Source organism: Geomicrobium sp. JCM 19039, assembly GCF_000698145.1.
Classification (GTDB): Bacteria; Bacillota; Bacilli; order Bacillales; family Marinococcaceae; genus Geomicrobium_A.
This window is the reverse complement of the sequence record NZ_BAXB01000012.1, coordinates 57672-115342: the sequence shown is the minus strand read 5'-3', so window position 1 is coordinate 115342 and position 57671 is coordinate 57672. Positions and strand designations below refer to the sequence as shown.

Below are 57671 nucleotides of genomic sequence, written 5' to 3'. Positions count from 1 at the left end.
GTGAAGACGAGAGGATCGGGATGCTTTGAGAAGGCAGTAATGAGCTTACGTCGTTGCCTTAAAAATTGCTGGAGCACCTCTTTTGGTGATCGCCTTTGGATTTTCTCCATCGCTTTTTGATTAAACTCATCATGATTAGGAAATTCGGGTAATGACACGCTCTCCTCAATATATGGCAAAACGTGTTCACATAAGTAGCAATCCCAATAATACATATGACCGATAATTTCTTTAATCGACCATTTTTCTGGAGCGAGGGGGGACGAGAGTGTCGTATCATTCAATCGACATAACCGTGTCACTTCATCGTTTATAAACGCGTCATGTTGCATAGAGGTAACCTCCTTTCGCTATTGTTTTCGAGGATGGTGGAAATTTCCTTTTTTTCCACCTGTCTTTTCTACGAGGTATGTTTCTTCGATGACCATTGCTTTGTCGACAGATTTACACATATCATAGAAAGTTAGTGCCGCCGCTGTTACCGCCGTCAATGCTTCCATCTCAACACCCGTACTCGCATCAACCGTGACAACTGCAGTAATGGACAATAAGTAATCATCCCCATCTCGTTCATAAGTAAAGTGGAGATCTGTTCCTTGCAGCATAATCGGATGGCACATCGGAATCCACTCCGACGTTTTTTTTGCGGCCATAATGCCGGCAACTTGAGCGACGGGAAGGGGGTCTCCTTTTTGAATGCTGTCAGAATGAATCGCGTCATAAAGCGTTTTTGACAGACGTACTCGGCTCGTCGCCGTTGCTGTACGCACTGACGGCTGTTTTTCTGAAATATTGACCATCTGGGGTCGGCCTTGGTCATTGTAATGAGAAAAATCTTTCATCTTAAAAACTCCCTTGCCAATCATGTTCGGAATTGATGTTTGAAAATCCTTTTTCTTCATCTCTAAATGTAAGATATTTTGTTGATGAAGCGTCATAAAGCGCACCCATATGGTCAGCATGTTTAATGATTGTTTCGAGTGTGTGAAATGTCCGGCGATGGTATAGCGCATGCAATGGTTGTGCACGTCCTTTGTGAATTGGAAGAACGATGTCTGCTTCTACGTTTTCCATTGCAGTATTTTGGAGGGTGAGAAGCAGTTCTCCGTGAATCATCGGTAAATCTCCTGCGAGAACTTGAAACCATTCATTCGGTTCGTTTTTGAGCGTATGAAATCCATGATAGAGAGCGCGTAACGGGCCACCATGAGCTTGTGGCTCAACGATTACAGAGTGTCCAGCTCGTTGAAACGTTTCGGCTAGCTGATCATTTGTCACAATAGAATAATTCGTGATGTTAGCAGCTTTTAAGGCACGCACACTGCGCATGTAAAGGGCTCATTGTCGAATGTTTCAAATAGCTTTTGTTTTCCGTAGCGGCTTGACTTGCCTCCAGCTAGAATCAGACCAGTTACTTTCATTTTCGTAGTTCCCCAGTTAGATGAGGCAAGATCGGTAAAATGAGTTCCTTCATGGCCAACTGAACAGCATTTGTCGAACCAGGCAAACTAAAAATGCTCGTTTGCTCGACAGACCCAGCGATTGCGTTGCTCAGCATGGCTTTTGGGCCAATTTCTTCGAAACTTTGTTGTCGAAATTGCTCACCGAACCCTATCATCTCTTTCTCGAGTAGCTGTTTGATTGTCGAATGCGTCTGATCACGTCTGCTCATTCCTGTACCACCATTGGTAATGACCACATCCACAAGCGGATCTCTCACCCATGCGTTTACCTGTTCTTGAAGTTGGAAGGGTCATCTTTCATCACTTTATAATAAACAACTCGATGCGACGGCTTTAATAACGATTGAATGGTTTGACCGCTTCGATCTTCAGTGAAGGACCTCGTATCACTAAGTGTTAAGATGGCAACGGATACGCCAGTTACGTCATGCTCATGATGCATTTTCTTTTCTCGCCTCACTCTCACTATGTTAAACTGTTAGAAATATTTACCTTATCTACTCTTATAGTACGTGAGGTAAGGAGGGATCGTAAAGTGGCAAGAAGCGAAGTTCACGATCAGTTAGACAGGCCACTGAAAGATTTGCGCATCTCCATTATGGATCGCTGTAACTTTCGCTGTACGTATTGCATGCCGAAAGAAGTATTTGGACCAGATTACGCGTTTATGGATTCCGAAGAGTTGCTCTCTTTTGACGAGATTGTGGAATTAGCAACGGCGTTTGCTCACTTGGGAGTAAATAAACTCCGCATTACGGGTGGGGAGCCTTTGCTTAGAAAAGATGTGGCTCAATTGATCGGCCGGTTAGATGCGATTGACGGTATTGAAGATATTGCTATGACGACCAATGCCGTAATGCTTCCACGATTGGCACAACCGTTAAAAGAAGCAGGCTTACGTCGCGTTAATATTAGTTTTGATGCGTTGTCTGTTGCCACGTTCCAACAGATGAGTGGTCGGAAAACGAAGCCTGAGGCAGTCATACGAGGCATCCAGGCGGCAAAAAACGCAGGTTTAGGCGTGAAGGTGAACATGGTTGTGCAACGAGGGGTCAATGAACATGAAGTCATTCCAATGGCGAAGTATTGTAAAGATGAGCGAGTAACTCTGCGGTTCATTGAATTCATGGATGTGGGTCAAACGAATGGATGGGATTTTTCTCAAGTCGTATCTAAAAAAGAACTTTATGAGCGTGTTTCTACAATTGCACCCCTTCGGGCACAAGAAGAAGACTACTTCGGAGAAGTCGCTTCTCGCTATGCTTACGACGACGGTTCAAATGTAGAAGTAGGGTTTATCTCTTCTGTCACTGAGACGTTTTGCGGAACGTGTACGCGGGCACGGTTAAGTGCAGACGGAAAATTGTTCACGTGCTTATTTTCAGAACGAGGTACGGACCTAAAATCTGATGTTCGAAACGGGATGTCTGCCACACAACTTCGAGAGCGAATTCACAGAATATGGAATAATCGATCGGATCGCTATTCAGAATTACGAACGAATGAATCAGCCAAGCAACGTAAAAAGATTGAGATGTCATATATTGGAGGGTAATGGTTTGGGATTGTCCGCTCTCTAACAATTAAATAAAGAAAGAAGGTGAGGAATCAGTGGTAGAAATTCGTAAACCCATTCGGATTGCAGAAGCAGTTAGCAAAGTAATGCATTATGAACTTTCCGAACGAGTCGACCATGTTCCTTTGTTGGAATCAGATCATCGTTTTTTAGCAAATACACTCGTTGCAGACCATGATGTTCCTCCATTTGACCGTTCGCCATACGACGGTTATGCGGTGCGTTCTACCGACACGAGTACAGCGAATCGAAACGAACCAATCACGCTGTCTGTCGTTGGTGAAATTGGTGCGGGCACGGTTTATCCGAGCAAGGTCCAAGCCGGTGAAGCGGTGCGAATTATGACAGGAGCGAAGATCCCCGACGGTTGTGACGCGTCGTAATGCTAGAGCTTGTAAACGAAATCAATGCCGAGAAAATATCCCTTGTCCGTCCGCTCTTGCACAATGACAACATTAGTTTTCAAGGTGAAGATACGCGAAGAGACCAATCTCTCGTTGAAAGAGGAAGCTATATTCACCCAGGGGTCACAGCCTTGCTCGCGACGTTTGGTTATGATGTTGTTCCAGTCGCGAGAAAGCCTAAAATTGGCATTCTTGCTACGGGTAGTGAACTGCTAGATGTGCATGAGCCTTTGTCTCCAGGGAAGATTCGAAATAGCAATGCTTACATGGCAGCTGCTCAAGTGAAGCGCGCAGGTGGGGAACCGGTCATGTTCGGTAAACTTCCAGATGATCTCGACCAATGCGTAACCGCAGTATCTGAACATTTACAAGAAGTAGACGTCATGATTACGACAGGAGGAGCTTCTGTCGGTGACTTTGATCTCGTGCCAGCCATTATTGAGCGTTTAGGAGCGGACACACTCTTTAACAAAGTAGCGATGAGACCGGGTAGTGTCACAACGGCAGCCGCTGTGGAAGACAAGCTTATGTTCGGATTGTCTGGTAACCCAGGCGCTTGTTATGTCGGGTTTGAAGTGTTTGTCCGCCCCCTCATCCGCAAGGCTTTAGGCACGAAGTTTGCACACTTACAGAGAAGCAAGGGCGTCCTCGGTGTCGATTTTCCTAAACCGAACCCGTTTACACGCCTCGTCCGTGGGGTGATTGAAGAGTCAGAAGGTACACATATTGTCCGTCCTTCGGGGTTAGATAAGTCTGGGTCGGTCATTTCACTCGGTGAAGCGGATGTGTTCATCGTCTTACCAGGAGGCACAAGGGGATATGAAAAGGGAATGGAAGTGGACTTGTTATTTTTAGAGAATCAAAAAGGCAGTGAGTGGCCGTGGGACAACCTTGTCGCATCATACAAGTCGTAGGCTATAAAAACGCTGGAAAAACGACATTGATTGAACAAATTACGCGGGAGTTATCGTCGAAGAACGTTACGGTAGGTGTCGTCAAACATCATGGACATGGCGGTGAGCTTGTCAAGAGCGCAGATAGTGCACGGTTTTTCCGAGCGGGCGCTTCTGTCAGTCTTGTTGAAGGAGAGGGTCATGTGCAAATTGACGTACATAGCAGCACTTCTTCACTTGATGCGTTGATTCAACTCCAACAACAGCTGCAAAGCACGAGCTGCGTTCTCGTTGAAGGGTGGAAACGAGAGGATCGATATGCTTCGATCGTCATCATTCGAGACGAAGCCGATTTCCACTTGTTAAAGCGTAATCACATCATGATCGTCATTACCCATGTGCCCATTGACCGTGAGCTAGACGTGCCTGTTTTTGATTATGAAAACGTTCATACGTATGTGAGCTACATTGTCCGCTACATCATGAAAGGAGTAATCGGCAGAGATGTTTCAACTGACGAAAGAACCCATTGATATCCAACCGCTCATAGACGAAGTGTCACACCGGAATGCAGGGGCGGTATTAACGTTTCTAGGCACGGTTCGTGAACTAACGAATGGCAAGCGCACAGTGCAACTTGAATATCATGCCTACGAATCAATGGCTCAAAAAATGCTCCAAAGAATTGGAGACGAAGTGCAAGAAAAGTGGCCGCATGTAAACATTGCGATTACTCATCGCCTCGGTGTTTTGCATATTTCAGAAGTGGCTGTGGCAATTGCTGTCAGCTCACCACACCGAAAAGATGCTTACGATGCAAATGCTTTTGCGATGGAGAGAATCAAAGAGATGGTCCCGATTTGGAAAAAAGAGCATTGGGATGATGGCACAAGTTGGATTGGAGATCAACAAGAGAAGAAGGGGAGGGAGGAAGCCGCCCATGGTTGAAATTCTTTTCTTCGCTTGGATTAGCGATAAGACCGGTGAAAGTCGCATCAAAGTAAGTGTTGATGGCTATTCTGTGCAAGAAGTAAAGAGTTGGGTGGAACAGAAGTATCAACTAGGAACCGGAGCGTTAAGCAAAACGATGACGGCAATTAACGAAGAGTTTAGCGAGAATGATGATCGTGTACAACATGGCGATACGCTAGCGCTCATCCCCCCAGTAAGCGGAGGATAAAAACCGGCAGCGTCAGCTGCCGACCGGTTTATCAGGCTTCTCTTTTAATTTCACCCTGATTTTTATTGCTAATGTAAAAATAAAGACCTCCGACAAATAATGCTCCACCAATAATGTTGCCAATCGTCACAGGAATTAAATTATGCACTAACCCTGCCCAGGTTACTGTGTCAGGGCCACCATGCATGAGAGCGATGCCAAGAATAGACATATTCGCAATACTATGTTCTAAGCCTGCGGCGATAAATGCAAAGATAAGCACAAAAATTAAAAACAGCTTTGCAATGTCACCTTCAGCGCGAAGTGATGTCCAAATCGCTAAACAGACGATCCAGTTACACAGAATTCCCCTGAATAGAAGTTCTATTGCCGGCGCATTCATTTTTTCAGCCGATAGCGAGAACATGTAGTGATGCTCGGGCACGTCTTGAAAGATGCCTGTCATGACTATAAGTACCGTGAAGAATGCTGCGCCGATAAAATTTCCAAGATAACTCCACAACCAGATGATCGATGTTTGTTTCCACGTCGTCACTTTTGATAATGAACTAACCGTAAAGATAAGGTTGTTGCCCGTAAAGAGTTCAGAGCCTGCCCAAAGAACGAGTGCTAAAGCGATCCCGAATGTGGCGCCGGTTAAGATATCTAAAAACGGAGAGCCTGCCGCTTGCAAAGGACCTCCTACAGAAAATAACACGATGGTTCCGATACCGACATAAGCGCCTGCTAACATCGAGGCGATCAAATAACGAAGCGGTGAATCGGTGTACAATTGATATTTTCCTTTTGCTTGGTCGTTCAACGTATGTATGGTGTCTTTATACATGGTGCCCTCCTATCCGAGTAGAGTCTATATACCCAAAGTAATCGTTTTAAAACGAATTTGGAAATGTTTGAACCTAGAAAGATTAGGGAAAAAGTTGGAAAGTTCACGTTTGCATAAAGAGAGGGGAATATAAATTGAGCGAACATTTGAACGTAACGGTAAATGGCAGACAGGAGAAGGTCTCAAGCCAGGATTCAGTTCTAAATTATTTAACGAAGAAAGACATTGAGATTCCGAGTTTATGCTATCATCCGAGTCTTGGGGCAATCGAGACATGTGACTCATGTATCGTGAAAGTGAACGGGGAATTTGTAAGGGCTTGCTCGACGCCAATTAAAGACGGTGATGTCATCGAGTCTGCAGGCAGTGATGTGCACGAAGCACAGCTTATTGCAATGGATCGAATGCTTGGAAACCATGAATTGTATTGCACAGTGTGCGATTTTAATAACGGCAATTGCGAGATACATAACACAGTCAAAGAGATGCGCATTAGCCACCAAGAAACACCTCATACGAGCAAAGAAGCTCCTGTTCAAAGAAACGCATTTTATCGCTATGACCCCGATCAGTGTATTTTGTGCGGTCGGTGCGTTGAAGCTTGTCAAGACGTCCAAGTGACCGAGACACTATCGATTGACTGGAACTTAAAACGTCCACGAGTAATATGGGACAAGAACACCTCGATCGATGATTCCTCGTGTGTGAGTTGTGGACATTGTTCAACCGTGTGTCCGTGTAACGCTATGATGGAAGTCGGCATGGAGAAAGAAGCGGGTTTCTTAACGAAAGTAAACGATGAAACGATGAAACCGATGGTTAACATTACGAAAAATGTCGAAACGGGTTACGAGTCGCTCATGACGATATCAGATTTGGAAGCGACGATGCGTGAAGAGCGAATCGAAAAGACGAAAACGGTGTGCACGTATTGTGGTGTTGGCTGTGCTTTCGATGTCTGGACAAAGGATCGTCAAATTCTAAAAGTGGAACCTCAGCAGGAAGCACCAGCAAACGGCATTTCCACATGTGTAAAAGGAAAGTTTGGTTGGGACTATGTGAACAGTGATGAACGCTTGACGAAACCTCTCATTCGTGAAGGCAATGCGTTTAGAGAAGCAGAATGGGAGGAAGCACTTGACTTGATCGAGAAGAAGTTCAAGAAAACGGCGAAGCAAAAGGGGTCTGATGCACTCGCGTTTATTTCGTCATCAAAATGCACGAACGAAGAATCATACCTTATGCAGAAGTTGGCACGGTCAGTCATCGGCACGAACAATATCGATAATTGTTCGAGGTATTGTCAGTCACCTGCAACGATGGGGTTATGGCGCACCGTCGGTTATGGAGGAGACTCCGGAGGGATTGGTGATATTGCGCAGTCAGGACTTGTTATCTCCATCGGTTCCAATACCGTTGAATCACATCCAGTTTTAGCGACACGTGTAAAACGTGCACAAAAACTTAACGGACAGAAAGTGATCGTCGCCGATTTGCGTAAACACGAACTTGCAGAACGTGCGGATTTGTTCGTAAAACCAGCGCCTGGCAGCGACCTCGTTTGGCTATCAGCAGTGACGAAATACATCATTGACCAAGGGTGGCATGATACGGAGTTTCTCGCACAACATGTGAACAACGTGGACGAGTATTTGAACAGTCTTGATCTGTACACACTCGCCTACGCTGCTGAAGTCACGAACATGAGTAAAGAAGAGCTAATCCGAATAGCGACGATGATTCACGAAGCAAAGACGACCTCGGTGCTTTGGGCGATGGGCGTAACGCAACACGGGGGTGGAAGTGACACGAGTACAGCGATTTCTAACATGCTTCTTGTGACCGGTAACTACATGAAACCAGGTGCAGGTGCGTACCCACTTCGTGGACATAACAACGTACAAGGGGCGAGTGATTTTGGTAGCATGCCAGACCGTTTCCCTGGCTACCAATTTGTTACGGATGAGGATGTTCGTAATCGGTTTGCAAAGAAATGGAACTCAGAGCTTTCAGCTGAACCTGGCCTAAATAACCATGAGATGGTTGACGCCATTCATGAAGGAAACTTGGAAGTCCTCTATATTAAAGGGGAAGATATGGGGATTGTCGATGCGAATATTAACTATGTGCAAGAAGCCTTTGAAAAGCTGAAATTCTTCGTTGTTCAAGATGTATTTTTTACGAAAACGTGTGAATATGCAGACGTCGTACTGCCAGCGAGCCCAAGCCTTGAGAAAGAAGGAACATTTGTAAATACAGAACGCCGTTTTCAACGGTTATACCAAGTGCTCGAACCCCTTGGGGATTCCCGTCCAGATTGGAGAATTATTCAAGACATCGCGAAACGTTTAGGTGCGGATTGGAATTACACACACCCGAGCGAAATTATGGAGGAAGCTGCGTCGTTAACGCCATTGTTCGCGGGTGTAAGCTATGACCGTTTGGAAGGCTATGATAGTTTGCAATGGCCTGTGGCTGCTGACGGCAAAGATACACCGCTCCTGTTTACAGACGGATTTCCTTTACCTGAAGGGAAAGCAAGACTTTGGCCAGTAGAGTGGACCCGGCCGCTAGAATTCGAAGAAGAGTACGATTTGCATGTGAATAACGGGCGGCTTCTTGAACATTTTCATGAAGGGAATATGACGTATAAGTCTGAAGGTATTTCAAGCAAGACGCCGAAAGCCTTTTTGGAAGTTTCGCCTGAACTTGCAAAAGAACGTGATTTAACAGACGGTACAAAGGTGCGCTTAACATCTCCTTACGGAAGTGTAAAAGTTGATTGTGTCGTCACCGATCGTGTCGTAGGCAAACAAGTGTACTTGCCAATGAATACGTCTGGTGAAGGAGCGATTAATTACTTGACGAGCTCCCACTCCGATAAAGATACAGATACACCAGCTTACAAAGAAATCTCTGCGAAGATGGAAGTGTTGAAGCCTAGAGGGGAACATCCATTGCCGAGGAAGAATCATCGTTTTGGCAACCCGCAACCGCAAATTGGCGTTAATGTTGAACAGAAATGGGCAAGAGCAGACTATACATTCCCAGGCGACATCGTGAAAGAGAGGAGGGCGAAGCGCTAATGGCAAAAGCGACGAAGGTGATTCACAAGCTAGAAATTGATCCGGCTGTCCAACGTGAGAACGACCGACGTGAAGTGGAAGATCTATTAATTAATAACAAGGAAGTACTTCGCGATGCGTTAGAGGTATTGGACAGGCTAAAAGAGCACGAAGTGTTTGAGATGATGAATGCAGGACTCGGACAAAGCGATAAGCTCTTGCACAGAATCGTTACTGCTGTCGATGATCATAATACGACCCGTTCAATTAAAAATGCGCTGCTTTTGTTTGAGTTGTTAGGCACATTAAACATGAACGAAATTGAGCCCCTTGTTCTCAAGGTGAACAAAGGAGTTTCAAAGGTTGCTGACTATGAACATGCCAATCAAAGAGGCGGCTATACCGCACTAATCGGTGCATTGAAAGACCCTGAAGTAATCGAAGGGATGAACGTGCTCGTTGCGCTCGTGAAAGGGATGGGCGTTGAACAAGATTCGAATGAGTTGATCGAACCCCAACTGGAAAGAAAGGAGCACCCAGAGAAAGAAATGAAAACAAGAAGCTCCGTGCAAAAAAATAAGCAGACGCCGCCACGATGGTTTGGGTTCGCTTTTGGGGCTGCTTGCTTTTTGCTCCCATTTCTTTTTAGGAAAATTAAATGACAAGCACAACAACAAGAGAGATTGTACGGTTTCATGGTGACCAGCGTGAAACCGTACAGGATACGATCGCAAGTGAAGTGCCTGTAACGATTAAGATAAACGGGGAAGAATTTGTGACCCTCATCTGTTCGCCGACGTATATTGAGGACATGGCGATTGGATTCCTCGCTTCAGAAGGGGTTATTAGCGGATATTCCGATGTGAAGACGTTACGTGTAGATGAGGGTGAAGGGTTTGTTCACATTCATCTGCACAAAGAGATCAGTAGACTGCACCAAGACATGCAAACGAAGCGTTACATCACATCCTGCTGTGGAATGAGCCGGCAAAGTTTAATTTTTGCTGCGGATGCTAAAACCGCAAAAACGATGCATTCCAGAAACGTGCAAATCACGAGCGGGCAATGTTACGCACTCATGGAAGCCTTGCAAAAGCGAGCGGACGTTTTTAAACATACCGGTGGTGTGCATAATGCAGCAATTGCAACAACGGATGACATTGCACTCATGCGTTTGGATATTGGCCGGCACAACGCATTGGACAAGCTATACGGTCATTGCTTACGTACCAATACTTCGCTTGAGAACAAAGTGTTAATTTTTAGCGGAAGACTTTCTTCTGAAATCGTTTTAAAAGCTGCCAAAACCGGGTGTGAGATGATTTTGTCTAAGTCCGCTCCAACAGAACGGGCATTAGAAATTGCCGAAGAGCTCGAGATTACCGCCATCGGTTTTATTCGTAAACAATCAATGAATGTATATACGATTCCCGAACGAGTCGTAAACTGAAAGGGTTGCTCAAAAAGAGCAACCCTTTTGCGTAGAAAAGAGATTTACGGATGATTAGAAGTAGTGTGATGATCTATCTAGTGTGAACTTTAGGTTTTCCTGATTGCGCAGTTTGTTGTTGCTTTCCACTGCAGGCGGATGCTTGCACTCCAGAGCATAAGGGCAACATCGGCGGCCAAAAGACAGCCACCGTGTTTTCTTTACCGCGGAGGACCGGCCGAGCCTCCTCGGTCTTACGACCTGCCGGGTCTCGTCTCGGCCCTTCTTCCGCAGGCGTCACCGCCTTTCGTTCCAATCAACGGCACTGAATAGGCTACGTTTCTGAACTGGGGTTGCTCAATTTTGGTATTCAACTCTATCCATACACTTTGGAGGTCAATAGCAGTAGATGCCCATCATTGCTACGTCTATTGTAAACGATTAAGATCGATCTCAAAGTCGATGAACTTTAGGCTTTAACGGTTGGTCTACCATTCGTTCGTGAAGAAATTCTTTCGTTCAACTTATATAGATAGTGTGAACTTTAGATTTTCTTAGCTTACTTTGCTAGTTGTTGATTTCCTCTACAGGCGGATGCTCATGGGGTGAATGTGATCACTCATAATCACTCTGCTTATTGTAGGTTGTGCACGTATTTGACATCGAAGTGCCCGCATTCGACAAAGAATCACACCCCCGAAGCCCCGATGAAAGAGAACTACCATGCCCTTGAGCGGTACTCTACGTTCTTCGTCTCCGGTAGCAAGGCTTGCTGCAGGAGATTGTATTATTGGCTCATCGTAGGCTTGAAATCGGGTGCGTACCGACTTGTATCAAGATCAGGAGCGTGACCTAATGCCATACTACTGAGTACAGTGCCTAAGTAAGGACCCATCGTTAGGCCTGTGGACCCGAGACCGTTTGCAAAAAGAATATGAGGGAAACTTGGAACCGGGCCAAACGCAGGTAAGAAGTTTTCTGTGTATGGGCGAAATCCTACACGTGCACCAACGACTTCAGCATCTGTCAAACTAGGAAACGATTCATAGCACTGTTCGAGAATGGTTTCAAATCCCTCACGTGTCGGCGTAGGATCGAATTTTTCGGTATCCGTATGTGTCGTCCCGACGATAATTTTCTCATTGCTGAACGGAACGATATATTGCGTTCCCTGTGGGATGAGCACCGGGCTGTCTTCAGTAAACATGGGCGATGCCAGGTGAATGATTTCGGCTTTTTGGTGAGAGACGATGGGTTGAAGGTTCAAGGTGTGTAACCATTCGTTCGCCCACGCACCTGCTGTTAATACGATTTGGTCAGCTTCCAAACGCTCCCCATCGACGAATAATTCTCCAGACTCATTGATGGTTGCATTGGCATGAAGCATTGTGACGCCATTTGCTTCTGCCTGTATTCTGAGATTGTTGACGAGTTTTTCGCCATCAACTCGCGCGCCGCCTTTGACATATAAGCCGTATGGTTCAACTGGTGTGACGGTTGTATAATCAGCAAAGTTATCACGGTCGAGAGGGATGAGCGCTCCGATTTCTGGTGCATCGAGGCGTTTCTTCTTTGCACGCTCGTGCATTTGATCTCGTTTTTCTTTAGTGGGACTGAGGGCGATGGCGCCGCTACGATAAAACCCGGTGTCATCGTTACGAATCGAAGATAATTCTGCAACGAGTTTCGGATAATAGGCAGCGCCGTTTTTCACTAACGTGTACCAATCTTTATTTCGTCGTTGTGATAGCCAAGGACAAATAATTCCAGCAGCCGCTCGGGTTGCTTGTCCAGCATCTTGACGGTCAACAACGACGACATCTGCATCTGACTTCGACAACTCATAAGCAGTGCTCATGCCAAGTATGCCTCCACCAACGATGATAATTTTACGCATCGTTCTCTGCCCCTTTTCTTTTTTCAATCGCCAAAATAAACGGAGGGTCATTCGTGTGATTGATGAATTCGTATCGGGCGACAAGCGCTTCATGATGCGAGAGGGAGCATGTGAACTTCAGCAATGCATCCCGTTCTTTCTTTCCTTCCTCATGACCGTAATAGACGACGATGACAATGACCGCGCCTATGGGCATGACACTGAGCAACTGCCTGACGGACGTAATCGTAGATGATGGTGAAGTGACGATGGTTTTATCGCCCCCCGGCAAGTAACCGAGATTGAATATTGCTGCTTTTGGGGTGTGTCCATTTAGATGGGTCATTACATTGGCATGACTGTCCTGGACCAGTTCAACATTGCTACCATCGATCTGCCTGTCCTCAAGGCGTTTTTTCGTGTGTTGGAGTGCCTCTTTTTGTATATCAAAACTAAGGACATATCCAGTGTGTCCAACGACTTCACGTAAAAATAATGTATCGTGACCGTTGCCGGCAGTGGCATCTATTGCCGTATCGCTTCTGACAACGATTCTTCGAGTAGTGTGCGTACAAACGGTAAAATCTTAGGCACAGGCAAAGTTTTTCTCCTCATTTCCTTATCATTGTTCGCCCATTAGTTTACCATGCGAGCATTGCCAGCTGCATTGAATTCGGTGTACACTGATGTTCGGTAGAAGGCAGGTGAGAACATTGCCAAAAATCATATGGCTATTAATTATCGGAATGAGTACGAACGTGATTGCCTCGTCATTTCTTTGGCCACTCAACACGATCTACATTCATCAGCAATTAGGAGAGCCACTCTCTGCAGCTGGGGTCGTTCTCATGATGTATGCAGGTGCTGGCGTCATTGGTAATATTATTGGCGGGCGTTTGTTTGATCAGTTGGGTGGGTATAGAACACTCATCCTTGGGATGACGATTGCGCTAGTGAGCGCGGTTTGTTTAGCTTTTTTTCATGAATATTATCAATATATGGCCTTTTTAACAGGGATTGGTCTTGGGCACGGCATGATTGTTCCCGCCTTTTATTCTCTAGCAGGATCATTATGGCCTGAGGGAGGTCGACGGCCGTTTAATGCAATGTACGTCGCCCAAAATGTAGGGGTTTCAGCAGGAACAGCTTTAGCCGGTGTTGTGGCTGCCTTTAATATTGAACTTATCTTTGCAGCGAATAGTTTTACATACTTGTTGTTGTTTTTATTTGCCGCGATCGCCTATCGAAATATTCAAGAGCGTTCCACACAGGCGAAGTCACGAGAAAAAACGCCAGCTTTCAATGAGACAAATATGAGAGCGCTCGTGATTTTGTCGGCAGGGTTCTTTATTTGTTGGCTTGCGTATGTTCAATGGTTATCAAACATTTCTGTACATATGCAAGATTGAACATTGACTTGCGCAGCTACAGCATATTATGGACCATTAACGGGTTTTTAATCGTGCTCATGCAGCCATTAATGGCGATTGTCGTGAAAAAATGGGTGAAGACGTTAAAAGCTCAGTTGCTCGTAGGGGTAACGGTTTTTGCAGCTGCCTTTGCTGTACTGACAGGTGCCGAAGTATTTACCGGTTTCCTCATTGCGATGCTTATTTTGACTGTTGGTGAACTATTTGTTTGGCCTGCTGTGCCTACGATTGCCAATAAGATGGCACCAAAAGGTAGAGAAGGGTTTTATCAAGGCATTGTGAACAGCGTTGCGACCGGTGGACGAATGATCGGGCCGTTGTTCGGAGGGATCATTGCTGATTTGTATTCGATGCACATGGTGTTTGTAACGATTCTTTGCTTGTTTGTATTTGCGTTTATTGCATTCGCACTCTTTGATCGAAGCGTTGAGAAAGAGGGATAAAAAAAGCGGCACCTTCGCTCTCAGTGAAGGTGCCGCAAACATTACTCATAGCGTGGCACTGGTTGTTTTCTTAAATAATCACGAATCGATTTTTTAAGCTTCCCAGTGAGTTTCTTTCGTTTATTCTGCTTTTTAGAATGAACGGCAGGTTCTCTGTCGTTTAAGATCTCGTGTACCACGTTGCACCCTCCTTCCAAGATCATGATTGCTTACGTATAGTATACGCTTATTTTCAATTTCATGCTCGTGGAATTTAAGAGAGGGTAACAAATGGCTAAACTGCCTGTCAGCCTTGACATTGACGAATTTCGAGCCTACAATGGCAATATCAAGAAATATGCAAAAGTAGCGGTTTATCTGCTTAACAGTTTGAGCAGTGTATTGATAATGTCTCCGAAGAGGGAGGCATTTTTCATTAAATCGAAAATGAAACTAAACATAAGCATGAAGTGTTGTTTAAAAAGGAGGCGTCCTTTATGGCCTTTCCACATGACAAGATTGAGCAGAAGTGGCAAGCATATTGGGAGAATAACAAAACATTTAAAGCGGATACATCAAAAACGGATCAACCGAAATTTTACGCATTGGACATGTTTCCGTACCCATCCGGTGCAGGTTTGCACGTCGGTCATCCTGAAGGATATACAGCGACAGACATTCTTTCAAGAATGAAACGGATGCAAGGATACAATGTACTTCATCCTATGGGCTGGGATGCATTTGGTCTTCCAGCAGAGCAATACGCATTGGATACGAACCAACACCCAAACACGTTTACCCAAAAAACATCGGAACGTTCAAGCGTCAAATTAAAGAACTTGGGTTCTCTTATGATTGGGACCGCGAAATTAGCACGACCGATCCAGAGTACTATAAATGGACACAATGGATCTTCATTCAACTGTACAAGCAAGGTCTTGCGTATGTCGATGAAGTAGCGGTGAATTGGTGTCCAGCATTAGGCACCGTTTTAGCGAACGAAGAAGTGATTGACGGGGTCAGTGAGCGCGGCGGCCATCCTGTGGAAAGACGCCCGATGAAACAGTGGATGCTTCGGATTACAGAATATGCAGACCGGTTGCTTGACGATCTTGATGAGTTGGATTGGCCTGAGAGCATTAAAGATATGCAGCGCAATTGGATTGGTAAATCAACGGGAGCAGAAGTGTCGTTTGATATTGAAGGTCATGAAGTGAACGTATTTACGACACGTCCAGATACACTATTTGGTGCAACGTACATGGTATTAGCACCGGAACATCCGCTTGTAGATCAGGTGACGACAGCTGAGAAACTAGAAGCGGTGCAAGCGTATCAAAAACAAGTCGGAACGAAAAGTGATCTTGAGCGTACAGATTTGGCAAAAGAGAAGTCGGGTGCATTTACAGGAGCGTACGCAACAAACCCTGTGAATGGGGAGCGTATCCCTGTCTGGATTGCAGATTATGTGCTCATTAGTTACGGGACGGGAGCGGTAATGGCCGTTCCTGGCCACGATGAGAGGGATTTTGAGTTTGCAAAGACGTTTGACTTGCCGATTCGTGAAGTCGTTTCCGGAGGAGATCTCTCCGAGGAGGCATTTACCGGAGATGGTGAACATGTGAACTCTGAGTTTCTGAACGGACTCATGAAAGAAGAGGCGATTGAACAGATCGTCGCTTGGCTTGACGAAAACGGTAAAGGTAAGAAACAAACGACGTATCGCCTTCGCGATTGGTTGTTCAGCCGCCAACGTTACTGGGGTGAGCCAATTCCAATGATTCATTGGGAAGATGGCAGTTTAACACCTGTCGCTGAGGAAGAACTGCCCCTCACTTTGCCAGATTTGGATGAGTTCAAACCTTCAGGTACGGGTGAATCCCCGCTTGCCAATGCAACCGATTGGCTCGAAGTGACCGATCCGAATACCGGAATGAAAGGTCGTCGGGAAACGAACACGATGCCACAATGGGCAGGGAGCTGCTGGTATTATTTACGATTCATCGACGCACATAATGATGAAGCACTTGCTGACCCAGAATTGTTAAAACAATGGCTGCCTGTTGATATTTATATCGGCGGAGCAGAACACGCCGTTCTTCACTTGTTGTACGCTCGTTTTTGGCATAAAGTGCTTTACGATATTGGGGTTGTGCCGACGAAAGAACCTTTCCAAAGGCTTTACAACCAAGGGATGATTCTTGGTGGTGAGAACAACGAGAAGATGAGTAAATCAAAAGGCAACGTCGTGAATCCAGATGATATCGTGGCTTCACACGGAGCAGACACATTACGTACGTACGAAATGTTTATGGGTCCACTTGACGCTTCCATCGCTTGGTCCACAAATGGCTTGGATGCATCACGACGATTCCTTGACCGGGTTTGGCGTTTGCTCATTGAAGAAGATGGCACACTTACAAGCAAAGTCGTAGACGATGCAGGGACGGACCATCCGTTACTCACAACGTACCATCAAACGATCGATAAAGTGACTGTCGACATGACGCATTTGCGCTTTAACACAGCGATTAGTCAGCTCATGGTATTCATTAATGCGGCGTACAAAGAAGAGGCACTACCTCGAGTGGCGATTGAAGGCTTTGTGAAAATGCTCTCGCCAATTGCTCCGCACATTGCTGAAGAGTTATGGGAGAAGCTTGGGGGAACGACGACGATTACGTATGAAGCGTGGCCGGTTCTTGATGAACGTTACCTCGTCCAAGACGAAGTAGAAATTGTCGTCCAAGTGAACGGCAAAGTAAGAGCGAAGCTCGTGATGGCTAAAGATGCGACGAAAGAACAAATGGAAGAGATTGCGCTGTCTGATGAGAAAGTAGCAGCGAATATTGAAGGTAAAACGATTCGAAAAGTCGTTGCGGTTCCTGGAAAGCTCGTCAACGTCGTTGCAACGTAACGAAAAAACCTGGTTGTCATTGTGACAGCCAGGTTTTTGTATACACGTAAGAAAGGGGGATAACGATGCAAAGAATCATACTCATCGGGCCGATTTGTAGTGGCAAAAGTTCGGTTGCAGATGAACTAGCCAAACGATTAAACATGCCCCGGTGTGCCCTTGATGACGTTCGCTTTACGTATTACAAAGAGATTGGTTTTCGTGAAGATAAGCAAAAGCAGATCCACGAGCAAAAAGGATTTGCCGGTGTGTATGACTATTGGAAGCCATTTGAAGCTCACGCTGTCGCAAGGACGCTCGATGACTACCCGTCTCACATTATTGATTTCGGAGCAGGACATTCTGTGTACGAGGACCGGAATTTGTTTAAGAAAGTACGTGAAGCTATGAAACACGAGGCACATGTCTTTTTACTACTCCCAAGTGCTGATGAGAATGAGTCGGTCGATGTGTTGAACGAAAGAGTGATGAATTTGACAATGGAGCAAGCCGTTCTGAACATCAATCGCCATTTCGTCCGCCATCCGTCCAGCCGTAGGTTGGCGACGCACACGGTGTATACGAAGTACAAAACGATTGCACAAGTGGCAGAGGAGATTACCGAGCTCATGAATATGAAATAACATGCTATACTAAAGTCTGTATAGTAGTATTGAACAATATAAGGAGGAAAACATTGCGATACGCACTTCATTTTCTCGTTGCTGTATTACTCACTGCATTTTCATACTATTCAGGTAGTCTGATCGTTACAGATGAGCATTTCGTTTGGCAGTCTCTCGTCATCGGTCTCACTGTTGTTTCTATGGGTGCACTGACTGAAAAGCTTGGTGCACCGATCTGGCTCATTGTCTTGATGCCATTTCCAATTGGTATGAGCTTGTTATTTATGTTTTTAGGAGAGTTGGTCGGGGTTTGGGCTGTTGCATATGCCGTTACGCTCACGATTTATACGATCCTTCATATGTTCGTAAGTTACTTGTTTCACTTTCATTCGCTCATCCCCGCTTGGAAGTTATCTAAACGTACGGTAAAGCCCGTTTGACAAAGTGTCCGTTATCTTATACGGTTTTTACAAAAAAGTAGGACTGAAACGATGGAAAACCGAATGAAAGAACTCCGGAAAGCGCAAGGATTATCACAAGAAGGCGCCGCTAATCTTCTCGGTGTATCCAGACAAACGATTATTTCTATTGAAAAAGGTGTGTATAACCCTTCGTTACCTCTTGCGTTTCAAATTGCTAAGCTGTTCGATAAGAAAATTGAGGAAGTTTTCCTATTTGAAGAATAGTCGACAACGTGTGGAGAGACAAGGCCGATCATGATATGTAAGTAAACCGGATAAGTGGGCGTCACGATCATTTGTACTCATACGTGGTCAAAAGCCATTTTGATAACCCTTAACAGGTGCATGAGGCGATTCGGTTTCCAAAGAGCTTTGATTGGAAATAGAATTGTCGAGCTAAACCTGTATTGCTCTATTCTGTTTCCAATCAATGGACGTTTCATTCCAAACAGACGTTTATTGAAGCAGATCGAGTGCTTTAAAGAAAATGAACGGCAGTCTACTCCAAAAGTCTTCTTCATTGTCGCAATCATTTACACGCTTTGCCGCGTTCACCATGAAACGATGTCTCGTCATTTTGATCAGTTACAAAATCCCTTGACTATAGTCGAGAGATTTTTTTGATTCAACATATGCCGATCGTTACGTCCGCGATCTAGATAGAATGAACTTAAGATTTTCCTGATTTGCGCTGTTGGGTGTTGGGTTGGAGAGATAGCGCGGTGCCATTTTGCGCGCTAGTTTACACGTTCTGCGCGCAAGTTTGCCTAGTTTAACGATTTTGGCGCTCATTCCGCTAAACTTGCGCGCAGTTTGTCGCAACTGGAGCGCAGATTCAATGCCCATAAGCGAGTACCCTGTCGCCCCGTCGGGGCCGAAGCCATATCGGACTCGGTTCGTGTCGACGTCTTGTGGGTACGTCGGGGCGAGGGTGTACACATGACCCGGTGATCTGTTACCTAGTTTATAAGAATATATCGCTTTTCCTGCGATTTTCCCCAACTTGAGCACAGTTTCCACTTTACCAAGCTTCCCAATTGGTTCGTGAAGAAATTCTTTCGTTCAACTAAGATAGATCGCCAAAAACCAATCTATTCCAATGAGGTGCGTGTGCAGGAAGTGAACTTTGTCCGCTACATCGTCACGCCCACAAAATGAGAGGTTTACAAAAAAACCGGATGTCTGTAAAAGCTCATCTGGTTTTTTAGTGGCTTCGGGGCTTTCCGTGCGTGCCAATGATGCTCATAATGCTTCCTCGCCTAATTTGTTGTTAAATGGCATAGATCTTTACCTCGGCGTTTACTCATCTGATGCAGCGTTTTTTCCTGCTGTATACCCTGTTGAGAATGCTACGGTAATGTTAAAGCCGCCTGTGTAGCCGTGAATGTCGAGTACCTCACCACAAAAGTATAGGCCTCGTTTCTTTTTGGAAGCCATCGTTTTCGGAACGATTTCTTTTATGGATACCCCTCCACCGGTGACAAAGGCTTTCTCGATGGAAAGTGTTCCGTTTGCTCGTAATGGAAATGCTTTAAATAGACGGGCAAGCTCTTCAAGTTGCACAGTCGTTACGTTGCGCAAGGGTGTATCTTTGTCGACATCTCCATGCTCTAGAAGAAGCGCTAAGTAACGTTCTGGTGCGACATTGCTCAACGCATTTTTTATACTTTTTGCCCCGTCATCGCTTTTTCTTTGCTCAAATTGTTGCACGAGTTTGTGTACGCTCGTTTCTGGATACAGGTCAATCGTTAGTGTGACTGGATGATCGGGATTTTTCTTTCGTTCTTTCACGACGTACTGGCTACAGCGGAGTGCAATCGGGCCAGATAGACCGAAGTGGGTGAAGAGTACGTCGCCTTCGTGCGTCACGATCGTTTTCTTCTTTTTGTTCCAAACAGTCATTTGAACATCTCGCAAAGATAAGCCTTGTACGGTTTTATTCTTAATGAACGGTTCATTTAATGTAATCGGAACTTCAGTAGGATAGAGATCGGTGACGGTATGACCTGCCGCCTTCGCCCACGGGTAAGCATCACCTGTGCTTCCGGTGTGTGGCACACTTGTCCCCCCTGTTGCGACGATGACGGCATCGGCCCGTTGCTCTTCGCCGTTTTCTAACCGAATACCAGCAATTTGATCTGCTTCAATGACTAAACTTTTGACGCGTTGGTTCGTTTGAATCGTGACACCGAGCCGTTTAATCTCCCGAAGCAACGTTTCTACAACGGTTTGAGCTTTATCTGTAACCGGGAACATTCTCCCCATATCTTCCTCTTTTAAGCGGATGCCGAGGTTTTCAAAGTAAGCGATAATGTCCTCATTATTAAAGACGGAAAAGGGGCTGTGCATAAATTTTCCGTTGCCAGGGATAAACGATATGAGCTGCCCTAATTCCATCCGGTTTGTCACATTGCATCTGCCACCTCCAGAGATGGCTAACTTGCGTCCGAGCTTCGTTCCTTTATCAACAATTGTTACATGTGCACCTTCAGTTGCAGCGGAGACTGCAGCCATTAACCTGAAGCCCACCGCCGATAATGATGATTCTTTTCATACGTTTTCTCCTTTTTTATCTTGTCCTTCGTCATCATATCACAGCCGTTTTCCAATTCGCTACACAGCCTTACCAAGTACAATTGTTGAAAGTAGATACGTTTTTCCCTTATTGTGGATGTAGACACGAACTGAAGAAGAGGTGAGAGAGGACGATGAAACGATTCTCCTATCAAACAGATAAGCATAGTGATATGATTGAAATTACCGATGATTTGCACGAATGGGTGCAATCCGAAGGATTTACAAAAGGTGTGCTCACCGTATTTAACCTTCATACAACCGCTGGCATAACCATTAATGAAAATGCGACCCGGATGTAAAAACCGACTTTCTTCGCAGATGGATGAAACGTTCCCTTGGCATGACGACAATGATCGGCATGGTGAAGGAAACAGCGCTGCCCATATGAAAGCGAGCACGGTCGGTGCGAGCGAGACCCTTCTTGTCGAAGGTGGCAAACTCGTTTTAGGGACGTGGCAAGGCGTTTATTTCTGTGAATTTGATGGACCGAGACGTGCACGAACAGTCGTCGCCTCGTTCCAAGCTGAACGCTAAATAATCGTAAGGAGAGGGATGACATGAGCAGGAGAGGTAGAGGTGGAGGTCGACCGAGAGCATCTTCAAGAAGACCGGGAGGCGCTAGGACAAACCGTCCATCTGGCAGAAATCGACCGAGAGCATCTAGTTCAGGTGGCGGTAATTTTAGAAAACAGAGCAATTCTTCAAACGGAGGCGGTCGCGGAGGTTCGTTTCTCGGCGGCATGGCGGTAGGATCGATGATGGGAAGAAGACGAAGACGTGGCGGTGGCTATGGATACGGCAGAGGTCATGCCGGTGGCTCTGGCGGACTAATGGGCATGATCGGTTGTTTCGGTATGCTTTTAGTCGTTGGCGTTATCGCATTTATTTTGTATCTGTTACTCAGTTAATTGGAGAATAATCACGAGCGAAGTAGCGGTTCGGATATCGTTTCTAAAAAACTTGGTAACGTATTACGGAGAGGTTCAAGTAAGGGCAATAAGCTCTGTGGGGGATCTTGCCACGAATTTGGCAAGGTTCTTTTTTGTGAACGCTTCTACATATGGTAAAATGCGAGAGATGAGTAGGTGCAGTTGAAGGGTGCGTTGAAAAGGTATGGCAGAAAATAAACTCGTGCGCGGGACGATGATGTTAACAGGTGCAACTTTATTTTCCCGTGTGCTTGGACTTTTATACATATTTCCGTTTACGGCGATGGTCGGACAACAAGGGAATGCATTGTATTCCTATGGATATTTACCGTATACACTTTTATTAAGTCTCTCCACTTTAGGCATTCCGATGGCGGTGTCTAAATTTGTTGCGAAGTATCATGCGATGGGTGATTACAAGACAGGTCATCGGTTGTTTCGGTCATCGCTTTTGGTGATGGCAATCACCGGCTTTTTATCCTTTTTACTGTTATTTTTCTTGGCACCTTGGATTGCTGAAGGGGTATTGCCAAATAATGACCCGACGGGAAACCGGACCGAAGATGTGGTGTTCACGATTCGGATGGTGAGTATCGCGCTTATTATCATTCCGATCATGGGTGTCATTCGAGGGTACTTCCAAGGGTTTCAATCAATGGGTCCTACAGCAATTTCTCAAGTCGTTGAACAGATCTTTAGAGTTAGTTTTATTCTTATCATTACGTTTCTTATTTTACAAGTTGGAGATGGCACAATTGGGACGGCTGTAGGTTGGGCAACCTTTGGTGCATTTATTGGCGGGCTTGGTTCGTTTCTCGTTCTTTTCTACTTTTGGCAGAAAAGTAAAGCAGGAATCTATTCCCAAATTAGCGAATCTAACACAGGAGCCGAAGAGCTTCCGCTACGAGGGATGTATAAGGAACTTATACGCTATGCGTTGCCTCTTTCGTTTGTAGGACTAGCGATTCCTCTCTATCAACTCATAGATATGGCAACATTTAGTTCAGCGATGACGAATGGTTTTGGCGTGAGTGATGGGGAAGCTGAAACAGCCTTCGGGATTTTTGTCAGGACGAGCCATTCGGTAATCCTTATACCCGTAGCCGTCGCCACAGCAATGAGCGTGAATATCATCCCTGCGATTACACGCTCGAATACTAAGGGCGCAATCGATGAAATGAAGTCATACATTACGAAGAGTTTGCAACTCATTTTGTTTTTTACTGTTCCAGCAATGGTCGGTCTCATTCTTCTTGCCGAACCGGCGTTTGCGGCACTGTTCGGGATGGAAGACTACGTGCTCGGTGGCCACATTCTTGGGATGTATGCGCCAGCTGCTGTATTGTTCTCACTTTTTGCCGTGACAGCTGCAATGCTTCAAGCATGAATCGGCAAAAGCAAGCCATTACAGGGCTATTAATCGGCCTTGTACTGAAGTTGTCGTTAAACTATATACTCATTTCGTTATTTGGCCCCGGCGGGGCGGTATTTGCGACGTTAATCGGATATACAAGTGCGATTGTTTATAATATCATTGCGATCATTCGCCACACTGGTTATTCCATCATACCATTAGGAAAACCAGCACTACTCACAGTGGGAATCTCCTTTGTGATGGGGCTATCGGTATGGATTGTTCGTGAGGGAGGACTCGTTCTTTTTGATGCAACAACGCAACTTGGTCTCACATCTGTGTTGTTCTTCGGCGTTCTTACGGGTGGATTAGTGTTTATGATTCTCACAATTCGCTTAGGTCTAGCAGGTTCCGTACTTGGAGATCGTTTTAAGATGTTAAGAAACTGACATAACTGTGATTGGAAAAGCATGCTAGAATGAAAGAATCATTTCCAAATATTAGGCAGGTGAGGATATGCTAGCACGGTTTCGAGCGTTTGATTGGATTTTTATTTGCACGGTTTTGGCACTTTCGGTATTCGGGCTGCTCATGGTATATAGTGCTAGTTATCCTGCAGCGATAAACAGTGGCAGTCCGGCGACTTCTGTAGTCAGTCGACAAGTTGTGTTTTTCTTTATTGGTATCGTACTGTTTCTCATCGTCATGAATTTCCGCTATCAATTTTTTAAGCAATTAAGCCCGATCATTATTGTCGGTTCGTTAATTTTGCTTGTGCTAGTGCCGTTTATCGGTATTGAAGATAAAGGAGCAACCCGGTGGTTATCCATTGCCGGCTTTACAATCCAGCCGTCGGAGTTCGTAAAAGTAGGTGTGGTGATCTACTTAGCAGCGGTATACTCCAAAAAGCATCAATACATTAATCGTTTTGTAACAGGCGTATTGCCCCCACTCGTCCTTGTCGTTTTCGTGTTTACCCTCATTCTTGCGCAACCCGACCTCGGTACCGCAGTTACGATTTTACTCGTAACCGGTGTGATTATCTTTTTGTCGGGGGCAAGATTACGACATCTATTAATGCTTGGTACCTTATCGGCAGGTTCGGTTGCTTTTCTTGTCACCCAAGAGGAGTACAGAATGAACCGGATCCTTGCGTTCATGGACCCGTTTGCACACCAAGAAACTCATGGGCATCAACTCATTCAATCGTACTATGCGATTGCCAATGGTGGTGTGACAGGGACGGGTTTTGGACAAAGTATACAAAAGCTCGGTTACTTACCAGAACCACATAATGACTTTATCTTGGCAATTATTGCTGAAGAAACCGGCATTTTTGGTGTAGGTTTTGTTATTCTTTGCTTCTTAATCATCGGTTTTCGAGGGGTCATTATCGGCAGTCGGTGCAAGACGATGTTTGGCTCATTGCTCGCGTATGGTTTTGTGTTCATGTTTATGTTCCAATTCATTTTTAACGCAGGCGCGGTTAGCGGCACGATGCCAATCACAGGAATTACGTTGCCATTTGTCAGTGCAGGAGGGTCATCCCTTATCGTTTCCTTTGTTGCAGCGGCAATTGTTGCGAACATATCAAGGCAAAATGCGAAAGAACGAGAACAAAGCATGGATGATGAAGTTCAACAAGACGATTCACAAGTGACGATGGCGAGTGGCCAACGTTAGGAGGGATCACAATGCTCGTCGTAGGTTATGGGAAGCTTGGGCAAGCGATCGTTTCGGCTCTTCACGATCACGGGGTCGAAGAAGTGAAGGTGTACAATCGGACGGTAAGCAAAGCAGCAGAAGTAGCGGGAGTTGCTGTCGTTAAACCCGAGCAATTCTCTCACGAAAACCAAGTCATCATCGCCCTTCCGGCTCATGCATATGAGCCGTTTTTTTTGAAATATGCCAAAGCCTTCCCGGAGGATTGTCAGTTTTTTATACGGCAACGAATCTGGAGTTTAACGACGTCTCAGCTCTGTTAACAAAACAACAGAGAGCGATCTCAGTGAAGTTGCTCGGACACGCGTATACGTTAGAGAGGGCGGGGACATTTGTCGTTTTGACGGAGGAGGATCGTCGATTATTTTCAAGCGTGACAAGCGGGGCGTTTTCAACCATCGTTGGTACAGAGTCGTCCGTTAGAATGGCAAATACGATCGTGACGACAGAGACATTGCGAGCCATTATTTCAATTGAACAGCAATTAAAAGCGAAACATTTCGATGAACAAATGATCGAGCGAGCGATCAAGAGCATGATTCCAGGGATCGTTGACGCACACATAACCGATACTCACGGTGGGTTTGCCCGTTCAATCATGGAACGTTGGGAGAATGAAAATGATGGAAAGTGAATGGCGGCTAGATCGATGGTTGGCAAAAGCAGGCATCGGCTCACGAAAAGATGTAAAAAAGCTGTTAAAGAAAAAACGTGTGAAACAAAATGGTCAGGTTGTGACTGATGCCTCAGCAAAAGTTCACATCGAACAAGATACGATTACTTTAGATGGGAACCCGATTACTGCGAACACGGGCCCGATTTACTTACTAATGAACAAGCAAAAAAATCGCGTGAGTGCGACGACAGACGCGGAGAATGTGACCGTACTAGCAGATGTGGAAGAACAGCTTCGGGCGGATTTATTTCCAGTCGGAAGGCTCGACAAAGATACGGAAGGGTTATTGTTGTTGACGAGTGATGGAGACTTTGCCCATCGGCTTACATCACCGAAATATGAGATTGAAAAAGAGTACGAAGTGACATTGGATGAGCGACCTGCAGATGAGGAATTACAAGCGTTGGAAAAAGGCATCCAGTTAAAAGACGGCACGGTTACAAAGCCAGCCAAACTCCAGCCGGATGACGAGTCCGATAAGCCGATCGTTACAATTACCCTTACCGAAGGGAAATATCATCAAGTGAAGCGGATGTTTGGGGCACTTGGGCGCCGAGTAACGGAATTAAAGAGAATTCGAATCGGTTCGTTATTATTGGACGAAGACCTTAAACCAGGGGAGTACCGAGAGTTAACTTCCGATGAGCTCGAAAACCTATTTCGTAGTATCCATTGAACTACTCAGCACTAAAGTACCGAGATTCCTAGAAGCACAAACCTTTACCGAACATCGTTGATGCTGGGCAGCGGGTTTCGTTCATGGCTAGGCGATCCCCGCAGTTCCTGCGGTTCTGAGTCCCTCTTGGAGGATGTTAACCGCTGCGTTGATGTCGCGATCGTGATGAGCGTGGCAGGCTGAGCAGGACCACTCACGAACGTGTAGTCCTTTCTTTCCGTCGTGGTGCCCACAGCTCGAACAGAGCTGGAAGATGGGAACCACCGGTCAACCTTAATGAGTTGTTTCCCATACCAGTCAGCCTTGTACGTGAGCTGTGTCACAAACATCGACCAGGAGACATCACTGATGGCCGAAGCCAGCTTACGGTTGCGAAGCATCCCTTTCGCATGGAGGTCTTCCACAACGATCGCATCGTGGTTTTTGATGAGATCGGTAGAGAGCTTATGCAAAAAGTCCTTTCGTTGGTTGGCCACTTTTTCATGGAGACGAGCGACAACACGCTTTTGCTTTTGATAATTTTTCGCCATGTGTAACGGAGTTCCACGACGCTTTGCTTCTTCGGCTCGACGTGACAACTTTCGTTGCTCACGCGCGAGCTTTTGTCGCATCGCCTTTGTAAAGCGGTGATTGTCCATTTTTTCACCGCTCGAAAGAATGGCGAAGTCGGTGATTCCAAGATCAACACCCACCGATTGCCCTGTGGACGGCAGGGGCTGTACATCGGCTTCGACCTTAAGCGATACGATATAACGACCGCTCGCTTTGCGAGTGATCGTGGCACTGACGATTCGTCCTTGAATGGTACGACTTCCACGAATCTTCACCCAGCCGAGTTTCGGAAGCTTGATTCGGTTGTTTGTGACCGTGTTCGTAAATACCTGTGATTTGCCTTGGATGGCCGTCGTGTACGATTGCAAAGGATTTCGCTTACTTTTAAACCGTGGGTACTTGCCTAGCTTTGCGTAAAATCGTTGGTAGGCGTCGGCAAGCGACCGCACCGATTTTTGTAAGGCAGTGCTATCCACGTCCTTTAAAAAAGGAACTTCACCCTTTAGCAAAGGCAACGCATTCGCACACGCCTTATAGGAAAGACCTTTGCCCGTTTCGGTGTACGTGTTCTCCCAAGAGGCACGGAAATGGTTGTAGACGAACCGGCAACAGCCGAACGTTTGAGCCATCTGCTTTTGTTGCTTCGCGTCGGGGTACAACCGAAACTGGATGCCTTTGTACGTCAACATAGCGAACCTCCATTCTGGGAACATATATTCTTATGTTCAGTATACCATGAATGGATTGAAACGTCCGGTAATTCAAAACTGAGAGACGGAACACTCACGACTGAAGTCGCGAGTGTTCCGTCTCTCTGATCATAAAAAAGACCAGCTCTTCGTCGAGGAGCTGGATTTTGTATGTTTACGTGTATGGTTTCTATGAGGCTTGACTTTTGCGACTAGAGGTCCATTTACCGCGACTCGGACTGTGAACAAGATTGTTATATTCCAAAACATTCAAGTCACGTTGTATCGTTCGCTGCGTAATTCCGAATTCATCAACCAGTTCTTGGGTTGTTACCGTGCCTTCTTTACGAATAAACAAATAAATTGACTTAATTCTAATAAGCATCCGGTCGGTTGAAGATCGCAAATAACCACTCCCTCGATCAAGATGGAACCGGGGAAACGATGGATAATCTCTCTATATAATCCGTCGCAGGCACTAGACAATCGACTAGACCAATCTAAGCTGTTGTATTCGTGTTGTGACAGGTCCGCGCAAATGTCTGTGTCCCTGATTCCCCCTCATTGTACTACACCCGCAAAGTAAGATCAAAAGAACTTTTAAGCATCAAATTGAAACAAGTCGGTAGATAAATACCGCTCGCCTGTGTCGCAAGCAATGGCAACGACCACTTCACCTGGTTGCAAACGTTTCGCTAATTCAATTGCCGCAAAACAAGCAGCACCAGACGACGGTCCAACAAGAATGCCTTCTTCCCGTGCCAATTTGCGTACTGTATCGTAAGCATCCTCATCAGAAATGCGATCAATATCATTGTACACGGACTGATTTAAAATCGGAGGGACGAACCCGGGGGACGTTCCTACTAATTTGTGGGGTCCTGGCTTTCCACCAGAAAGTACTGGTGAGCCTTTCGGTTCGACAACACGTACAACGAGGTCTGGGTAGTATTCACGCAATGCTTCACCCGTACCCGTAATCGTGCCACCTGTTCCAGATGCAGCAACAAAACCTGCAAGCGGTTGGTTTAGTGAAGAAATCGCGTGATGAATTTCTTGAGCTGTCGTTTTTCGGTGGGCATCAGGGTTCGCTTCATTTTCAAATTGCATCGGCATAAAGCTATTTGGAATTTCTTTCGTAAGTTCATGCGCACGATCAATGGCTCCTGGCATCTTTTTGTCACCAGGGGTGAGCACCACTTCAGCACCGTATGCTTTAAGAAGGTTAATTCTCTCTTGGGACATCGTATCTGGCATCGTTAAAATGCAACGGTAGCCTCTCACAGCCGCATTCATCGCTAACCCGATTCCTGTATTGCCAGACGTAGGCTCAATAATTGTTGTTTCAGGTGTAATCTTGCCTGCTTGTTCGCCTTGGATAATCATCTCTCTTGCCGCTCGGTCCTTTACACTACCGCTTGGGTTTTGGTACTCAAGCTTTAAATACACATCTGCAGCCGCTTCTGGAACAATTCGGTTGAGCTTCACTAGGGGTGTATTGCCAACGAGCTCGTCAATTTGGTTATATACATGCATGATCTTCACTCCATATTCTTGTTAATGCTTATTATTCAGATCGTCTTTCTATTATAACGAATAAGCTGAGTTCTTAAAAGAAGCACCTATTTCTAAATGCCAGGTTTTGAGATACGATAATGAAGAGAAGAGAGTTAAAACGGAGTGAACAAAAGTGGAAACTCATTATTTTTTTGCAATCCCTATACCAAGGCCAATCGGTCTCAAGATCCAAACCGTGAGTGAGCACCTAAACGTTGCGAAGTACTATCGCCAAGTTACCCACTACCAAGATTATCATATTACCCTAAAGTTTTTAGGAGGGATGACCGATACTCAGTTTAGAGATCTTCAAACCTTCACACAAAAAGTCGCTGAAGAGGTGGCACCGTTTGACATCACGCTTTCACGAGTCGATGCATTTGGAAACTCTGTAACGCCACGTGTGTTATATGTCGGTGTTGATGGAGGATTTCCGCTCGTCAATTTGCAAAAAACTGTTGAGAAGCTTTCTGTTCATGCAGGATTTCGAGCAGAACAGCGGGCGTATACCCCGCATGTTACAATCGCCAAAAAATCCAACGGGTGCGCCAGCGATGCACATTTGCATGACGAAACGGTTGCTAAACGTTGGACGGTGCCGGGGTTTTGTCTATACCGAGTAAATCACGGGCAGACCCCTCGTTATGAACAACTTCGTCAGTTTATCTTCACGGGATGAGGGAAGCACCATGAAGCGACATACAAAATTTATCGTGTTCTTGGCTCAACTCGTAGGGTTTTACGGCCTTCATTTACTTGGAACGTGGGCAAGTCATTTTTTACCGTTGCCCGTTCCAGGCAGTGTGATTGGCATGATTTTACTGCTACTTTTATTGTACACAGGACTCATCAAACTTCACTGGGTTGAACAAGGAGCAAAGATTTTAATTATGCATTTGCCGTTATTATTTTTACCGATCATGGCTGGGCTTATCCAACATCAAGACTTGTTACAGCCTACCGGGTTTTTTATGTTACTTGCAACGGTTGTGAGCACATGGCTCGTCATGATTATCGCTGGATTACTGAGCCGCAAAATGATGAAAAAAGGCGGTGAACAGTATGAATGAATGGCTCATCGCGATTATTTTTATACTGCTCACTGTCGGTATTTATATGCTAGCTAGAAAATTGCATCAAATGCATAAAGCGTTATACACGATGCCATTTATCACAGGTACAGTTTTCCTCGTCGTGTTACTCATTGTTTTTCAAATCCCATATGAAACCTATCAGATCGGTGGAGAGTGGCTTGAGATGTGGCTCGGACCGGCAATAGTAGCGTTAGCCGTGCCACTTTATAAAGAGAGACACACATTAAAGAAATACTTCTTTCCTATTATGGTTCCGGTGCTAACAGGTGCGGCTACAGGCGTTGTCAGCGTGTATGCACTGGCGGCAGTTGCCGGTATAGATCAATCGAGTATACATGCACTTGTACCCAAGTCAGTCACCGCTCCGGTTGCGATGGACATCGCTGAGGCGCTACAAGCAGAGCCTTCTGTCGCTGCATTATTTGTGCTTGTTGCCGGTGTGAGTGGTGTATTGCTCTCTTCTGTGACCTTTAGAATGTTTAAGATTGATCACCCGTTAGCTCGTGGAATTGCTTTAGGCGCTTCTGCACATGCCATTGGTACAGCAATTGCCATGGAAAAAGACTCACTTGAAGGGGCAGCAAGTTCCGTATCAATGACGATTAGTGCACTTCTTCTTTCAATGCTAACCCCTTTACTTGCATTTATACTGATCTAAGACAGGAGAAATGGATATGGTTCACCTCATAAAGATTCATGACTATGTCTCACGGTATGAAAATGACATTCATCGATATCCCAATCAATTTACGCGACTGAAACGGGAAAAGTGGGAGAAGATGAAAAAGAATTGGCAGCAAGCAAATGCAGGAGGGAATGTGGAAGAAGACTGGTTTGAAGACACCAGCCCAAAATTCTTTCGCCAACCATTTCAACGGTTGAAAAAATCAAATAAAGAGAAAAAGTCTGGGCGAGTGGTCACAGAGGAGCCGGATCAAGTGTATGCGAATAAAACGATCGAACAGCTGAAGAAGATGTTTCACTATGATGTCTTTCAAACGCAACTTAACTGGGCATCGTCTTCACTGTTCGGGGAATCTTACCTAGAAAGCAAATATCGTTTTGATACGCGGCTGCGCCAACTCATTCAAGATATTCCAGACAACTTCTTGCTTTTGTATCACCCTGTATTGCGAGTGCAACGTGCAGAAGTTCAGCTCGATGTGATCTTACTTTCACCGACAGAGGTGTACGTTGTAAATTTCTTAGAGATGGAAAACAATGCGGTTGTACGCGCTTCAAATGAGCGGTTTTGGCCAGTCGTGGGCAAGTATGCAAAAGCACAGTTGTTAAACCCGATGATTGCTCAGGAAAGGTCATTTTCAATCATTCGCTCGATCTTACAAAAAGAAGAGATTCACCCGAACATATCCACGCTATTAATCGCCCCAGATGGTATATTGATGATCATCATGCACGTGCGGACTTAAAAAAAGTGGATCGGGCGAATTACAGCAGATGGTTGTCGACGCTACAAGCGCATCGCTCACCACTAAAAAAACAACAAATTGACGTTGCGCGTGCATTGTTGAAATATAGCAAAACGTCACACATGCCGTACTCGAAACCGAGTGCAGAAGACGACGATAAATAAGCTTTAATCGTGATAAACACAATTGACTGCCCTTTCGTTCATCTGCTATGATATACGTTGATTATCCTAACCGTAAAACGGTTAAGCGACCATGTGAATGCACACTGTTTGTCTAGTTCAGCAGTGTAATTGCTCTTGAATGCGCCACTGTAGAAAAATGTCGGCGCCTTATTTTTTCCCTTGTATGACCGGACTTTTAACGTTCAAGTGTGTAATGACCATTACATCCTTCATACTTAGTAGATTTCTGATGACAAATGCTGAGCGTATTTTACAATGCTCAAATATTTAAAAGGATACCCGCCATGACACATTTCGATATGCAGACAAGAGTGAAAAGGAAAAAGTGGTTGGAAATGCTATTAGGTGCGGATTGGAAGCTCGAGCCTGCTGGCGGTTCAACAGGGGAAGCATTTATTGCTCACGACGGCAGTCGTAAGCTTTTTTTGAAGTGCAACTCCTCACCGTTTTTAGCGGTTTTGTCGGCAGAGGGAATTGTTCCGAAACTGCTTTGGACAAAACGCTTGGCAAACGGAGACGTTATTACGGCACAACGCTGGGTTTACGGTCGTGAATTGTCCAGCACAGAGATGCAAAAACGAGAAGTTGCGGAACTTCTACAACAAATCCATGCATCTTCGGATTTATTAGAGATGCTAAAACGGATCGAGAATCAAGTATCGACGCCTGATGTATTACTCGGTAACCTGAAAAGAAAGGCCATCTTTCAAAACAACACACCTTCTAGTTGGTTGCAAGACGCCTTTTTGTTTCTTGAAGAAAACAAGCATCAGATTGAGCATGACGAGTTTGTCGTTTGTCACTGTGACTTGAATCATAACAATTGGATTATGGAAAAGGACGATTCGTTATTTTTAATTGATTGGGACGGAGCTTCTGTCGCCGACCCTGCACTTGATCTTAGTGTTCTTTTGCACTGGTACGTGCCAAAGATTAAATGGCATGACTGGTTAAGTCACTATGGACTAGAACTTGATGATTCGATTATGAAGCGAATGCATTGGTACATTGTGATGCACACGGTAGAGTATATTCTCGATATGAACGAGAATGACCGTGATGAGGTGAACAACTGGAAACACTATTTAGCATCACTGCTCTCACCCATTACGAATAAATAATACGCGTAGATAAATGTGTAAGAACTGTGGTTGGACGACCTATAGCCCCGGGGGTGCTCTCGCTCTGTTGAGCTAGCATACCTCGGGGATCTTTCGTCATGAAGCCTACGATGAGTTTGTTTGACGTGTGTTCCTCGAGAAGTATGAAATAACAGTAAGAAAAAGGGTGAAAGAAAGTCATGAGATTAAGAAAAAAGCCTGGAGCACTTGAGAAGCTAAGTGAACATCCTAGCATTGTCATTCCTGACCCGGAACAGTACAAAGGGCGCTGGTTTGAGGCGTTTGAAGGAAGTAATCATCGGCCATTACATGTGGAGTTTGGCACTGGTAAAGGGCAATTTCTTCGGGACATGTCGGACCGCTTTCCAGATGTCAATTACGTTGGTGTTGAAAAGTATGAAAGTGTACTCGTCACAGCGCTTGAGAAGAACATCGAAAATCATCGAGGTAAAGTATGCTTTATTCATGGAGATGTTCGAGAGGCAACAACCATTTTTGCGCCAGGTGAAATTGATCGCATCTACTTAAACTTTATGGATCCATGGCCAAAAGCTCGCCACAGTAAACGTCGGCTTACGCATAAGGATTTTTTGGAAATGTATCGAACGATGTTGCATGAGAATGGAGAAATCCACCTTAAAACAGATAATGAAGGATTGTTTGAATACTCGTTGCAGTCGTTTAGTGAAAACGGCTACCAATTAAAAAATATTCGAGTAAATTTACATCGAAACGAGCCTGAAGATAATGTTCGTACCGAATATGAGGAGAAGTTTTCAACGAAGGGACAACCGATTTTTCGAACAGAAGCTTTTCTTCCTAAATGAATAAAAATGGGCGAACCGTCACTTATACCGTGACCGTCCGCCCATTTTTTCGTTTGTTATTGTTTTTCTAATTCAAGGATCGTACCCGTTTTAGCATCAACGACGAAATCCATTTGCTTCGTTTCACCTGCAGCTGTACTGGAGATTCCACCGCGATAAACATTATAATCAAGCTCATTCTTCTCATAATGTTCTGGATTCATATGAATCCACGAACCGCTAATTGGAATGCGATGAGAGACGCTTTCCTTCACTTGTTTGAGTGCTTTTTCTGGAGAGACGGATTTGGCTGCGCAGGCTTCTTTCACTGCATATCCAGCGGCAAAACCTATCGCTGCTCCAACTAGTAGATCTTTCACCTTCATCTTCATCAACCGCCTTTTTACTTCATGATTAGTCTTAGTATATCGAGATCTCTTCGATTTGTCCAAGCGAACAGAATGTCCACGACTAGAATTTATCCGATCTTTTCGATACAATGAAACACGGATAAGTGTAGAGCGCATAAACACGGTTTGTGATTACATATGGAAAGGATGTGAAGGTCGGTTTATTCAATGACCGGCTGAAAAAAATGAATAATGAGACGAAACAAATGTTCAAAACTTTGACTGAGATGGCAGGTCCTCCGGGCTTTGAGCATGACATTAGAAATTACATGAAAACGGAACTGTCTAAATACGCAGATGACGTCATTCAGGATAAACTGGGAAGCGTTTTTGGCGTGAAAAATGGAAAGAAAGACGCACCGAAAATAATGGTCGCAGGCCACATGGATGAAGTAGGTTTTATGGTGACTTCGATCTCTGAAAATGGGCTCATTCGCTTTCAAACGCTTGGTGGATGGTGGAGCCAAGTATTGCTCGCACAACAAGTGCAAGTGATGACAGACAACGGGCCGATTCCTGGTGTGATCGGTTCCACACCACCACACCTTCTTGATGATCAAACGCGGAACAAACCGATGCCAATCAAAGAAATGTACATTGACATTGGTGCAGATGACCGTGACGACGCCAAACAGATTGGGGTTCGACCAGGACAAGCAATCGTACCTGTTTGTGAATTTACGCCGATGGCAAACCCGAATAAAATTATGGCAAAAGCATGGGATAATCGCTACGGTGTTGGCTTGTCTCTCGAATTGATGAAGGAAGTGCAAAACGAGTCGTTGCCAAACACGCTTTATTCTGGTGCAACCGTTCAAGAAGAAGTTGGGCTCCGAGGGGCAGAGACCGCTGCAAATATGATTCAACCTGATCTCTTTTTTGCGTTAGATGCAAGCCCGGCCAACGATACATCCGGAAAAAAAGATCAGTTCGGTAAATTAGGTGAGGGAGCGCTGCTCCGGATTTATGACCGAACGATGATTACTCACCGAGGGATGCGCGAGTGGATTTTAGATACGGCAGAAACCGAAAGCATCCCGTACCAGTACTTTATTTCACCAGGTGGGACGGACGCTGGGAAAGTGCATACGTCAAATGAAGGTGTACCGTCAGCCGTCGTTGGGGTATGTTCACGCTACATTCATACCGGTGCATCCATCTTAAACGTGAAAGATTATGAAGCCGCGAAGGCGCTCATTACAACGCTCGTAAGAAAAGCGGATCGCTCCACAGTGGAGACCATCCGCTCAAATGTATAACTATTCCGTTTCAAAAATATAGGTCAACGCTTGCAATGCTTGATCGATCGTCTCAACGACGAGTTGCGATTGATTTGCCATCTCTTTTGATGGATGGTGCAAAGACTCTGGTCGGACAAGAATGACAGGCAGGTTCATGGCGGCAGCTTGTCCAACGTCCATCGCAGCGTTCCATTGTTTATAGTCTTCACCAAACAAGGCAATGACAACGTCAGACTTGTTTAAGAGAACTCTCGTACGCAAGTTATTTACTGCTGATGCAGCTTCATCTTTTAACACAGGGTTTGGCTGCTCACCGAGAATTTCTTCTCCGATGTTATCGGAACGATCGTGGTGGGTCATTGGTTCAAAGAATGTGAGCGGAAGATTCTTTTCGATTGCTTTTTTCTTCACTTGTTCACGCCAGTCATCATGAATCTGACCGGCTAGGTATACATTTAGTTCCATTGCAATTCACCTCTTGTCTATAATCATCGGCTTACATGTTATACTATATCCCCGACTTTTAAAAGAAATAAACGATCATCCAACAATCGAATGAAAGCCATTAAGGAGGCAATACTATGAGAAAAGTCGACCAGAAAGAAACGTTTGAACAAGCGATTCAAGGAGAACGAGTGATCGTGATGTTTAGTGCGGATTGGTGTCCGGATTGCCATGTCATTGAGCCTGCATTGCCTCGGATTGAAGCGGACTATCCCGAAATTGACTTTATTCATGCTGACCGAGACGCATTAATTGACGTGTGTCAGCAATATGATATCTTTGGAATTCCGAGCTTTATCGGGTTTAAACACGGAAAAGAAGTCGATCGGTTTGTGGATAAAAACCGTAAAACCGAAGAAGAAGTGACAAACTTTATCGACGGTTATTTGGAGAAGTAAAAGCAGGAGGAATACCGATGTCAAACGCTCAGTCGAAATTGATCAAACAACTAAAAAACCGCTTTGAAACATTTGATGTGTCTGTCGATGAGGAAAACGAGCAAGTGCGCATCACTCACCCACGTTTAGATTCAGGCCTAAACCTTGATCTCGCTCGTCTTGAAACGAAATTTAACCAAAAAGGCGTTTCGGGACTCGAAGAGACGTTTAATTTTGTGGAAACTTCATTTCAAGCTATGGAGAAGAAAAAGGAGCTCAGAGGGCAGTTACAATCGATCTACCCAGTCATTCGGTCCACATCTTTTCCAGTAGAAACAAAAGAAGGTAAGACGCTCGTCTACGATGACCACACAGCGGAAACAAGAGTCTATTACGCGCTTGATCAAGGCAATACGTATGCGCTTATCGATGACGGTCTCCTTAAGGAACAAGGCATTCAAAAGCAAGAAATAAAAGAAGCGGCAACGTTTAACCTTCGCGCTCTGCCAATGAGTGTGAAAATGGATGAAGTCGCAGGCAATCGCTTTTATTTCATGAATACGAATGATGGGTATGATGCGAGCAGAATCCTTAATGAGGCATGGCTAAAACAGATGGCGAGTGAAATGACAGGAGAAGCCGTTTTTAGTGTTCCACATCAAGATGTGTTAATTGCTGGAGACATCCAGAATGATCAAGGCTATGACGTACTTGCAGATGACTTTTCAATTTTTTAATGATGGAAGAGTACCGGTGACAGCACTTCCTTTTGCGTATCGGGATGGTGTGTTGGAGCCGATCTTTATATTGGCACGTAAAAAACCAAAAGGTGACTAAAGGAGTTCATGATGAACGTATTTTATAATGAGAAGGGCATTGGAGATGTTCTGCTCGTCACGCTAAAAGAGATTGCAATGGAGCAACGTGAAGTTGAGCGTAAAGGAGACATTGCGCGCTTATTTCATGTGGAGAGCGGCGAAACCGTCGGCTACCACTTATTTAACGTTAATCAATATGGTGGATATTCAAAGACAGGCATGCTTTCTGTTGATGATGAGCTAATCGAGCTAATGAACCGGATCTTTAAGGAGAATGATTGGGACCATGAATTTCGTGCACCAACGTCATCTTCTTTCGTAGTAGGGCATGTGGACGAGATTGATCGTCACCCTAATGCCGATAAACTGAACGTATGCCAAGTGAATGTCGGCCATGAACAGCTTCAAATCGTATGTGGCGCTAAAAATGTTGACGAAGGACAGCGAGTCGTCGTTGCGCTTCCAGGTGCATACATGCCGAGTGGCATGAAGATCCGCCCGTCAAAACTTCGTGGAGAACCGTCAAATGGTATGATTTGCTCAATTAAAGAGCTTGCCATACCGATGCCTCAAGAAGAGCCAGGTATTCTCGTCTTATCCGAAGAGTACGAGATTGGTGAAGACTTTTTGGCAAAATATCATCAAAGCGTTTAATCATGAGCACAATGTTTCAATACAAATCGTACGACACTCCAAACGTTACCGTTTGGAGTGTTTTATTTCGGGAATTTTCACTCCTAGGCGAACGCCGCCTGAAAGTGACCGTTTAAGAGGGGAACGTCTATATAAGTTGAACTAAACCATTTCACTAATAGGATCGACATCGCTCTTTGCCGATCGTTTTTCGTCACTGTACGGGTTACGGGCAAAGAGCAAAGCTTTTGCCGAAGAGTAAAAAACACGTGACCGAGGGTCACCAGGTGGCGCAAAGAATGGTACGACCTCTCACTATTTATGTGAAAATCCAGCTCTCAAACCAGGTGCTTTTGCCATGAACGGTCACATATATCGCGATTTGTGGCAGATGAAGCCGTTTATGTGCGGATCCATTTTAAAATGGTGACGTTTTCTTCCCCGAGTCTCACGTAAATGGGTTTTTGTGACATTTGGCTTTCTTTCTATAAACCCGAGCAAGTAGATAAAAAAGCGTCCGCTTATGATGGATGCAAGAATCAACAGCGCAAATTAAGATAATGTAAAGTTCACACTATATAGAAAGAGTGGTTGCCCATGACTTGTATCATGATTGCGGCATGACCTAAGGCGCGATCATGTTGGCGTTTTACCGTAGAGGACAGTGTACGTCATAGGGTTCAGAGAGAATACTGTTCATTCAATTGAGATTGCAATCCTACGCCAACCCTCTCGTTGCTAAGTCCCAAAGCGGTAAGGGTTGTTAGTATTGCTAAATTAGCGAAGAGATAGCCGTTTTATTACTACATAGGAATGACTTTCACTCACTTTTTTATTCAGATCTTCTATAAATCTTTCATTTGGAGGTGTTCGGAACTGATTTGCTTCTGTAAAATGGAACTTGATCCCATAATTTGATAGATAGCAGGTGAATAATGATGCCAAAGAAAAAATTCGGCAGCATTTTAAATAAAATGAATCAATATTTTTTCGGCAATGATGATCGAAAGCAAAAGGACCCCACACCACCCACTCGTCAGGCTGTACGTAAGCCGATGAACAATAAGGATGTGCAGGAGACAAAGGCAAAGGTCATTCATAAATACCCGAAGAATGGAGAATTCCGCTTCCCACTCGAGATGGATGAGCGGCCAGTTAAAAGAGAGATGCCAATTCGGAGTGAACGGCGAGAGGCGCCTACCCAAAAGCAATATCGAAAAGAACGGGACTCGACGAGGCGTAAAGAGCAGAATGAACAAAAGGATGTGCCGAAAAAACAATACTTTAACAATCCGCATTTTTCTGTGCAAAACATTCCATCACCGGTGTATGGGTTTACGAGAGACCGGACATACAAAAGCGAACCGCCCGAACCGTCAGAGGAACTCACGCTAAGCAATCTTTCACAAAAATTGGCAGGCGACGTTCCTCCACCAGCAATGGAAATGGAAAAATCGGTCCCTGTACAGCAGGAAGTCGATGAACCGATGGACGAAGGTGTGAGTATTGAGCAACCATTTGGTGACGAAAATGCAGAGGAAGCGACGGAGACAGACGAGCCAGTCGTCACAGAACCCACCCCGCTTGAAGAGGAATCGTTACAACCAATGGAGCCGGTCGCACGAGAAGAAGGTCACAGGCAAGAAGAAGTGGCTGCAACAGCAGCCCTTGACCGTGCCGAAGAAGATCAAGAAGAGATGAAGCGACAAGAGCATTCGAAGAAAAGACGCTCATTTGCGAAGCGCCCCGAGCCGAAAAAACAGTCTTCCCTCGTCCCATTTAATGTGATGATGACACCCGCTGATCGTGCTCGGCAAATGAACCGCCCGGCGTACGAACGAAAAAAAGAAGCGATGAAGGAGAAGCCTATTGAGGACCAAGCCGTTCACCAACCGGCTGCAACAACTGAATCTAGAGATGTAACTCTTCCGCCTGTTTCGTTGTTAAGTGAGCCTGAGCCCCGTCTTGAAGGAAGTGAAAATGACCTTGCAGCACAACGAGAGCAGCTCGAAGCAACGTTGAAACACTTTCACGTCGATGCCCGTGTGACGGATGTGACCGAAGGCCCGTCTGTCGTTCGGTTTGAAGTACAGCCTGCCCCAGGCGTAAAAGTGAATAAAGTGACGAATTTGACCGATGACTTGAAACTAGCGATGGCAGCGATTGATCTTAGAATGGAAGCACCGATTCCTGGGAAAAACGCCATCGGTATTGAGGTTCCAAAGCAAAATCGGTCCCCTGTCGTCTTACGTGAAATTCTTCAAACAGAGGAATTTCGCCAACATCCGAGTCCGCTCGCTGTTGCTCTCGGGCTTGATATTACCGGTCATCCGTCCGTCATTGATTTAAATGCGATGCCACATGGATTAATTGCCGGTTCTACAGGCTCTGGCAAAAGTGTGTGCATTAACTCAATTTTGCTCAGTTTGTTATATAAATCTTCACCTGATGAAGTGAAGTTATTGTTAATTGATCCGAAAGTCGTTGAACTCGCTTTCTACGAAAATATTCCTCACTTGGCTGCCCCCGTTGTCACGGATCCAAAAGAGGCAACGATGACGCTCAAGTGGAGTGTTCAAGAGATGGAAAGGCGTTATCAATTATTTGCGAGCGCTGGCGTTCGTGATATTAAAGGATACAATCGAAAAGAAGATAAGGAGGAGCATTTGCCGTATCTCGTCATCGTTATCGATGAGCTTGCCGATTTAATGATGATTGCTCCCCAGGATGTAGAGGAAAGCATTTGCCGGATCGCCCAAAAAGCAAGAGCTTGTGGTATTCATTTACTCGTTGCTACGCAACGCCCGTCCGTGGATGTTATTACGGGGTTAATTAAAGCCAATATCCCGACACGTGCCGCTTTTGCCGTTTCTTCCATGGCGGATTCCAGAACGATTCTAGACGCTGGTGGTGCAGAACGGTTAATCGGTCGAGGGGATATGCTGTTCAGTGAAAACGGCGCATCGCGTTTCGTTCGTCTGCAAGGCACATATGTTGCAGATGAAGAAATCGAACGCGTTACAGCGTACTGGAAAGATCGAGCAAAACCCGAGTATTTGTTCAATAAGGAAGAGCTCGTGAAACAAGAGCCGGCTCATCATAGTTCGGATGAACTCTTAGAAGAAGTGAGTTACTTTGTCGTTCATCAAGGAAGTGCATCCACATCAATGATTCAGCGTCGCTACCATATTGGGTACAATCGTGCGGCACGATTAATGGATATGTTGGAAGAGCGCGGCATTGTATCTGAAGCCGTTGGAACGAAGCCACGCCATGTACTCGTTTCAGAAGAATCATTAGAAGAAATTTATGGAGCGTAAGGGTAGAGATTTTTTCAATCTGGTGCTTCTCTTGTGAAATAAGACACAATCTACTATCATGAAACATACATGTAATTCATTTCTGTTATTCTTGTGCAAGGAGACGAAACGTGACAATGAAGGAAATTGAATTAAAACTACAAGGTCAAATCAAACGATTAACAAATCGAACATTTAAGTTTGACGAACGTGTTGGCGAAGGTTGGTTTTCAGCAGTCTATTTTTTAAAGACGAGAGAAATTGTTCGTAAATATAAACCCGATCATATTGTGACGATGCAATTTTTCCAGAAGAGTCACGCGGTGCTTTGTGGAACCGATGAAGCGATTGCACTCGTTCAAACGTTTGCAGACAACCCAGATGAGCTTGAGATTCATTCATTAAAAGACGGTGATAAGATTGAGCCGTTTGAAACAGTCATGACCATTACAGGCCGTTATCATGACTTTGGCTTTTTAGAAGGAGTGATTGATGGGATTTTTTCCCGTCGAACATCGGTTGCAACGAATGTATATGAAGTCGTGAGAGCGGCGCGGTCTTCTGGAGAGCAAAAGCCGGTCATTTTTATGGGGGACCGGGATGATCATTTCACACAACAAGCCGGGGATGGATATGCGGCGTTTATTGGTGGTTCAAAAGCACAAGCAACCCATGCCATGAATGAATGGTGGGGAAAAGAAGGTATGGGAACGATGCCTCATGCTCTTATCCAATTGTTTAATGGGGATCTTGTTGCTGCAAGTCATGCGTATCGGGAAATGTTTCCTGATGATCAACTGATGGCCCTTGTGGATTACAACAATGATGCGATTACCGACGCACTTCGGGTGGCTCGAGAGTTCGGTGATGATTTGAATGCTGTTCGAATCGACACATCCAATTCAATGGTCGATCAATTCTTTTGTCGAAATCCAGAAAAGATGGGCGACTTTGACCCAACGGGTGTGAACGCCCCACTCGTTATCGCACTTCGAGAAGCATTGGACAATGAAGGATTCCAGCATGTTCGTATTTCTGTAAGTGGTGGATTTACAGCAGAGAGAATTGAGGCGTATGAAAAGGCGGGTGTACCTGTGGATATGTACGGAGTTGGACGCAGTCTGCTCTCTAAGAATATCGGCTTTACGGGTGACAACGTTTTGCTAAATGGACATCATGAAGCAAAGGCTGGAAGGAAATTACGGAAGAACTCGAGATTGGAACGAATTGAATAAATCCTGAAGTGACCAATCTCCAATTCGTGTCTGCTACATAAGATAGTCAATAATTCACGGATGTTGCAGAGTGACGATTCCTACTTGAGGTATATTTTGTTCTTGAGATTGTTTTTGCTATAATATATGCGCGAAAGAAACCATGATGAATAAATGATTGGATAGAATCATCCCTACTCACTCTGGCTGGGGATGGGTCAAGTTTGGAGGTCCGGAGTCATGACAAGTTACCATTTTATCGGTATAAAGGGATCTGGCATGAGCGCGCTTGCACAAATCCTGCACGACATGGATGAAGATGTGCAAGGTTCTGATGTGGACCAATATTTTTTCACGCAACATCCGCTTGAAGAGCGCGGAATTCCCATTTTATCTTTTGAAAAAGACAATGTTTCCCCTCATCATAAAATTGTCGCATCAGCGGCATATAATGCAGATAATGAAGAGATACAAGCCGCAACTGATCGTGGTCTTGATGTGCATCGCTACCCGACATTTCTTGGGGAATTTGCCTCGCAATTTACATCCATTGCCGTGTCAGGAGCCCACGGGAAAACAACAACGACAGGTTTATTGTCACATGTTCTCGGTGCCTATCGCCCGACATCTTATCTAATTGGAGATGGCACAGGCAAAGGGGAAAAAGACAGTACGTTTTTTGTGTTTGAAGCTTGCGAATACCGCCGACATTTCTTGAATTATCACCCTGACTATTGCTTAATGATCAATATCGATTTTGATCATCCCGATTACTTCAAAAATATTGAAGACGTCGTAAGTGCATTTGATGAGATGGCGTCCCAAGTAAACAAAGCAATTATTGCATGTGGTGACGATGAATACTTGCAAACGCTAAACGCCCCCGTACCTATTGTTTATTACGGGATAGAAGGAAAACATGACTTCAATGCCGAAAATATAACAACAGACGAATCGGGCACGCACTTCGATGTAACCATCCGAGGTGATTACTATGAACGATTCAGTATTCCAGGCTACGGTAACCATCACGTATTAAACGCACTTGCAGTCATTGCGTTATGCCATTATGAAGAAGTGCCAGCGAGTGTAATGAAAGAGCGCTTGGCGACGTTCCCGGGTGTGAAGCGAAGATTCACCGAAAAAGAGTGGGGAACCCAGACACTCATCGATGATTATGCGCATCATCCAACCGAGATCAAAGCGACAATTGCATCTGCGAAAGCGAAGTATCCAAATCGAGAGGTTGTTGCCGTCTTCCAGCCGCACACGTTCACACGTACGTTTGCTTTTCTCCAAGAGTTTGCAGATGCCCTTTCTCAAGCTGATTCGGTCTACTTGTGTGATATTTTCGGCTCAACTCGGGAAAAACAAGGAACATTGACCGTGGAAGATTTGCAACAGCGAGTCGATGGGTCAGTACTCATTTCAGAAAAAGACATCTCTCCTCTGAATGAACACGAAAACAGTGTAATTCTCTTTATGGGAGCAGGGGATGTATCGAAATATCAAAAAGCGTATGAACGAGAATTTCCAAAACCATAATCAGTTTCATATAGGCAGTCATCAGTGGCTGCCTCTTTTACATCACTGTTTATTTTATGTAAAATATGGACAAACTCGGTTTCTAAAGAGAAGAAGTTTGCGTTTGAAAGTATCTATTCGTGGGAAATGATTGTTATAGGAGGTGAGTGTGGGTGACTGCAGTTTACATAAGTGTTGTGATTGTAGCCGTGGCAATCGTTGTTCTTATCTTTTACCTTATTCAAACACTTAAGTCCGTTCAGGGGGTGGTTGAGCAATTAGGCAAAACAACCAGTGCGGCCGAACAACAGCTGCAAGGAATTACGACAGAAGTTGATCACTTAATGAAAACATCCAACCGTCTTGCTGAAGACTTAGAAGGAAAGGCAGAGTCATTGGATGGATTGTTTCATACTGCTGATGAGGTAGGGAAAATCTCAGAACGATTAAATGAATCACTTCAAACGATTACAAAGAAAGCGTCACATGAAGCTGAGAAAAGTGCACCACAAGTTACTCAATTTATGCAATGGGGCAATGCCGCAATGGATTTGTATTCCAAATGGCAAAACCGTAAACATTCAGGAAACACATGAGCAAAGAATACTAATTTAGGAGGAAATGAACATGAGTGATATGAATACAAAAGATTTTCTTATTGGAACATTGATTGGTGGAATTGTAGGAGCGTCAGCAGCATTGTTGTTCGCACCTAAATCAGGAAAAGAACTTCGTGAAGACATTACTGAAGGTGCAGCTACGGCAAAAGATAAAACATACGAATTGACAAATGCTGCATATGAAAAAGGAAGCGACATTGCAAACACTGCCATTGATAACACGAAAAACGTGGCAAAAAGCGTTTCTGATCAATCTTCGCAAATGGTTGATAAGATTAAAGATGCAACGGGTCAGTTGAAAGACGATGCAAGTGCAGCGAAGAAATCTGCTGAAGAGCTTGCCGATGATCTATCTCAGGAGCTGAAGAATTCTGGTGAAGAAATCGAAGGTTCCGTTAAAGAAGAAGTTGCTAACCTTAAAGACAAAGTGAAAAACTAAATCATTTCTTTAGTTAGGAGTTTGACATGCAACAGATTCATGAAGAACAACAAATCGTAGATGCACTGGAATCAAATGATCGTGTTTTGCTGTTTAAAAATAGTACAACATGCCCGATCAGTTCAGCTGCTTTTGAAGAACTTCGAGCATTTGATCAAGAGAATAGCACAGTGCCAATTTTGTATTTGAATGTCCAAGAGTCACGGGAGCTTTCGAATTACGTTGCGAAAGAGTGGCGAGTAAAGCATGAATCTCCTCAAGCACTTTTGATTAATAAAGAAAATGCAGAGTGGTTCAAGTCCCATAACAACATTACGAAGACGAGTCTTGAAGAGGCTGTCAATTAAACAAACGGGCATAGGGATTTCCTCCCTATGCCCGTTTGTTTGCTCGTAGTGGAGGGTGTAAAAGCACGAAATGAGTCGTGTCTGCATACTGTTTGGAAGGGAGAAATATACGCGATTTCACTTTAGTGCTTAAAAGCGTTTAATCAACAAAGAAAAAGTTCGTGACAACTGGTGAACCATCAGTTATAATGACTCTAATTCATTATAAAAGTTGAATATAGAAATAGGAGAGGATCATATGAGTAACGAAGAACTGGAACAGCTAAGATCAGACCTCGATGCGAAAAACATGGAACTCCTGAAGTTATTGAATGAGCGTGGAGCGATTGTTAAACAAATTGGTGAAGTGAAAAGCAAGTCAGGTACGAAACGGTTTGATCCGATTCGTGAGCGGAAGATGCTTGACCTAATTTCAGAAGAGAACTCAGGGCCATTCCAAACGGCGACGCTTCAGCACCTTTTCAAGCAAGTGTTCAAAGCAAGTCTTGAGCTGATGGGTGAAGATGAGCAGAAATCGCTGCTCGTATCAAGAAAGCGCCAGCCGAATAATACCGTTGTTCACGCGAAAGATATTGCGATTGGCGATGGTGTCCAAAAACTGATTGCCGGACCCTGTTCTGTTGAGAGTGAGGAGCAAGTGTTTACTGTCGCAAGAGCGTTAAAAGACCAAGGTATACGTTTGTTACGAGGCGGAGCGTTCAAGCCGAGAACATCGCCGTATGACTTCCAAGGGCTTGGTCTTGAAGGATTAAAGATTCTTAAAAAAGCAGGCGATGAATTTGACATGGCCGTGATTAGTGAAATTGTAACACCAAAAGATGTGGAGACGTCACTCGACTATGTTGATGTCATTCAGATTGGTGCACGGAACATGCATAACTTTGAATTGCTAAAAGAAGTAGGGATGACGAACAAACCAGTCTTACTAAAGCGTGGATTATCCGCGACAATCTCAGAATTCATACATGCTGCGGAATACGTGCTTTCTAGAGGAAACACGAATTTAATGCTTTGTGAGCGAGGCATTCGCACATATGAAACCGCGACGAGAAATACGCTAGACATTTCAGCAATTCCAATCCTTAAGCAAGAAACTCACTTGCCAGTGCTTGCAGATGTGACTCATTCAACAGGAAGAAGAGATCTGCTCCTCCCAACAGCAAAAGCAGCACTCGCAATTGGTGCAGATGCGGTTATGGCGGAAGTACACCCAGACCCGGCAGTCGCATTGTCTGACTCTGCTCAGCAGATGGATATTCCGACATTCAATGAGTTTGTTGGGACACTAAGAAGCTCCAACCTTTTAAATGATGTAAACAAAGCAGCAACCCGCTAATAAAAAGTGCAAGTGCTCGGTTTGTGAGCACTCGCACTTTTTTTATGAATAATTCTTCTTACGATAAGCGGCTATGAAGATGCCGACAATTCCAGTAATGATATACAGAATTAAGTAAATCCATGTACTTACATTTCCAAAGGACATGCCGTTAATAAAAACAATAAACAAGTGAAACAGTGTAAAAATAACAACACCGACAATCCATTTTATGTTTCGATTGTTTAAGGAGTTTCCGACGACAAAACCAATGAGAAATGTAATAAGTGGATTAAATACAGTAAACAGTACAACCGGTGGAATGGAAATCACCTCTTTTGTTAATCAATCACATTCTCTATCATATCAGAAACGATATAGAAAAATACTTGTTTTACAGAAAAACAAACAGAGGGAAATAAAATTGTCAAAATATCGGTGAATTTAAGCGTCATGGACGTGCTTTTCAAGGAAAAAGGTTTGCAAATAAGGCGTATCGGAAACAATAAGCACAGGTCTGCATACAAATCAGGATTAAACATATGATTTTTCGTGTCGATATAAAGGAAGAAGCAATTGCAGACCTCCAGCAGTTATCGTATGATAGCAATAGCCTATGAAAACGTCATGAAAGCGAATAGAGGAGGTCTTTCCGTGAGTACAACAATTTATGATGTTGCAGCTGAAGCAGGGTCTCCATGGCTACTGTGTCACGTGTAGTAAATGGAAATCCAAATGTGAAGCCAGCAACAAGAAAGAAAGTTTTAGATGCGATAGAGAAATTAGAATACCGCCCGAATGCAGTTGCTAGAGGGTTAGCTAGTAAAAGAACAACGACCGTTGGTGTCATTATTCCGGATATTTCGAGCATCTTCTTTTCTGAGTTGGCAAGAGGAATTGAAGATATTGCCACGATGTATAAATATAACATCATTTTATGTAATTCGGATAATAACAAAGAAAAAGAGATTCATCTTGTGAATACGTTGCTAGAGAAGCAAGTTGATGGCATTTTGTTTATGGGTGGCGAAGTTACACCGGAACACGCCGAACACTTGAACCGTTCACACGTACCTGTAGTACTTGCGGCTACGTATCATGAGGACGGCGACTTTCCGTCAGTAAACATTGATTATAAACAAGCAGCACATGACGCCATTTCCATGCTAATTGAAAAAGGTCACACTCGCATCGGGATGGTATCGGGCTCTCTTGAAGACCTGTGAACGGCTATCAGAAGTTTAAAGGCTACAAAGATGCGTTGGCGTCAGGAGGACAAACGTTTGATGAGTCCCTCATTGCGATCGCTGATTATACGTATGATTCAGCGATGGAAGCAGTCAGCCAGCTCTTAGATGAAGGGGACAAGCCAACAGCGATTTTCTCAGCAACCGATGAAATGGCTCTAGGAGTTATCCATGGTTTACAAGATCGTGGGCTAAGCGTTCCGGATGATGTAGAAGTAGTTGGGTTTGATAATACGCGTCTAGCAACGATGGTCAGACCGACGCTTACAACGGTTGTTCAACCGATGTACGATATTGGCGCTGTCTCCATGCGTCTGCTCACGAAATTTATGAATAAAGAAGACGTGGCCGAAGAGATTGTCGTCTTACCGCACAGCTTAGAATACCGGAATTCGACGAAGTAAAACGGACATAAATAGGGGGCTTTTCTTAAATGAAGAAGGTAGACATATTAACGCCAATTGGAATACTCATCGGCTTGTTGGTTGTAACGATGGCGATTTACACCATCACCGGTTTGAGTGGTGTCGTACTCTTTATACAGTTGGCCTCCGTATTTATCGTCTTTGGAGGAATCATGGCCGCATTACTCGTCAATTTTTCTTGGCAGGAGTTGAAACGATTACCTGCCATAATGCGGCAAGGGTTTCGACGAGAAGAGATGGAGTTGCATGAACTAAACGAAACGTTTGTCGATCTTTCAACAAAGGCAAGGCGAGAAGGGCTACTCGCTCTGGACATACATATGGATAATGAAGTCGATCACCCATTTATTAGAAAGGGTGTAAGCCTAGCGGTTGACGGCATCGAACCAGAGATCATCCAAGACATCATGATGGCAGAGGTCATCTCTATGGAAGAGCGGCACCGAAGAGGTCGTCGAATTCTGGAAAAAGCAGGAGAGTATGCCCCTGCATGGGGGATGGTCGGAACGATTGTAGCGCTTGTCATCATGCTTAATGATATGGATGACCCTGCTGCTCTTGGCCCGAGCATGGCCCTAGCGATGCTCACGACATTATACGGATCACTTGCTGCGAATCTTTTCTTCAATCCAATTGCAAGCAAATTGGAAATGAAAACAGAATTAGAAGTTTTTGAAAAAGAAATTATTATCGAAGGTGTTATCGGCGTACAATCTGGACAAAATCCGAAGATTCTTGAAGAAAAGCTGCAAGCATTTGTAAGGAAAGAAAAGCAGCGAGTGGAGAAACTGAAAGACGCCGGAGCGATAGCAAATGAGGCGTAGAAGTAAATCGACGACGGATCAATCCAAAAGTTGGCTAGTGACCTTTACGGACATGGTACTCATCATTCTCGTGTTTTTCATCATGTTGTTTTCCATCTCGGTCGTGGATGCTCAGAGGTTCCAAGCATTGACGGACTCTTTGCAAGGCAACAACATTCTCGATGACCTTTCGTCAGTGACTGATTACGAATTGGAGAATTTTGATCCAGCCGATGATCAAGATGTAGATGAAGATACAGATCCGCTTACCGAAGTGAAAGAATATATTGATCAGTACCTCATTGATCACGATCTTGAGGATATGATTACAGCGACGAGAGAGGAACAAGGAATCGTTCTTGTTCTTCAAGAGCAGTTGCTTTTTAATACGGGTGAAGCGTATATTCTTGAAGATGCTGAGCCGTTTTTGGATGAGATGACAATGATTCTTGAAGGCATTCCTGATCACCAAATCGAAGTCGAAGGACACACAGACAATCGCCCAATTGAAACGTATCGCTATCCATCGAATTGGGAACTATCTGCAGCGCGAGCGAGTAGCGTCATCCGCTACTTGATTGATGGTGGGGACTCCCTTCAGGAAGATCGTTTCTTGGCAAAAGGATATGCAGATACGAGACCGATGGTACCGAATGATTCCCGTGAGAATATGCAAGAGAATCGACGAGTTGTCGTAATGATCTCTGACCCTGAATTTGATGAAGAAGGAACAGAAAACACATGAGCCGAAGTGCTTCATGTGTTTTCTCGTATATAATAGAGTGCTTTTTCCAAAGTGTTTCCATTCTTTTCATTAATGGCTTCTCTTCTAGGAATATGAGGGTGATCGGCTTCTCTTTCCAACCACGTAGAAGGTAGTGTATAGCTTTTGGCGGCCTGTTTCCAGCGATCGCGCCACTTGCTCGGGATCGGTTCATTTACGACGTCCATCCGCTCGTTCATTTCGAGCCAAACAAGTGACCAAGCGAGAGGGACGACACGAAACCAATCATATCCGCCCCCACCAACAGCAACCCAGCGACCTTCGCAATATTCATGGGCAAGACGGTGGGCGAGCTTAGGAATTTTGTGAAATGTTCTCATCGTTGTTGATAAATGGGTAAGTGGATCAAAATGATGCGCATCGGCGCCATTTTGTGTCAAGATGAGGTCGGGTTTAAAAAAAGCACATGCTTCTGAGACAGCGGTTTCATAACAGTGAAGAAATGATTCGTCTTCTGTAAAGGCGTCCAAAGGTATGTTTAAGGAATACCCATATCCATACCCGTTGCCTTTTTCGGTTATTGCCCCGGTTCCTGGAAACAGATACCTTCCGGTTTCATGAATGGACACGGTCATCACATTAGGATCATCATAAAATGCCCACTGTACGCCGTCACCGTGATGAGCATCGGTATCAATATACAAAACCCGCGCATCGTAATGTTTGCGAATGTAATGAATGGCAATGGCTGTATCATTATACACACAAAACCCAGACGCTTTGCCCCGGAATCCATGGTGTAAACCTCCACCGAGATGAGCAGCGTGCAATGTACGTCCTTCCATGACTTCTCTTGCGGCTTGGATCGTACCGCCGACGAGTTGCGCTGAAGCTTCGTGCATATTGTAGAAAACAGGTGTGTCTTCTGTGCCAAGACCGTACTTATTAAGGGAACCGTCTGACATTTTCCCGTGTCCGGCAAGTGTGACTGCTTCTACAAAGTCTGGATCATGAAACAAGAGCAAATCTTCGTCCGTTGCGCTTGCAGGATGGACAAGTTGAGCACTGGACAAAGTGTCTAGTGACCGTAGCAAGTCAACGGTCATTTCTAATCGTAATGGACTAAAAGGGTGATTTTCATTGAACTTATATTGAAGCTGTTGTTCGTTTAATACAAACGTCGCGTGTGATGTTTTCATTGTTCAAACCCTGGTACCGACGGGCTAATAAGCTCGTACCCTTTTTCTTGAAGCTCATGGATCGCGGGTCTTGGTCCATCGTTTGAATGCGAAATGTCAGCACTTTATCAGCGGTTTCTTTATGAGGGTATACGAGAACACTCGTAATGTTCACCCCATGTTTATGAAAAATGCCCGAAGCTTCTGCGAGCTTGCCGCTCAAATCAGAAACTTTAATTTCTAACTGGGTGCTCGGTTGGTCTGCCCCTGTTAGGCGTACGAGTGTATCGAGGAGATCTCTGCCTGTGATCATACCCACGAGCTTGTTGCCGAGCGTTACCGGCGCTGCACTAATTTGTTGTTCACTTAGCATTGAGGCAATGTCTTCAACAAAATCGAGGGGATGTGCTGTATACACATCCCGTTTCATGATGTGTTCGAGTGGTGTTGATAACACGTCTTCACTCGGCTGTTGTTGTAATATGGAATGTTTGCTATCACGAATGTCACGATCTGAAACGATGCCGATTAAAGCCTTGTTAGCATCGACAATCGGGATGTGGCGAATGCGCTTGGATTCCATGAGTTCGACAGCCTGTTCAATCGAATCATGTGCACCAAGTGTATGAATGGTTGTTCTCATCATATCTTCGACAAGCATCGTTGCACCTCATTTCTTAATTAGTACATAAACCGATTCACAAAGCGGATGTTATCAAATTCTTGCACGTCTTCCATAGGGACGCGAGAGCCTATTCGTACCATCAAACAGTTTGCTGGGTGTGAACTGATCTCAGGGTCATCGGTTGCCATCCAGTATAACCCACCAGAGTTCATCATTTTCTCCATTAGCTTTCGGTATTCCCAGACAGACAGTCCAGTTGACTTTAAGTCCCAATGCCAATAGTACTCGGTCGTAATAATGATGTAATCTTCCATCGCATCGTCTCTCATAGACAATTGAATAAGTTTACTTCCAACCTTGCCGCCGCGATACTCGTAAGCGACTTCTACAGCGCCGAGCTCTAACAGATTATCAAGTGGACTTTCAGACCAACGTTCAAGAGGGTCTGGATATACGTACGTAACATACCCGACAACCATACCGTCATCGACAGCGACGATAATCCTCCTTCGGGTAGGTCTGCGATGCTTGCAAGTGCTTTTTGCTGGTCTTCTGGCGGCCTGAAAGCAACAAGGCCAGGGTGAAACTGATAATCTAATACGGCCTGGCTTGAAATGGGGCCTTCCAACAAAATCGTTTTGTTGTTGACGATGAGTTCTTCACGATCGTAGGTTTTTGAGTGGTTCATTCCATCACCTTTTAGGGTAAGCGTTACAAACAGTATACTATATTTACATGTCATAAATGGGTGATAACCACTCAAAATAAAGGCAGTTTTTTTAAACTTTTTCGTCAACAACGCCCGTGATGAGAGAAATATGACAAATTCTCAACAGTTTCAAATTGATTCAAGTATGAATTGTGCGTATAATATAACACATCATATGCCACTCGAAACCATTCGAGGGAGTCATGATCGCAATAAGGCATGGAGTAAACTAAGCAATAGAAAGGGAGATCGTTGATGGAACTGCAAACGCTTCCACCTAAAGGTGGCAATCCAAATCTAGAAAACTATGAAGATGCAGCAAGAGAATTTGATTGGTCAAAAGCAGAAGAAGCCTTTTCTTTTCATAAGACCGGAAATGTAAATTTAGCTTATGAGGCGATTGACCGCCATGCCGAAGATGCAAAAACGAAAGATAAGATTGCACTTTTCTACAGCGATGCAAAACGAGATGAGTCGTATACATTTGAAGATATGAAACGAATGACAAACCGGGCTGCGAATGTGTTTAAAGAAGCAGGTATTCAAAAGGGTGACCGGGTGTTTATTTTCATGTCTCGTTCTCCAGAATTGTATTTTGCCGCACTTGGAGCCATTAAGGTTGGGGCCATAATTGGACCATTGTTTGAAGCATTTATGGAAGGTGCGGTTAGAGATCGATTGGAAAATAGTGACGCAAAAGCAATCGTGACAACACCGGAGCTAATTGAGCGTGTGCCTGTTGATGAGCTACCAGCGTTAGAAACCGTATTTATGCAAGGTGACGATGTGAGTGAAGAAGGTGCGGTCATTGATTTCAAGAAAAGCATGGATCGTGCCAGTGAAGAGCTCGAAATCACTTGTAGATAAAGAAGACGGCTTGATTCTTCACTACACATCAGGGTCTACAGGCATGCCTAAAGGAGTATTACACGTTCACGGTGCGATGCTTCAACACTATCAAACGGCGAAATGGGTACTGGACCTGAAAGAAGATGATGTATACTGGTGTACCGCAGATCCTGGCTGGGTTACAGGTACTTCATATGGCATTTTCGGTCCGTGGTTAAACGGAATCACCAATGTTGTTCGTGGTGGTCGGTTTAGCCCAGAAGATTGGTACGGGACGATTGAAAAGTACAACGTGACCGTTTGGTACAGCGCACCGACGGCATTTCGAATGCTGATGAGCGCTGGCGAAGATGTCGTAAAGAAATTTGATTTATCTAGCTTGCGACACATTTTGAGTGTAGGTGAGCCACTAAATGCTGAAGTCGTTCGTTGGGGAGATGAAGTGTTCGAATTACGCATCCATGACACGTGGTGGATGACAGAAACTGGGGGAATGATGATTGCCAACTACCCAGCAATGACGATCAAGCCAGGCTCAATGGGCAAACCATTCCCTGGTTTGAAAGCAGCCATTATTGATGATCAAGGAAATGAATTGCCTCCGAATCGCATGGGCAACTTGGCCATTGAAAAAGGTTGGCCTTCAATGATGCGATCGATTTGGAAAAACGAAGAGAAGTATGAAAGCTACTTTGAAATTGAAGGATGGTATGTATCGGGAGATTCCGCGTACATGGATGAAGACGGTTACTTCTGGTTCCAAGGCCGAGTGGATGATGTCATTATGACTTCAGGTGAACGCGTTGGCCCGTTTGAAGTAGAAAGCAAACTCGTTGAACATCCAGCCGTCGCAGAAGCAGGGGTCATTGGAAAGCCAGATCCTGTTCGTGGAGAAATCATTAAAGCATTTGTTGCCTTACGCTCAGGTTATGATGTGAGCGATGAATTAAAAGAAGACATTCGTGTTTTCGTAAAGAAAGGCCTCGCCGCACACGCTGCACCTCGCGAAATAGAATTTCGTGATAAGTTACCAAAAACAAGAAGTGGAAAGATTATGCGCCGCGTCTTGAAAGCTTGGGAGCTTGATTTGCCGACCGGGGATCTTTCGACAATGGATGATGATTAAGATGTATTCGAGGGGTAGTCAAAGCCTCTAAACAAATCGAGAACAGATCGTTTTTGATCTGTTCTCCGATTTTTGTATGTATGTTCTTTCTGTGTAATATCTTTGGTAGACAAGTCCCGCCACCTTCTTTAAATTGTGGGCCCCCTCTGACAGATGGGAACGAAAGGCGGTGACTCTTTCGGAAGCAGTGCCGGGACGAGTCCTCGCAGGATATAAAATCTACATAGGGTGAACGAAAGAAATTCATTGATTGCTAGCATGTAGAGATTCCATTGTGAATGTATATGAACGGACCGTTATGATAAAAGCGAATCACTCCAATGGTGTTTCTACCGTATGGGGCAGGGCGTGCTAGTTTTCACTTTCTCCAATCAAGTTTGTTTTTTTAGCGATTTTAGCACTCATTTCGTAAAGCTTGCGCGCAGATTGTTCCAACTGGAGCGCAGATTGGACTAAAACGAACCAAAATCGGTCTTGATTCTGCGCGACTCGCACCGACAGAATTTTCGGTTTTCCAAATCAAAGTTCGGGGCAGGGAGTACGACTTATTGAACATCGCTTTGGAATTAGATTGCCGTTTATTTTCTTTAAAATGCTGAATCTGATTCCATTAACGGATGTTTGGAAGTAGATGCCGATCGATTGGAATCAGAAAGAGGAGAAACGGTCACCGAGGAGTGGATCTGATTCCAATCGGTAATCTTTGGAAACCGGTCTTCCGTTCCGCGCACAAAACCGTTCATCTCAGAAAAATCTAACCATAGAAGCTCCTATATTTAGATTTCTCTCCAGGTGTTGCAAATCCGACCATAGAATTTGAAAATCTCACCATAGAACAAACAATGGTAAAATTTTAGTTAAATCAGCTTCCGAAATGGAAAAAATCCTACCATAGCCACTCCGAATTTTCCTACGTAAAAGCGCCAAGATGCTAAAAAAGCGTAACACTTTCTACACCACCCGACTTGTTTCGGTTAATCAATTTCCATATTCTCATTATCAGATTTGTAATGATGAATCGTTAGCTCGTTTGTCTTTCCTTTTCTCAAGGTAGATGACAAAGAAAACGGTAACGAGTACTGAGACTAGAATATTCAATAAATCGAAGATCGGTAAGTAATAGACAATCACGCCAATAATCAGTGCGAGTAAACCATACAACGGTCGTTTATAAGCAAATTGTCCAAGAACGGCTCCGAAGATTGCAGGCAGAACATAAAGGAACGCCGTCTCAACAGCAGGTGGCAAAATGGAAATAAGAAAAGATCCAGTAAGGACCGTCGTTGCGATGATGAACATATTTACAAGGCAAGCAACGGCGATGCCTATTGTACCTGCAATTTCCGCCTTATCAGACCCAGTCTGAGCGTTCACTGCACTTTGTGCCGCTGTCGAGCAAGGTAAGCATAAGTTTGCGATGTTGCCTTGCATAAATGCAAGATACGTCCCAGATACTCCGAGTGTTGGATAATAGGTAATTGGCTCTAATGCCACATAATTCCTATGAAACTTGCATAACCAATAAGTCCAGCGATGATAACGTCCCATCCAGGGTGAGCGCCGACGACAAATGATAGATAGAAAGGTGCCAAAAGTGTCGTCATAATCATACTAAGCAGTGTCACACGCCCCCAAAAATGTGATCGGCTATGAAAAGCTTTCATCGTATTCCCCTCCGTTATAATAGTGTCGTCACATAACCAACGGTCATTCCGATAATGAGCGAAAACCCAAGTGCCCATTCTTTCAACCACAGTTTCTCAACTCGATCGGCAACAATCATGATGATGACCATAGCTCCAGCTGCTGAGAGTGCTGTTAGGGCATGGTTCATGCTCTGGACCATTTCCTCTGTTGTCAAGAAGCCGAACACACCGAGCAACGCTCCTAAAGAAACGAGAGACATCATTTTTGTACTTTTCTTCGAAACTTTCTCCTGAATTCTTCCTAAGGATTTCGTAAATAGCAATGTAAATAAGAGCCAACCGGTTCCACCGAGACACATCGTCCAGACGACAGAGGTTAGCGCTTCATACGAAAAGTTTTCGCCGCCCAATTGTACTCCATACGTACTTGCGCCAATTCCAGCGGCAGCTGTTTCAGTCGCTGCCGAACCAATGATTCCAATTCTCATCAGTGTAAGTGGAGACCCAATCAATGTAATAATTGCAATGACAACAATTGCGATGCCAAGCGATGGACCTACACCGCTAATCAGTCCAGTCTTCGCTGCGCTTTGCATATCTTTGGATTGCAACCCGACGGATTTACCTGCTTGGACGGATATGAGCAAAAACATGATTGCTTGAAAGATAACGAGAGCGACGACGATAAATACAATGAGCCAAAGTATAGTGCTGTTCGCTAATTCCATCGTTTCTTGCATGTACCGATCCCATTCCTTTCTTTAGAAATAGTTGATTTTTAATTATCTGAATATAATGCTGTATCATACACTTTCATAGAAGAAAAGTAAATAAAAGGAAAGGTGGATCATTATTTTGCACGTAATTATCAAGATCTAAGACTATAAGCCATATTTACTTTTTTATAGCAATCGATTCGTCGAGACGAACAAAATGAATAGAAGTCGAATGGGTTAGCGGGGTTGAGCGAATGCTCTTGTTATGTGTATTTGAATAAAAGTATAGATGATCTATTTTTACATCGTAAACAATCAAACAATAGAACCTATTTTAAGGACAGGTTATCGTTCATCAATAGGGATTTTAGTTCAGTTTTTTAATAATCATATGAGTGATTTTCTCTTTAGAATAAATACCTAATTTTTAAAATTTTGTTATTAGTGTTACGATCTGTTTACCAAAAGATAAAGAAAGTAACAATTAGTAAAGTAATCAATGATAATGTGGTGATTTAAATGATGTTAATGCGTAAGAGTAATTATGTTGTAAAAAAATGTATTTTTTTAAGTTTATTTATTTACATATTATTTTTTATTTTCTATTTTTTATCCTCTCCTACTTTTGCAACATTTGAAGATCGAATTGAAGTAGAGATCGAGTTCTCAATTCAAGGTGAAGAAGTGAAATAAATGGATAGGTGGGATGCTTGTGTTAGCACGTATTGGAAAGTGGACGAGCAGTCTAATTACAGGAATGATGTTTGTATTGTTACTCGCTACACTATTTACGGTCATTACTTCACATGCGTCAGAAGGCGAACCGTCGCTATTCGGATATGAGATTAAGACCGTTTTGTCTGGATCCATGGAGCCGGGCATCCAAACCGGTTCGATTATTGCCATTGAGCAACAAGAAATAACGACAAACTTTAACAGAGGAGATGTCGTGACATTTTTTGGCCCT

Annotated in this window: 57 protein-coding genes and 9 pseudogenes (2 of these 66 cut by a window edge); 44 read left to right on the top strand and 22 right to left on the bottom strand. The window is 44.5% G+C overall.

The genetic code is table 11. From position 1 onward, the window contains the following. The 5 genes from JCM19039_RS12855 to JCM19039_RS27340 all read right to left on the bottom strand — a co-directional run. A protein-coding gene (locus JCM19039_RS12855) for a DinB family protein (RefSeq protein ID WP_042427766.1) crosses the window boundary here: on the bottom strand, window positions 1–332 show its 5' portion. It extends 136 nt beyond the left edge of the window; the window shows 332 of its 468 coding nt (coding positions 1–332); it begins with the start codon at window positions 330–332; the stop codon falls past the left edge of the window. Between the two features lie 18 nt (window positions 333–350). Beyond that, window positions 351–842, bottom strand: a complete 492-nt coding sequence (gene moaC / locus JCM19039_RS12850; protein WP_042427763.1) for a cyclic pyranopterin monophosphate synthase MoaC — start codon at window positions 840–842, stop codon at window positions 351–353. Between the two features lies 1 nt (window position 843). After that, window positions 844–1329, bottom strand: a complete 486-nt coding sequence (locus tag JCM19039_RS12845; RefSeq protein WP_042427760.1) for a molybdenum cofactor guanylyltransferase — start codon at window positions 1327–1329, stop codon at window positions 844–846. Window positions 1330–1417: 88 nt separating this feature from the next. Then, window positions 1418–1699, bottom strand: coding sequence for a molybdenum cofactor biosynthesis protein B (locus JCM19039_RS27345; RefSeq protein WP_307190248.1), 282 nt, complete (start codon window positions 1697–1699; stop codon window positions 1418–1420). A 29-nt stretch (window positions 1700–1728) separates the two neighbouring features. Then, entirely contained in the window at window positions 1729–1905 is a 177-nt protein-coding gene (locus JCM19039_RS27340; protein ID WP_307190243.1) for a hypothetical protein, read from the bottom strand. 93 nt (window positions 1906–1998) lie between these two features. Here JCM19039_RS27340 and moaA point away from each other — a divergent pair, with 93 nt between their 5' ends. From moaA to moaD, 5 genes and pseudogenes are all read left to right on the top strand, one after another. Continuing rightward, entirely contained in the window at window positions 1999–3018 is a 1020-nt protein-coding gene (moaA, locus tag JCM19039_RS12835) for a GTP 3',8-cyclase MoaA (protein ID WP_255343660.1), read from the top strand. A 56-nt stretch (window positions 3019–3074) separates the two neighbouring features. After that, window positions 3075–4357 (top strand): annotated as a pseudogene (gene glp / locus JCM19039_RS12830) (gephyrin-like molybdotransferase Glp). Further along, window positions 4318–4869, top strand: a complete 552-nt coding sequence (gene mobB, locus JCM19039_RS12825) for a molybdopterin-guanine dinucleotide biosynthesis protein B (protein WP_081834504.1) — start codon at window positions 4318–4320, stop codon at window positions 4867–4869. The pseudogene glp and the gene mobB overlap by 40 nt, the downstream one beginning before the upstream one ends. After that, window positions 4841–5284 (top strand): molybdenum cofactor biosynthesis protein MoaE, encoded by a 444-nt coding sequence (locus JCM19039_RS12820; RefSeq protein ID WP_042427758.1) that lies wholly within the window; start codon window positions 4841–4843, stop codon window positions 5282–5284. The genes mobB and JCM19039_RS12820 overlap by 29 nt, the downstream gene beginning before the upstream one ends. Beyond that, window positions 5277–5516: a molybdopterin converting factor subunit 1 gene (moaD, locus tag JCM19039_RS12815; RefSeq protein ID WP_042427757.1), complete on the top strand. Its 240-nt coding sequence runs from the start codon at window positions 5277–5279 to the stop codon at window positions 5514–5516. The genes JCM19039_RS12820 and moaD overlap by 8 nt, the downstream gene beginning before the upstream one ends. 31 nt (window positions 5517–5547) lie before the next feature. On the opposite strand, the gene JCM19039_RS12810 is transcribed toward moaD, so the two are convergent. Beyond that, window positions 5548–6342, bottom strand: coding sequence for a formate/nitrite transporter family protein (locus tag JCM19039_RS12810; protein WP_042427754.1), 795 nt, complete (start codon window positions 6340–6342; stop codon window positions 5548–5550). 134 nt (window positions 6343–6476) lie between these two features. Between JCM19039_RS12810 and fdhF the strand changes: the two genes are divergently transcribed. Genes fdhF through fdhD form a run of 3 tightly spaced genes read left to right on the top strand, consistent with a single transcriptional unit; the run spans window position 6477 to window position 10857 of the window. Next, complete coding sequence (fdhF, locus tag JCM19039_RS12805) at window positions 6477–9428, top strand: formate dehydrogenase subunit alpha (RefSeq protein ID WP_042427752.1); 2952 nt, start codon at window positions 6477–6479, stop codon at window positions 9426–9428. After that, window positions 9428–10069, top strand: a complete 642-nt coding sequence (locus tag JCM19039_RS12800; protein ID WP_042427750.1) for a DUF1641 domain-containing protein — start codon at window positions 9428–9430, stop codon at window positions 10067–10069. Before fdhF ends, JCM19039_RS12800 begins: the two co-directional genes overlap by 1 nt. Continuing rightward, the gene (fdhD, locus tag JCM19039_RS12795) at window positions 10066–10857 is read left to right on the top strand and encodes a formate dehydrogenase accessory sulfurtransferase FdhD (protein WP_042427749.1); all 792 of its coding nucleotides are present in this window, start codon (window positions 10066–10068) and stop codon (window positions 10855–10857) included. The genes JCM19039_RS12800 and fdhD overlap by 4 nt, the downstream gene beginning before the upstream one ends. Before the next feature lie 766 nt (window positions 10858–11623). Here the strand turns inward: fdhD and JCM19039_RS12790 are convergent. Next, the gene (locus tag JCM19039_RS12790; protein ID WP_042427745.1) at window positions 11624–12733 is read right to left on the bottom strand and encodes an FAD-binding oxidoreductase; all 1110 of its coding nucleotides are present in this window, start codon (window positions 12731–12733) and stop codon (window positions 11624–11626) included. Continuing rightward, complete coding sequence (locus JCM19039_RS12785) at window positions 12726–13241, bottom strand: class I SAM-dependent methyltransferase (protein WP_307190247.1); 516 nt, start codon at window positions 13239–13241, stop codon at window positions 12726–12728. Before JCM19039_RS12785 ends, JCM19039_RS12790 begins: the two co-directional genes overlap by 8 nt. 184 nt (window positions 13242–13425) lie before the next feature. Here JCM19039_RS12785 and JCM19039_RS25595 point away from each other — a divergent pair, with 184 nt between their 5' ends. Then, entirely contained in the window at window positions 13426–14121 is a 696-nt protein-coding gene (locus JCM19039_RS25595) for an MFS transporter (RefSeq protein WP_238545039.1), read from the top strand. Beyond that, window positions 14085–14585 carry an MFS transporter gene (locus JCM19039_RS25590; RefSeq protein WP_238545038.1) on the top strand — a complete coding sequence of 167 codons (501 nt, stop codon included), beginning with the start codon at window positions 14085–14087 and terminating at the stop codon, window positions 14583–14585. Before JCM19039_RS25595 ends, JCM19039_RS25590 begins: the two co-directional genes overlap by 37 nt. A 41-nt stretch (window positions 14586–14626) precedes the next feature. Here JCM19039_RS25590 and JCM19039_RS24455 read toward each other — a convergent pair whose 3' ends face one another. Further along, window positions 14627–14764: a hypothetical protein gene (locus tag JCM19039_RS24455; protein WP_193744234.1), complete on the bottom strand. Its 138-nt coding sequence runs from the start codon at window positions 14762–14764 to the stop codon at window positions 14627–14629. A gap of 297 nt (window positions 14765–15061) precedes the next feature. Between JCM19039_RS24455 and leuS the strand changes: the two are divergent. From leuS to JCM19039_RS12760, 4 genes and pseudogenes are all read left to right on the top strand, one after another. After that, window positions 15062–17481 (top strand): annotated as a pseudogene (gene leuS, locus JCM19039_RS12775) (leucine--tRNA ligase). Between the two features lie 65 nt (window positions 17482–17546). Next, window positions 17547–18104, top strand: a complete 558-nt coding sequence (locus tag JCM19039_RS12770) for a shikimate kinase (RefSeq protein WP_042427741.1) — start codon at window positions 17547–17549, stop codon at window positions 18102–18104. Window positions 18105–18157: 53 nt separating this feature from the next. Then, entirely contained in the window at window positions 18158–18526 is a 369-nt protein-coding gene (locus JCM19039_RS12765; RefSeq protein ID WP_042427738.1) for a hypothetical protein, read from the top strand. Window positions 18527–18577: 51 nt separating this feature from the next. Beyond that, entirely contained in the window at window positions 18578–18772 is a 195-nt protein-coding gene (locus JCM19039_RS12760) for a helix-turn-helix transcriptional regulator (RefSeq protein WP_042427735.1), read from the top strand. A 1074-nt stretch (window positions 18773–19846) separates the two neighbouring features. Here the strand turns inward: JCM19039_RS12760 and JCM19039_RS12750 are convergent. Further along, window positions 19847–21101, bottom strand: a pseudogene (locus JCM19039_RS12750) (NAD(P)/FAD-dependent oxidoreductase). A 154-nt stretch (window positions 21102–21255) separates the two neighbouring features. Between JCM19039_RS12750 and JCM19039_RS12745 the strand changes: the two are divergent. The 8 genes and pseudogenes from JCM19039_RS12745 to JCM19039_RS12720 all read left to right on the top strand — a co-directional run bounded on the left by JCM19039_RS12745 (window position 21256) and on the right by JCM19039_RS12720 (window position 26481). Then, window positions 21256–21658, top strand: a pseudogene (locus JCM19039_RS12745) (secondary thiamine-phosphate synthase enzyme YjbQ). 23 nt (window positions 21659–21681) lie between these two features. Then, window positions 21682–22032 carry a hypothetical protein gene (locus JCM19039_RS23830; protein ID WP_152550202.1) on the top strand — a complete coding sequence of 117 codons (351 nt, stop codon included), beginning with the start codon at window positions 21682–21684 and terminating at the stop codon, window positions 22030–22032. Between the two features lie 205 nt (window positions 22033–22237). Further along, window positions 22238–23440: a polysaccharide biosynthesis protein gene (locus JCM19039_RS12740; RefSeq protein WP_238545037.1), complete on the top strand. Its 1203-nt coding sequence runs from the start codon at window positions 22238–22240 to the stop codon at window positions 23438–23440. Continuing rightward, window positions 23437–23856, top strand: coding sequence for an oligosaccharide flippase family protein (locus JCM19039_RS25585; protein ID WP_238545036.1), 420 nt, complete (start codon window positions 23437–23439; stop codon window positions 23854–23856). Before JCM19039_RS12740 ends, JCM19039_RS25585 begins: the two co-directional genes overlap by 4 nt. A 67-nt stretch (window positions 23857–23923) precedes the next feature. Beyond that, a complete protein-coding gene (gene ftsW, locus JCM19039_RS12735; RefSeq protein ID WP_042427728.1) occupies window positions 23924–25090 on the top strand; it encodes a putative lipid II flippase FtsW in 1167 nt (388 codons plus the stop codon). Window positions 25091–25101: 11 nt separating this feature from the next. Then, window positions 25102–25392 carry an NAD(P)-binding domain-containing protein gene (locus JCM19039_RS12730; protein ID WP_042427725.1) on the top strand — a complete coding sequence of 97 codons (291 nt, stop codon included), beginning with the start codon at window positions 25102–25104 and terminating at the stop codon, window positions 25390–25392. 23 nt (window positions 25393–25415) lie between these two features. Then, window positions 25416–25763: a hypothetical protein gene (locus JCM19039_RS12725; RefSeq protein WP_042427722.1), complete on the top strand. Its 348-nt coding sequence runs from the start codon at window positions 25416–25418 to the stop codon at window positions 25761–25763. Next, window positions 25753–26481, top strand: coding sequence for a pseudouridine synthase (locus tag JCM19039_RS12720; RefSeq protein ID WP_052398774.1), 729 nt, complete (start codon window positions 25753–25755; stop codon window positions 26479–26481). The genes JCM19039_RS12725 and JCM19039_RS12720 overlap by 11 nt, the downstream gene beginning before the upstream one ends. Window positions 26482–26568: 87 nt before the next feature. On the opposite strand, the pseudogene tnpB reads toward JCM19039_RS12720, so the two are convergent. From tnpB to cysK, 3 genes and pseudogenes are all read right to left on the bottom strand, one after another. Beyond that, window positions 26569–27722: pseudogene (gene tnpB / locus JCM19039_RS12715) on the bottom strand (IS200/IS605 family element RNA-guided endonuclease TnpB). A gap of 190 nt (window positions 27723–27912) precedes the next feature. Continuing rightward, a complete protein-coding gene (locus JCM19039_RS12710; protein ID WP_042398435.1) occupies window positions 27913–28128 on the bottom strand; it encodes a DeoR family transcriptional regulator in 216 nt (71 codons plus the stop codon). A 194-nt stretch (window positions 28129–28322) separates the two neighbouring features. Further along, window positions 28323–29258, bottom strand: a complete 936-nt coding sequence (cysK, locus tag JCM19039_RS12705; protein WP_042427716.1) for a cysteine synthase A — start codon at window positions 29256–29258, stop codon at window positions 28323–28325. A 154-nt stretch (window positions 29259–29412) separates the two neighbouring features. Between cysK and thpR the strand changes: the two genes are divergently transcribed. The 6 genes from thpR (at window position 29413) to trmB (ending at window position 33936) form a co-directional block, all read left to right on the top strand. Next, window positions 29413–29958 (top strand): RNA 2',3'-cyclic phosphodiesterase, encoded by a 546-nt coding sequence (gene thpR, locus JCM19039_RS12700; protein WP_042427714.1) that lies wholly within the window; start codon window positions 29413–29415, stop codon window positions 29956–29958. Window positions 29959–29968: 10 nt separating this feature from the next. Next, the gene (locus JCM19039_RS12695; protein ID WP_042427711.1) at window positions 29969–30349 is read left to right on the top strand and encodes a CidA/LrgA family protein; all 381 of its coding nucleotides are present in this window, start codon (window positions 29969–29971) and stop codon (window positions 30347–30349) included. Continuing rightward, complete coding sequence (locus tag JCM19039_RS12690; RefSeq protein ID WP_042427709.1) at window positions 30342–31031, top strand: LrgB family protein; 690 nt, start codon at window positions 30342–30344, stop codon at window positions 31029–31031. Before JCM19039_RS12695 ends, JCM19039_RS12690 begins: the two co-directional genes overlap by 8 nt. A gap of 16 nt (window positions 31032–31047) precedes the next feature. Then, window positions 31048–31803, top strand: a complete 756-nt coding sequence (locus tag JCM19039_RS12685) for an NERD domain-containing protein (RefSeq protein WP_042427705.1) — start codon at window positions 31048–31050, stop codon at window positions 31801–31803. A 469-nt stretch (window positions 31804–32272) separates the two neighbouring features. Continuing rightward, entirely contained in the window at window positions 32273–33109 is an 837-nt protein-coding gene (locus JCM19039_RS12680; RefSeq protein WP_052398771.1) for a phosphotransferase family protein, read from the top strand. 179 nt (window positions 33110–33288) lie between these two features. After that, window positions 33289–33936, top strand: a complete 648-nt coding sequence (gene trmB / locus JCM19039_RS12675) for a tRNA (guanosine(46)-N7)-methyltransferase TrmB (protein ID WP_042427702.1) — start codon at window positions 33289–33291, stop codon at window positions 33934–33936. Window positions 33937–33992: 56 nt separating this feature from the next. Here trmB and JCM19039_RS12670 read toward each other — a convergent pair whose 3' ends face one another. Continuing rightward, window positions 33993–34301 (bottom strand): PepSY domain-containing protein, encoded by a 309-nt coding sequence (locus JCM19039_RS12670; protein WP_042398452.1) that lies wholly within the window; start codon window positions 34299–34301, stop codon window positions 33993–33995. Window positions 34302–34510: 209 nt separating this feature from the next. Between JCM19039_RS12670 and JCM19039_RS12665 the strand changes: the two genes are divergently transcribed. Then, complete coding sequence (locus tag JCM19039_RS12665; protein ID WP_042427799.1) at window positions 34511–35584, top strand: M42 family metallopeptidase; 1074 nt, start codon at window positions 34511–34513, stop codon at window positions 35582–35584. On the opposite strand, the gene JCM19039_RS12660 is transcribed toward JCM19039_RS12665, so the two are convergent. Then, a complete protein-coding gene (locus JCM19039_RS12660) occupies window positions 35585–36031 on the bottom strand; it encodes a YtoQ family protein (RefSeq protein ID WP_042398455.1) in 447 nt (148 codons plus the stop codon). Between the two features lie 116 nt (window positions 36032–36147). On the opposite strand from JCM19039_RS12660, the gene JCM19039_RS12655 reads away from it, so the two are divergent. The 10 genes and pseudogenes from JCM19039_RS12655 to JCM19039_RS12610 all read left to right on the top strand — a co-directional run bounded on the left by JCM19039_RS12655 (window position 36148) and on the right by JCM19039_RS12610 (window position 46677). Then, window positions 36148–36468 (top strand): thioredoxin family protein, encoded by a 321-nt coding sequence (locus JCM19039_RS12655; RefSeq protein WP_042398459.1) that lies wholly within the window; start codon window positions 36148–36150, stop codon window positions 36466–36468. A gap of 17 nt (window positions 36469–36485) precedes the next feature. Then, window positions 36486–37284 (top strand): annotated as a pseudogene (locus JCM19039_RS12650) (DUF1444 family protein). A gap of 11 nt (window positions 37285–37295) precedes the next feature. Beyond that, window positions 37296–37919, top strand: coding sequence for a YtpR family tRNA-binding protein (gene ytpR / locus JCM19039_RS12645; RefSeq protein WP_042427700.1), 624 nt, complete (start codon window positions 37296–37298; stop codon window positions 37917–37919). Window positions 37920–38836: 917 nt separating this feature from the next. Continuing rightward, window positions 38837–41218 carry a DNA translocase FtsK gene (locus JCM19039_RS12640; protein ID WP_052398770.1) on the top strand — a complete coding sequence of 794 codons (2382 nt, stop codon included), beginning with the start codon at window positions 38837–38839 and terminating at the stop codon, window positions 41216–41218. Window positions 41219–41334: 116 nt separating this feature from the next. Continuing rightward, complete coding sequence (locus JCM19039_RS12635; RefSeq protein ID WP_042427794.1) at window positions 41335–42432, top strand: nicotinate phosphoribosyltransferase; 1098 nt, start codon at window positions 41335–41337, stop codon at window positions 42430–42432. 219 nt (window positions 42433–42651) lie between these two features. Continuing rightward, window positions 42652–43956: a UDP-N-acetylmuramate--L-alanine ligase gene (gene murC, locus JCM19039_RS12630; protein ID WP_042427697.1), complete on the top strand. Its 1305-nt coding sequence runs from the start codon at window positions 42652–42654 to the stop codon at window positions 43954–43956. Between the two features lie 152 nt (window positions 43957–44108). Further along, complete coding sequence (locus JCM19039_RS12625) at window positions 44109–44531, top strand: DUF948 domain-containing protein (RefSeq protein WP_042427694.1); 423 nt, start codon at window positions 44109–44111, stop codon at window positions 44529–44531. A gap of 31 nt (window positions 44532–44562) precedes the next feature. Next, window positions 44563–44994, top strand: coding sequence for a YtxH domain-containing protein (locus JCM19039_RS12620; RefSeq protein WP_081834499.1), 432 nt, complete (start codon window positions 44563–44565; stop codon window positions 44992–44994). 26 nt (window positions 44995–45020) lie between these two features. After that, window positions 45021–45341 carry a bacillithiol system redox-active protein YtxJ gene (gene ytxJ / locus JCM19039_RS12615; protein ID WP_042427688.1) on the top strand — a complete coding sequence of 107 codons (321 nt, stop codon included), beginning with the start codon at window positions 45021–45023 and terminating at the stop codon, window positions 45339–45341. Window positions 45342–45579: 238 nt separating this feature from the next. Beyond that, window positions 45580–46677, top strand: coding sequence for a bifunctional 3-deoxy-7-phosphoheptulonate synthase/chorismate mutase (locus JCM19039_RS12610; protein WP_042427685.1), 1098 nt, complete (start codon window positions 45580–45582; stop codon window positions 46675–46677). Between the two features lie 42 nt (window positions 46678–46719). Here JCM19039_RS12610 and JCM19039_RS12605 read toward each other — a convergent pair whose 3' ends face one another. Beyond that, window positions 46720–46989, bottom strand: coding sequence for a hypothetical protein (locus tag JCM19039_RS12605; protein WP_042427682.1), 270 nt, complete (start codon window positions 46987–46989; stop codon window positions 46720–46722). A gap of 321 nt (window positions 46990–47310) precedes the next feature. Here JCM19039_RS12605 and ccpA point away from each other — a divergent pair. The 3 genes and pseudogenes from ccpA (at window position 47311) to motS (ending at window position 49876) form a co-directional block, all read left to right on the top strand. After that, window positions 47311–48307 (top strand): annotated as a pseudogene (gene ccpA / locus JCM19039_RS12600) (catabolite control protein A). Window positions 48308–48336: 29 nt separating this feature from the next. Next, window positions 48337–49152: a flagellar motor protein MotP gene (motP, locus tag JCM19039_RS12595; RefSeq protein ID WP_042398478.1), complete on the top strand. Its 816-nt coding sequence runs from the start codon at window positions 48337–48339 to the stop codon at window positions 49150–49152. Continuing rightward, complete coding sequence (motS, locus tag JCM19039_RS12590; RefSeq protein WP_042427679.1) at window positions 49142–49876, top strand: flagellar motor protein MotS; 735 nt, start codon at window positions 49142–49144, stop codon at window positions 49874–49876. The genes motP and motS overlap by 11 nt, the downstream gene beginning before the upstream one ends. Before the next feature lie 11 nt (window positions 49877–49887). On the opposite strand, the gene JCM19039_RS12585 is transcribed toward motS, so the two are convergent. The 3 genes and pseudogenes from JCM19039_RS12585 to JCM19039_RS12575 all read right to left on the bottom strand — a co-directional run bounded on the left by JCM19039_RS12585 (window position 49888) and on the right by JCM19039_RS12575 (window position 52346). Then, on the bottom strand, window positions 49888–51054 hold the full coding sequence (locus JCM19039_RS12585; protein ID WP_042427676.1) for an acetoin utilization protein AcuC: 1167 nt from the start codon (window positions 51052–51054) through the stop codon (window positions 49888–49890). After that, window positions 51002–51694: a CBS and ACT domain-containing protein gene (locus JCM19039_RS12580; protein ID WP_238545033.1), complete on the bottom strand. Its 693-nt coding sequence runs from the start codon at window positions 51692–51694 to the stop codon at window positions 51002–51004. Before JCM19039_RS12580 ends, JCM19039_RS12585 begins: the two co-directional genes overlap by 53 nt. 20 nt (window positions 51695–51714) lie before the next feature. Continuing rightward, window positions 51715–52346: pseudogene (locus JCM19039_RS12575) on the bottom strand (GNAT family N-acetyltransferase). A gap of 276 nt (window positions 52347–52622) precedes the next feature. Here JCM19039_RS12575 and acsA point away from each other — a divergent pair. Then, window positions 52623–54342 (top strand): annotated as a pseudogene (gene acsA / locus JCM19039_RS12570) (acetate--CoA ligase). Window positions 54343–55341: 999 nt separating this feature from the next. On the opposite strand, the gene JCM19039_RS12565 reads toward acsA, so the two are convergent. The 3 genes from JCM19039_RS12565 to JCM19039_RS12560 are packed head-to-tail and all read right to left on the bottom strand — an operon-like array spanning window position 55342 to window position 56728. Next, window positions 55342–55836: a hypothetical protein gene (locus JCM19039_RS12565; protein ID WP_052398769.1), complete on the bottom strand. Its 495-nt coding sequence runs from the start codon at window positions 55834–55836 to the stop codon at window positions 55342–55344. After that, window positions 55827–56006: a hypothetical protein gene (locus JCM19039_RS22160; protein WP_052398768.1), complete on the bottom strand. Its 180-nt coding sequence runs from the start codon at window positions 56004–56006 to the stop codon at window positions 55827–55829. The genes JCM19039_RS12565 and JCM19039_RS22160 overlap by 10 nt, the downstream gene beginning before the upstream one ends. Window positions 56007–56020: 14 nt before the next feature. Continuing rightward, the gene (locus tag JCM19039_RS12560) at window positions 56021–56728 is read right to left on the bottom strand and encodes a DUF5058 family protein (protein WP_042427672.1); all 708 of its coding nucleotides are present in this window, start codon (window positions 56726–56728) and stop codon (window positions 56021–56023) included. Between the two features lie 688 nt (window positions 56729–57416). Between JCM19039_RS12560 and sipW the strand changes: the two genes are divergently transcribed. Then, window positions 57417–57671, top strand: partial view of a S26 family signal peptidase gene (sipW, locus tag JCM19039_RS12555; protein ID WP_373900392.1) — the start only. 345 nt of this gene lie beyond the right edge of the window; only the first 255 of its 600 coding nucleotides appear in the window; the start codon lies at window positions 57417–57419; its stop codon lies beyond the right edge, outside the window.

What these genes read in the sequence shown, in the direction of transcription:
- moaC (WP_042427763.1), bottom strand. Translation starts at nt 842, where the DNA reads ATGAAAGATTTTTCTCATTACAATGACCAAGGCCGACCCCAGATGGTC.
- JCM19039_RS12845 (WP_042427760.1), bottom strand. Translation starts at nt 1,329, where the DNA reads ATGCGCAGTGTGCGTGCCTTAAAAGCTGCTAACATCACGAATTATTCT.
- JCM19039_RS27340 (WP_307190243.1), bottom strand. Translation starts at nt 1,905, where the DNA reads ATGCATCATGAGCATGACGTAACTGGCGTATCCGTTGCCATCTTAACA.
- JCM19039_RS12820 (WP_042427758.1), top strand. Translation starts at nt 4,841, where the DNA reads ATGTTTCAACTGACGAAAGAACCCATTGATATCCAACCGCTCATAGAC.
- moaD (WP_042427757.1), top strand. Translation starts at nt 5,277, where the DNA reads ATGGTTGAAATTCTTTTCTTCGCTTGGATTAGCGATAAGACCGGTGAA.
- JCM19039_RS12810 (WP_042427754.1), bottom strand. Translation starts at nt 6,342, where the DNA reads ATGTATAAAGACACCATACATACGTTGAACGACCAAGCAAAAGGAAAA.
- JCM19039_RS12800 (WP_042427750.1), top strand. Translation starts at nt 9,428, where the DNA reads ATGGCAAAAGCGACGAAGGTGATTCACAAGCTAGAAATTGATCCGGCT.
- fdhD (WP_042427749.1), top strand. Translation starts at nt 10,066, where the DNA reads ATGACAAGCACAACAACAAGAGAGATTGTACGGTTTCATGGTGACCAG.
- JCM19039_RS12790 (WP_042427745.1), bottom strand. Translation starts at nt 12,733, where the DNA reads ATGCGTAAAATTATCATCGTTGGTGGAGGCATACTTGGCATGAGCACT.
- JCM19039_RS25590 (WP_238545038.1), top strand. Translation starts at nt 14,085, where the DNA reads ATGGTTATCAAACATTTCTGTACATATGCAAGATTGAACATTGACTTG.
- JCM19039_RS12770 (WP_042427741.1), top strand. Translation starts at nt 17,547, where the DNA reads ATGCAAAGAATCATACTCATCGGGCCGATTTGTAGTGGCAAAAGTTCG.
- JCM19039_RS12760 (WP_042427735.1), top strand. Translation starts at nt 18,578, where the DNA reads ATGGAAAACCGAATGAAAGAACTCCGGAAAGCGCAAGGATTATCACAA.
- JCM19039_RS23830 (WP_152550202.1), top strand. Translation starts at nt 21,682, where the DNA reads ATGAGCAGGAGAGGTAGAGGTGGAGGTCGACCGAGAGCATCTTCAAGA.
- JCM19039_RS12740 (WP_238545037.1), top strand. Translation starts at nt 22,238, where the DNA reads ATGGCAGAAAATAAACTCGTGCGCGGGACGATGATGTTAACAGGTGCA.
- JCM19039_RS25585 (WP_238545036.1), top strand. Translation starts at nt 23,437, where the DNA reads ATGAATCGGCAAAAGCAAGCCATTACAGGGCTATTAATCGGCCTTGTA.
- ftsW (WP_042427728.1), top strand. Translation starts at nt 23,924, where the DNA reads ATGCTAGCACGGTTTCGAGCGTTTGATTGGATTTTTATTTGCACGGTT.
- JCM19039_RS12730 (WP_042427725.1), top strand. Translation starts at nt 25,102, where the DNA reads ATGCTCGTCGTAGGTTATGGGAAGCTTGGGCAAGCGATCGTTTCGGCT.
- JCM19039_RS12720 (WP_052398774.1), top strand. Translation starts at nt 25,753, where the DNA reads ATGGAAAGTGAATGGCGGCTAGATCGATGGTTGGCAAAAGCAGGCATC.
- cysK (WP_042427716.1), bottom strand. Translation starts at nt 29,258, where the DNA reads ATGCATGTATATAACCAAATTGACGAGCTCGTTGGCAATACACCCCTA.
- JCM19039_RS12695 (WP_042427711.1), top strand. Translation starts at nt 29,969, where the DNA reads ATGAAGCGACATACAAAATTTATCGTGTTCTTGGCTCAACTCGTAGGG.
- JCM19039_RS12690 (WP_042427709.1), top strand. Translation starts at nt 30,342, where the DNA reads ATGAATGAATGGCTCATCGCGATTATTTTTATACTGCTCACTGTCGGT.
- JCM19039_RS12685 (WP_042427705.1), top strand. Translation starts at nt 31,048, where the DNA reads ATGGTTCACCTCATAAAGATTCATGACTATGTCTCACGGTATGAAAAT.
- JCM19039_RS12680 (WP_052398771.1), top strand. Translation starts at nt 32,273, where the DNA reads ATGACACATTTCGATATGCAGACAAGAGTGAAAAGGAAAAAGTGGTTG.
- trmB (WP_042427702.1), top strand. Translation starts at nt 33,289, where the DNA reads ATGAGATTAAGAAAAAAGCCTGGAGCACTTGAGAAGCTAAGTGAACAT.
- JCM19039_RS12670 (WP_042398452.1), bottom strand. Translation starts at nt 34,301, where the DNA reads ATGAAGGTGAAAGATCTACTAGTTGGAGCAGCGATAGGTTTTGCCGCT.
- JCM19039_RS12665 (WP_042427799.1), top strand. Translation starts at nt 34,511, where the DNA reads ATGAATAATGAGACGAAACAAATGTTCAAAACTTTGACTGAGATGGCA.
- JCM19039_RS12660 (WP_042398455.1), bottom strand. Translation starts at nt 36,031, where the DNA reads ATGGAACTAAATGTATACCTAGCCGGTCAGATTCATGATGACTGGCGT.
- JCM19039_RS12655 (WP_042398459.1), top strand. Translation starts at nt 36,148, where the DNA reads ATGAGAAAAGTCGACCAGAAAGAAACGTTTGAACAAGCGATTCAAGGA.
- ytpR (WP_042427700.1), top strand. Translation starts at nt 37,296, where the DNA reads ATGAACGTATTTTATAATGAGAAGGGCATTGGAGATGTTCTGCTCGTC.
- JCM19039_RS12640 (WP_052398770.1), top strand. Translation starts at nt 38,837, where the DNA reads ATGCCAAAGAAAAAATTCGGCAGCATTTTAAATAAAATGAATCAATAT.
- JCM19039_RS12635 (WP_042427794.1), top strand. Translation starts at nt 41,335, where the DNA reads ATGAAGGAAATTGAATTAAAACTACAAGGTCAAATCAAACGATTAACA.
- murC (WP_042427697.1), top strand. Translation starts at nt 42,652, where the DNA reads ATGACAAGTTACCATTTTATCGGTATAAAGGGATCTGGCATGAGCGCG.
- JCM19039_RS12620 (WP_081834499.1), top strand. Translation starts at nt 44,563, where the DNA reads ATGAGTGATATGAATACAAAAGATTTTCTTATTGGAACATTGATTGGT.
- ytxJ (WP_042427688.1), top strand. Translation starts at nt 45,021, where the DNA reads ATGCAACAGATTCATGAAGAACAACAAATCGTAGATGCACTGGAATCA.
- JCM19039_RS12610 (WP_042427685.1), top strand. Translation starts at nt 45,580, where the DNA reads ATGAGTAACGAAGAACTGGAACAGCTAAGATCAGACCTCGATGCGAAA.
- motP (WP_042398478.1), top strand. Translation starts at nt 48,337, where the DNA reads ATGAAGAAGGTAGACATATTAACGCCAATTGGAATACTCATCGGCTTG.
- motS (WP_042427679.1), top strand. Translation starts at nt 49,142, where the DNA reads ATGAGGCGTAGAAGTAAATCGACGACGGATCAATCCAAAAGTTGGCTA.
- JCM19039_RS12585 (WP_042427676.1), bottom strand. Translation starts at nt 51,054, where the DNA reads ATGAAAACATCACACGCGACGTTTGTATTAAACGAACAACAGCTTCAA.
- JCM19039_RS12580 (WP_238545033.1), bottom strand. Translation starts at nt 51,694, where the DNA reads ATGCTTGTCGAAGATATGATGAGAACAACCATTCATACACTTGGTGCA.
- JCM19039_RS22160 (WP_052398768.1), bottom strand. Translation starts at nt 56,006, where the DNA reads ATGAAAGCTTTTCATAGCCGATCACATTTTTGGGGGCGTGTGACACTG.
- JCM19039_RS12560 (WP_042427672.1), bottom strand. Translation starts at nt 56,728, where the DNA reads ATGCAAGAAACGATGGAATTAGCGAACAGCACTATACTTTGGCTCATT.